Annotated in this window: 56 protein-coding genes and 1 riboswitch; of the genes, 26 read left to right on the top strand and 30 right to left on the bottom strand. The window is 39.2% G+C overall.

The features are described 5' to 3' along the window. Positions 1-18: 18 nt before the first annotated feature. The 3 genes from I6F44_RS13350 to yaaA form a co-directional block, all read right to left on the bottom strand. Positions 19-1989 carry a methyl-accepting chemotaxis protein gene (locus I6F44_RS13350; RefSeq protein ID WP_101216516.1) on the bottom strand — a complete coding sequence of 657 codons (1971 nt, stop codon included), beginning with the start codon at positions 1987-1989 and terminating at the stop codon, positions 19-21. Between the two features lie 361 nt (positions 1990-2350). Continuing rightward, complete coding sequence (locus tag I6F44_RS13345) at positions 2351-3307, bottom strand: mechanosensitive ion channel family protein (protein ID WP_169044289.1); 957 nt, start codon at positions 3305-3307, stop codon at positions 2351-2353. 121 nt (positions 3308-3428) lie between these two features. Beyond that, on the bottom strand, positions 3429-4208 hold the full coding sequence (gene yaaA / locus I6F44_RS13340) for a peroxide stress protein YaaA (protein WP_007583748.1): 780 nt from the start codon (positions 4206-4208) through the stop codon (positions 3429-3431). Positions 4209-4433: 225 nt separating this feature from the next. Here yaaA and tal point away from each other — a divergent pair, with 225 nt between their 5' ends. Together tal and I6F44_RS13330 are read left to right on the top strand one after the other, a co-directional pair. After that, positions 4434-5384 (top strand): transaldolase, encoded by a 951-nt coding sequence (gene tal / locus I6F44_RS13335; RefSeq protein ID WP_007376481.1) that lies wholly within the window; start codon positions 4434-4436, stop codon positions 5382-5384. A gap of 201 nt (positions 5385-5585) precedes the next feature. Beyond that, complete coding sequence (locus I6F44_RS13330; protein ID WP_007583746.1) at positions 5586-5774, top strand: DUF3545 family protein; 189 nt, start codon at positions 5586-5588, stop codon at positions 5772-5774. A gap of 107 nt (positions 5775-5881) precedes the next feature. Here the strand turns inward: I6F44_RS13330 and ung are convergent, their stop codons facing one another. The 8 genes from ung to I6F44_RS13290 all read right to left on the bottom strand — a co-directional run bounded on the left by ung (position 5882) and on the right by I6F44_RS13290 (position 13968). Further along, positions 5882-6544 (bottom strand): uracil-DNA glycosylase, encoded by a 663-nt coding sequence (gene ung / locus I6F44_RS13325; RefSeq protein ID WP_197173933.1) that lies wholly within the window; start codon positions 6542-6544, stop codon positions 5882-5884. Continuing rightward, a complete protein-coding gene (locus I6F44_RS13320; RefSeq protein ID WP_197173932.1) occupies positions 6541-7401 on the bottom strand; it encodes a cobalamin-binding protein in 861 nt (286 codons plus the stop codon). Before I6F44_RS13320 ends, ung begins: the two co-directional genes overlap by 4 nt. After that, positions 7401-8000 carry a cob(I)yrinic acid a,c-diamide adenosyltransferase gene (gene cobO, locus I6F44_RS13315; RefSeq protein WP_197173931.1) on the bottom strand — a complete coding sequence of 200 codons (600 nt, stop codon included), beginning with the start codon at positions 7998-8000 and terminating at the stop codon, positions 7401-7403. The genes I6F44_RS13320 and cobO overlap by 1 nt, the downstream gene beginning before the upstream one ends. Next, positions 7993-9477, bottom strand: a complete 1485-nt coding sequence (locus tag I6F44_RS13310; RefSeq protein ID WP_197173930.1) for a cobyric acid synthase — start codon at positions 9475-9477, stop codon at positions 7993-7995. The genes cobO and I6F44_RS13310 overlap by 8 nt, the downstream gene beginning before the upstream one ends. Before the next feature lie 4 nt (positions 9478-9481). Beyond that, entirely contained in the window at positions 9482-10486 is a 1005-nt protein-coding gene (locus I6F44_RS13305) for a FecCD family ABC transporter permease (protein WP_197173929.1), read from the bottom strand. 1 nt (position 10487) lies between these two features. Beyond that, positions 10488-11300, bottom strand: a complete 813-nt coding sequence (locus tag I6F44_RS13300; RefSeq protein WP_197173928.1) for an ABC transporter ATP-binding protein — start codon at positions 11298-11300, stop codon at positions 10488-10490. A 248-nt stretch (positions 11301-11548) separates the two neighbouring features. Then, positions 11549-11686, bottom strand: a riboswitch (cobalamin riboswitch). 310 nt (positions 11687-11996) lie between these two features. Further along, a complete protein-coding gene (locus tag I6F44_RS13295; RefSeq protein WP_076925095.1) occupies positions 11997-12929 on the bottom strand; it encodes a porin in 933 nt (310 codons plus the stop codon). A 166-nt stretch (positions 12930-13095) separates the two neighbouring features. Continuing rightward, positions 13096-13968, bottom strand: a complete 873-nt coding sequence (locus tag I6F44_RS13290) for a LysR family transcriptional regulator (protein WP_024598997.1) — start codon at positions 13966-13968, stop codon at positions 13096-13098. A 91-nt stretch (positions 13969-14059) separates the two neighbouring features. Between I6F44_RS13290 and I6F44_RS13285 the strand changes: the two genes are divergently transcribed. Then, positions 14060-14434 carry a DUF413 domain-containing protein gene (locus I6F44_RS13285; protein ID WP_007583734.1) on the top strand — a complete coding sequence of 125 codons (375 nt, stop codon included), beginning with the start codon at positions 14060-14062 and terminating at the stop codon, positions 14432-14434. Between the two features lie 85 nt (positions 14435-14519). Beyond that, on the top strand, positions 14520-15755 hold the full coding sequence (locus I6F44_RS13280) for a response regulator (protein WP_024598998.1): 1236 nt from the start codon (positions 14520-14522) through the stop codon (positions 15753-15755). Between the two features lie 16 nt (positions 15756-15771). On the opposite strand, the gene rarD is transcribed toward I6F44_RS13280, so the two are convergent. Both rarD and I6F44_RS13270 read right to left on the bottom strand, forming a co-directional pair. Continuing rightward, positions 15772-16689, bottom strand: coding sequence for an EamA family transporter RarD (rarD, locus tag I6F44_RS13275; protein ID WP_024596242.1), 918 nt, complete (start codon positions 16687-16689; stop codon positions 15772-15774). Between the two features lie 51 nt (positions 16690-16740). Beyond that, positions 16741-17196 (bottom strand): thioesterase family protein, encoded by a 456-nt coding sequence (locus I6F44_RS13270; protein WP_024599000.1) that lies wholly within the window; start codon positions 17194-17196, stop codon positions 16741-16743. Between the two features lie 468 nt (positions 17197-17664). Here I6F44_RS13270 and recQ point away from each other — a divergent pair, with 468 nt between their 5' ends. The 4 genes from recQ (at position 17665) to I6F44_RS13250 (ending at position 22303) form a co-directional block, all read left to right on the top strand. Then, positions 17665-19488 carry a DNA helicase RecQ gene (recQ, locus tag I6F44_RS13265; protein WP_166421311.1) on the top strand — a complete coding sequence of 608 codons (1824 nt, stop codon included), beginning with the start codon at positions 17665-17667 and terminating at the stop codon, positions 19486-19488. A 7-nt stretch (positions 19489-19495) separates the two neighbouring features. Then, the gene (locus tag I6F44_RS13260) at positions 19496-19780 is read left to right on the top strand and encodes a DUF3630 family protein (protein WP_024598872.1); all 285 of its coding nucleotides are present in this window, start codon (positions 19496-19498) and stop codon (positions 19778-19780) included. Positions 19781-19951: 171 nt separating this feature from the next. Further along, on the top strand, positions 19952-21661 hold the full coding sequence (locus tag I6F44_RS13255) for a ShlB/FhaC/HecB family hemolysin secretion/activation protein (protein ID WP_197173927.1): 1710 nt from the start codon (positions 19952-19954) through the stop codon (positions 21659-21661). A 69-nt stretch (positions 21662-21730) separates the two neighbouring features. Continuing rightward, positions 21731-22303, top strand: coding sequence for a mechanosensitive ion channel domain-containing protein (locus tag I6F44_RS13250; protein WP_076925091.1), 573 nt, complete (start codon positions 21731-21733; stop codon positions 22301-22303). Between the two features lie 104 nt (positions 22304-22407). Here I6F44_RS13250 and I6F44_RS13245 read toward each other — a convergent pair whose 3' ends face one another. Genes I6F44_RS13245 through I6F44_RS13235 form a run of 3 tightly spaced genes read right to left on the bottom strand, consistent with a single transcriptional unit; the run spans position 22408 to position 24795 of the window. After that, on the bottom strand, positions 22408-23466 hold the full coding sequence (locus tag I6F44_RS13245) for a succinylglutamate desuccinylase/aspartoacylase family protein (RefSeq protein WP_121953615.1): 1059 nt from the start codon (positions 23464-23466) through the stop codon (positions 22408-22410). Next, entirely contained in the window at positions 23453-24358 is a 906-nt protein-coding gene (rimK, locus tag I6F44_RS13240) for a 30S ribosomal protein S6--L-glutamate ligase (protein WP_002961977.1), read from the bottom strand. The genes I6F44_RS13245 and rimK overlap by 14 nt, the downstream gene beginning before the upstream one ends. A gap of 2 nt (positions 24359-24360) precedes the next feature. Then, positions 24361-24795 (bottom strand): ATP-dependent zinc protease family protein, encoded by a 435-nt coding sequence (locus tag I6F44_RS13235; protein ID WP_024596236.1) that lies wholly within the window; start codon positions 24793-24795, stop codon positions 24361-24363. 285 nt (positions 24796-25080) lie between these two features. Here I6F44_RS13235 and I6F44_RS13230 point away from each other — a divergent pair, with 285 nt between their 5' ends. Further along, positions 25081-26052, top strand: a complete 972-nt coding sequence (locus tag I6F44_RS13230; protein WP_076925088.1) for a zinc transporter ZntB — start codon at positions 25081-25083, stop codon at positions 26050-26052. A 55-nt stretch (positions 26053-26107) separates the two neighbouring features. Here I6F44_RS13230 and I6F44_RS13225 read toward each other — a convergent pair whose 3' ends face one another. From I6F44_RS13225 to I6F44_RS13180, 10 genes are all read right to left on the bottom strand, one after another. Further along, positions 26108-27292, bottom strand: coding sequence for a polysaccharide lyase family 7 protein (locus I6F44_RS13225; RefSeq protein WP_121953614.1), 1185 nt, complete (start codon positions 27290-27292; stop codon positions 26108-26110). 884 nt (positions 27293-28176) lie between these two features. After that, a complete protein-coding gene (gene rraB / locus I6F44_RS13220) occupies positions 28177-28512 on the bottom strand; it encodes a ribonuclease E inhibitor RraB (protein WP_007585369.1) in 336 nt (111 codons plus the stop codon). Further along, positions 28512-29225: a 1-acylglycerol-3-phosphate O-acyltransferase gene (locus tag I6F44_RS13215; RefSeq protein ID WP_024590693.1), complete on the bottom strand. Its 714-nt coding sequence runs from the start codon at positions 29223-29225 to the stop codon at positions 28512-28514. Before I6F44_RS13215 ends, rraB begins: the two co-directional genes overlap by 1 nt. Positions 29226-29387: 162 nt before the next feature. After that, entirely contained in the window at positions 29388-31682 is a 2295-nt protein-coding gene (gene parC, locus I6F44_RS13210) for a DNA topoisomerase IV subunit A (RefSeq protein WP_010553285.1), read from the bottom strand. A gap of 10 nt (positions 31683-31692) precedes the next feature. Then, on the bottom strand, positions 31693-32787 hold the full coding sequence (locus I6F44_RS13205; protein ID WP_010553286.1) for a PQQ-dependent sugar dehydrogenase: 1095 nt from the start codon (positions 32785-32787) through the stop codon (positions 31693-31695). 29 nt (positions 32788-32816) lie between these two features. After that, a complete protein-coding gene (parE, locus tag I6F44_RS13200; protein ID WP_024590690.1) occupies positions 32817-34706 on the bottom strand; it encodes a DNA topoisomerase IV subunit B in 1890 nt (629 codons plus the stop codon). A 108-nt stretch (positions 34707-34814) separates the two neighbouring features. Next, positions 34815-35375, bottom strand: coding sequence for a YqiA/YcfP family alpha/beta fold hydrolase (locus I6F44_RS13195; RefSeq protein WP_007585377.1), 561 nt, complete (start codon positions 35373-35375; stop codon positions 34815-34817). Beyond that, positions 35360-36145 (bottom strand): metallophosphoesterase, encoded by a 786-nt coding sequence (locus I6F44_RS13190; protein WP_197173922.1) that lies wholly within the window; start codon positions 36143-36145, stop codon positions 35360-35362. The genes I6F44_RS13195 and I6F44_RS13190 overlap by 16 nt, the downstream gene beginning before the upstream one ends. Beyond that, entirely contained in the window at positions 36132-36590 is a 459-nt protein-coding gene (locus I6F44_RS13185) for a DUF1249 domain-containing protein (RefSeq protein ID WP_007585381.1), read from the bottom strand. The genes I6F44_RS13190 and I6F44_RS13185 overlap by 14 nt, the downstream gene beginning before the upstream one ends. A 26-nt stretch (positions 36591-36616) precedes the next feature. Then, entirely contained in the window at positions 36617-37243 is a 627-nt protein-coding gene (locus I6F44_RS13180) for an NUDIX domain-containing protein (RefSeq protein ID WP_010553288.1), read from the bottom strand. 151 nt (positions 37244-37394) lie between these two features. Between I6F44_RS13180 and tolC the strand changes: the two genes are divergently transcribed. The 3 genes from tolC to I6F44_RS13165 all read left to right on the top strand — a co-directional run bounded on the left by tolC (position 37395) and on the right by I6F44_RS13165 (position 40404). Then, positions 37395-38750 carry an outer membrane channel protein TolC gene (tolC, locus tag I6F44_RS13175; RefSeq protein WP_197173921.1) on the top strand — a complete coding sequence of 452 codons (1356 nt, stop codon included), beginning with the start codon at positions 37395-37397 and terminating at the stop codon, positions 38748-38750. Between the two features lie 110 nt (positions 38751-38860). Further along, positions 38861-39790, top strand: a complete 930-nt coding sequence (gene lpxL, locus I6F44_RS13170) for an LpxL/LpxP family Kdo(2)-lipid IV(A) lauroyl/palmitoleoyl acyltransferase (protein ID WP_024590685.1) — start codon at positions 38861-38863, stop codon at positions 39788-39790. 41 nt (positions 39791-39831) lie between these two features. Continuing rightward, positions 39832-40404, top strand: coding sequence for a toxin co-regulated pilus biosynthesis Q family protein (locus tag I6F44_RS13165; RefSeq protein WP_024592837.1), 573 nt, complete (start codon positions 39832-39834; stop codon positions 40402-40404). A gap of 67 nt (positions 40405-40471) precedes the next feature. Here I6F44_RS13165 and glnE read toward each other — a convergent pair whose 3' ends face one another. After that, a complete protein-coding gene (glnE, locus tag I6F44_RS13160; RefSeq protein ID WP_197173919.1) occupies positions 40472-43267 on the bottom strand; it encodes a bifunctional [glutamate--ammonia ligase]-adenylyl-L-tyrosine phosphorylase/[glutamate--ammonia-ligase] adenylyltransferase in 2796 nt (931 codons plus the stop codon). A gap of 77 nt (positions 43268-43344) precedes the next feature. Here glnE and I6F44_RS13155 point away from each other — a divergent pair, with 77 nt between their 5' ends. The 6 genes from I6F44_RS13155 to ruvX all read left to right on the top strand — a co-directional run bounded on the left by I6F44_RS13155 (position 43345) and on the right by ruvX (position 47819). Next, positions 43345-44238: a DUF350 domain-containing protein gene (locus I6F44_RS13155; RefSeq protein WP_007585393.1), complete on the top strand. Its 894-nt coding sequence runs from the start codon at positions 43345-43347 to the stop codon at positions 44236-44238. A gap of 62 nt (positions 44239-44300) precedes the next feature. Further along, on the top strand, positions 44301-44801 hold the full coding sequence (locus tag I6F44_RS13150) for a hypothetical protein (RefSeq protein ID WP_007585395.1): 501 nt from the start codon (positions 44301-44303) through the stop codon (positions 44799-44801). 69 nt (positions 44802-44870) lie between these two features. Then, positions 44871-45605 (top strand): 16S rRNA (uracil(1498)-N(3))-methyltransferase, encoded by a 735-nt coding sequence (gene rsmE / locus I6F44_RS13145; protein ID WP_007585397.1) that lies wholly within the window; start codon positions 44871-44873, stop codon positions 45603-45605. Positions 45606-45659: 54 nt separating this feature from the next. Continuing rightward, a complete protein-coding gene (gene gshB, locus I6F44_RS13140; protein WP_007585399.1) occupies positions 45660-46610 on the top strand; it encodes a glutathione synthase in 951 nt (316 codons plus the stop codon). 163 nt (positions 46611-46773) lie between these two features. Further along, entirely contained in the window at positions 46774-47331 is a 558-nt protein-coding gene (locus I6F44_RS13135; RefSeq protein ID WP_007585401.1) for a YqgE/AlgH family protein, read from the top strand. Positions 47332-47369: 38 nt separating this feature from the next. Next, complete coding sequence (gene ruvX, locus I6F44_RS13130; RefSeq protein ID WP_008170791.1) at positions 47370-47819, top strand: Holliday junction resolvase RuvX; 450 nt, start codon at positions 47370-47372, stop codon at positions 47817-47819. Positions 47820-47909: 90 nt separating this feature from the next. Here ruvX and I6F44_RS13125 read toward each other — a convergent pair whose 3' ends face one another. Continuing rightward, positions 47910-49046, bottom strand: a complete 1137-nt coding sequence (locus I6F44_RS13125) for a PilT/PilU family type 4a pilus ATPase (RefSeq protein ID WP_010553294.1) — start codon at positions 49044-49046, stop codon at positions 47910-47912. 9 nt (positions 49047-49055) lie between these two features. Further along, on the bottom strand, positions 49056-50096 hold the full coding sequence (locus I6F44_RS13120; RefSeq protein WP_007585408.1) for a type IV pilus twitching motility protein PilT: 1041 nt from the start codon (positions 50094-50096) through the stop codon (positions 49056-49058). A 2-nt stretch (positions 50097-50098) separates the two neighbouring features. On the opposite strand from I6F44_RS13120, the gene I6F44_RS13115 reads away from it, so the two are divergent. The 8 genes from I6F44_RS13115 (at position 50099) to I6F44_RS13080 (ending at position 57115) form a co-directional block, all read left to right on the top strand. Next, a complete protein-coding gene (locus I6F44_RS13115; RefSeq protein WP_007585410.1) occupies positions 50099-50812 on the top strand; it encodes a YggS family pyridoxal phosphate-dependent enzyme in 714 nt (237 codons plus the stop codon). A gap of 17 nt (positions 50813-50829) precedes the next feature. After that, entirely contained in the window at positions 50830-51651 is an 822-nt protein-coding gene (gene proC / locus I6F44_RS13110) for a pyrroline-5-carboxylate reductase (RefSeq protein ID WP_197102167.1), read from the top strand. Between the two features lie 27 nt (positions 51652-51678). Next, positions 51679-52212, top strand: a complete 534-nt coding sequence (locus tag I6F44_RS13105) for a YggT family protein (RefSeq protein WP_007585413.1) — start codon at positions 51679-51681, stop codon at positions 52210-52212. Between the two features lie 60 nt (positions 52213-52272). After that, positions 52273-52716: a DUF4426 domain-containing protein gene (locus I6F44_RS13100; protein WP_007376526.1), complete on the top strand. Its 444-nt coding sequence runs from the start codon at positions 52273-52275 to the stop codon at positions 52714-52716. A 4-nt stretch (positions 52717-52720) separates the two neighbouring features. Further along, a complete protein-coding gene (locus I6F44_RS13095; RefSeq protein ID WP_007585416.1) occupies positions 52721-53320 on the top strand; it encodes an XTP/dITP diphosphatase in 600 nt (199 codons plus the stop codon). Continuing rightward, positions 53317-54453, top strand: coding sequence for a radical SAM family heme chaperone HemW (gene hemW / locus I6F44_RS13090; RefSeq protein ID WP_007585418.1), 1137 nt, complete (start codon positions 53317-53319; stop codon positions 54451-54453). The genes I6F44_RS13095 and hemW overlap by 4 nt, the downstream gene beginning before the upstream one ends. 68 nt (positions 54454-54521) lie before the next feature. Then, positions 54522-56357, top strand: coding sequence for a DUF885 domain-containing protein (locus I6F44_RS13085; RefSeq protein ID WP_007585419.1), 1836 nt, complete (start codon positions 54522-54524; stop codon positions 56355-56357). Between the two features lie 89 nt (positions 56358-56446). After that, positions 56447-57115, top strand: coding sequence for a hypothetical protein (locus tag I6F44_RS13080; protein WP_165725178.1), 669 nt, complete (start codon positions 56447-56449; stop codon positions 57113-57115). Here I6F44_RS13080 and I6F44_RS13075 read toward each other — a convergent pair. Further along, entirely contained in the window at positions 57098-57541 is a 444-nt protein-coding gene (locus I6F44_RS13075) for a hypothetical protein (protein ID WP_197102160.1), read from the bottom strand. The two genes, I6F44_RS13080 and I6F44_RS13075, sit on opposite strands and share 18 nt — an antisense overlap. Positions 57542-57671: the final 130 nt, after the last annotated feature.

Genomic DNA, 57671 nt, shown 5'->3' with positions numbered 1-57671 from the left:
CTAAATTAATAGAGTAAGTTAAAGACTAAACTTTTGGGCCTCATCATTTAAACCGTTTGCCATCCTAGACAATTCGCTACTTGACTGTGCGATATCTCTAACTGCCTGCTCGGTCTCTGATATACCCATATTTATGACACCTATATTTCGTGATATTTCATCGATGGTGGTTGCCTGCTGCTCAGAGGCGGTTGCAATTTGAACAACCATATCAAAAATTTCATCTACTGCTTTGCCTACATTACTATTGATTAAGTTTGCTTTCTTAGCTATTTCCTGAACTTGAGTTGTTTGTCCTACATTGTCTGTCATTGCTTGAACAGCTGCGTTACTGGCACTCACAACAGCTTCAATTATCACTTCAACCTCCATTGTAGACTCTTGCGTAGACTTAGCTAAGCTTCGTACTTCATCAGCAACAACAGCAAAACCACGCCCTTGTTCACCAGCTCTAGCTGCTTCAATTGCTGCGTTCAAAGCAAGTAAATTAGTCTGATCAGCTATCTTTTTAATAACGCCTAATACATTCACTATTTTTTCTGAATTATGCTTCAACTCCGTCACTTCATGTGCTGATTTTTTTGTAGCTTCTCCAAGAGAAACAAGTGCGTTGTAAGTACTATCATTATTTTCAGAGCCTTCTCGAGCCATTCTTTGAATATTTTCACATAATAATGATGCACTAGCAGTTGTACTCGCTATCTCTTTTACTGTTTCAGTCATTTCGGTAGTGGCGGCTGCAACTTGTATAGTTTGTGCTTGCTGCTCGGTAACTGCTAAGCTAGTTTGCTCAGTAACTGAGGCAAGCTCTGTTGCTGTACTGCCTTGCTGAACTGCAACGTTAGATAATTCACCAATCATTTTTCTGAGATTTTCTAACATGGTATGCAATGCAACTTGTAGCATGCCTACCTCATCGTGTGAATTAACTTCGATATTACTGCTAAGATCTCCTGCCGCCACTTTTTTAGCAAAATTGGAAGCTACAATTATTGGAGTCGCTATTTTTCGAGAAAAGAAAACACCAATAAATACAACAACAATTGCAGCTACTATTATAGAAATCACACTAAAAAGCACAGTCTGATGGACTGGTGAAAATGCTTCTGATTCGTCAATTTCACTTAATATAATCCAGCTAAAATCTCCAATCTTTATACTATCGAAGGCAGAAAGTACGTTATTTCCATTATAATCTTTTATTATTTTAGTACCATGCTGAGCATTTAAAGCTAAATTTACAGCCTCTGTATCAGCACCATTATTTGTTACAGTTCCTGCAAAACTTGCTTTGAGTGAATGTCCTTCTGGGTCAAGATATGAATCAGAACGCATTAGCTTATCTTCTCCAACTAGGTAACTCTCACCAGTTTCTCCCATCCCTTCGCGAACACCCATTATTTGATTAGTCCCTTCACTTGAAAGCTGCAAAGCAACTATTGTATCGCTACCATCAACAGGTATAGCAATAAACGCAGCGGGTTCTCCATTACTTGGTGCATACGGTTTGTAATCAGCAATACTAAAACTTTTAGATTGTTTAACCTCTTTAATTAAATCTCCTAAATTTGAACTCGCATATTTCCCTTTTAATATGTTTGTTTGATAATCAGATTCTCTAGCTTGAGTGTAATAAATAAGCCCATTGTTATTAATTAAAAACACATCGTAATAGTCATACTTCTGTATATATTCTGTAAAAAAGCGATCATAGTTGTCTTCCTCAAGCTGCGGAACAATTAAAGCCAAAAGCTCAATATCTGCCCTTTTTTGATTAAAATAATTTTCGATCTGAGTTTTTTTTATTTGATTAATCGCCTCAAGCGACTGAGATATATTGTATTCGACGCGTGATTTTGATTGTAATGTAGAAATTGTAGTAATTATGAGGGCGGGTATTATCCCTACGAGTAGGAAAATTAATGTTAGCTTAGTTTTTAAACTCCAATGACTCGTTTGAAAAGCTGAACTTTCTTTCTTGCTTGGCATTTGTATTTACTAAATAAAGAGCAGTTAAGTTAAATCTAGCCTACCAAAAGCTAAAAATGAATTTATTTATTCAAAAAACCCGAATTTACAGGGGGAAACAAACAAAACAGAAACATAAAACCACTAAAATGCATTTATTATCCAAACACCTCGTTGTTTATGTATTTGTAATGGTTACAAGTTTATTTATTGCGCTCTTATGGGAAAATGATAATTTATACTTATATGAAGGGACTTAACTTTAAAATTAGAAATATCCTTTATTTTATAAAATGTCTAAAAAGCGCGTTTTACTCTGTAAAAACGCGCTGTTGGTAAGTAACTATTTCCCAATGCTTTTGCCTAATGAGCTTTAACTAAATTACTCACTTTGGTTAGAGTCAGTCCCCTCACCACTGTCTTTATTTGATGATTGCTGGCTTATTTTATCGCTTATCATGGCATCGAGTTTTTCGCCGCCTTTAATACCAAAATCTAAAGTACGAATTGGGAATGGAATACTAATATCAGCTTCATCAAGTGCCTGCTTAACGGCAACAACACCTTTATGGCGTACCGTCATAAAGTCAGGCTCGCCTGGGTATTTAATCCAAAACCATACCAGTAAGTTAATGCTGCTGTCACCAAAGCCTTCCGCGTATACAGCGGTTTCATCTTTGCGTATTACAAAGTCAAATTCGTTAATTTTTTCGACTATAACGTCTTTTGCCTTTTCTATGTCGTCACCGTACGAAATACCTACGGGTACTTCTATACGTCTAATACCTAGCGTGGTGTAATTTTTTAATACATTTCTAAATAAGACTTTATTTGGCACAAGTATTAGTTGCCCGTAAAAGCTCTCGATTAGCGTGTTACGTAGGTTTATAGAATGTATTGAACCAAACACATCATCGGTTTCTATTACATCACCTGTTTTAAATGGCTTACGTACACCCATTGCTATACCTGCAATTAGGTTTTCGGTCATGTCTTGAAACGCAAAACCAATGGCTAAACCCACAATACCCGCACCAGCAAGTAGCGAAGTAACGGTGCCTTTTAAGCCAACAAAATCGAGCGCTATAAATAAACCTATGCACAACACAATAACTTTAAAAATTGACGCCATTAAGTCGGCAATTTGTGTTGAGTCGAGTGAGCGGCGTAATACGTTTTTCATCAGCTTGCCAGCAAAGCGTGCCAATATTGAAAACACAATTGCGATCAGTATCGCAACTATAAAATTAGGGATATGACTTATTACAACATCAAACCACCCTCCGAGCTTTTCTTCTATTAGTTTTTCGGCTTCGTCAATTGACGGAATGCTGATCATTTTATTTGCACCTATTTAATTAGTGTTCTCATTAATATTAGATGAGATTGCAAATATAACGCCAACATCAAAAAAGCCATGCAATGCATGGCTTTTAAATTTTTTATTTAAGCTTATAAACCTAATTTTGTTCGTCGCGCATAAATACCGGCTCAAGCTCTTTAACTGTTGCCTCTGGGCTAAAGTAATAACCTGCTACCGTAAACTCTTTAAGTTGGCTTAACTGCGTTACTTTATTTTCGATAATGTAGCGCGCCATCATGCCGCGTGCTTTTTTAGCGTAAAAGCTAATTACTTTGTATTGACCGTTTTTACAGTCTTTAAAGTGTGGGGTAATAATTTGTGCATTTAATGCTTTCTTATCTACCGCTTTAAAGTATTCGTTTGAAGCAAGGTTAACTAAATATTGTGCATCTTGTGCTTTTAATACGTCGTTTAATTTATTCGCTATTACGCTGCCCCAAAACTCGTATAAGTTTTTGCCACGTGAATTTTCAAGCTTGGTGCCCATTTCAAGACGGTAAGCTTGCATTAAATCAAGTGGTTTTAATAAGCCGTATAAACCCGAAAGGATACGTAAATGGTTTTGTGCGTAATCAAGCTCGCTAGCTTTAAGCGTACTTGCATCTAAACCGCCATATACATCACCATTAAAGGCAAGTGCGGCTTGTTTAGCATTACTTTGTGTAAACGGCTGTGCCCACTCACTAAAGCGTGCTGCGTTAAGCCCAGATAGCTTGTCGCTAATTTTCATTAAACTGCCAATTTGCGCTGGTGTTAGTTCACGGCATACTTTCATGAGCTCTTCGCTGTGCTCTAGTAATTCAGGCTGAGTGAACTTGTCTGTTGCGGGTGGCGTTTCGTAATCAAGATTTTTTGCAGGTGAAATAACAGTGATCATAGTTAGCTATTGACTTGTAATTTATTTAGTGTCAATTTCAACATTAAATGAAACGAAAAGCACGTTTTGTTTAAATAAATCCTCTCTTAATAACCCATGCATTGCCGTTTTTTTATTGATCAGGACATAAGACCTATCAAGCATTGTCACACTGTTGCAGTATGGATTAGATATATTAAGAGTGATTAGATTTTTCTTTTAACTTGCTTGGAATGAGGAAAGCAAATGACTTCAGCTCTACAAAGGCTAAAACAACATTCATCTATCGTAGCCGACACTGGTGATATTGAAGCTATTAAAAAGCATCAACCAGAAGATGCAACTACAAACCCGTCGCTTTTATTAAAAGCGAGCGAGATTGAAGCATATAAGCCTTACCTAGATAAAGCTTGGAGCTACGCAAAAGAAACCGAGCAAGAGCCTGCTAAACAACTTGAACTAGCATGTGATTACTTTGCCGTATTACTGGGTAAAGAAATTAGCGCTATTGTACCTGGTTATATTTCTACTGAAGTAGATGCACGCCTTTCGTTTAATACGCAAGCTACGATTGATAAAGCACATACCCTACTTAGCCTTTACGAAAAAGAAGGTGTAAGCAAAGACAAAATTTTAATTAAAGTAGCGTCTACATGGGAAGGTATTAAAGCCGCTGAGCAACTAGAAAAAGAAGGGACTAAATGTAACCTTACTTTATTATTTAGCGATGCCCAAGCTCGCGCGTGTGCCGATGCAAACGTATTTCTAATTTCGCCATTTGTTGGCCGTATTTTAGATTGGCACGTTGCTAACGGTATGGAAAAACCAACCGATCCGCTACAAGATCCAGGTGTTCAGTCTGTACGCAGCATTTTTGAATTTTACAAACGCCATGACTACAAAACAGTTGTGATGGGTGCAAGTTTCCGTAATACAGGCGAAATTATTGCCCTTACAGGTTGTGACAAGCTAACTATTAGCCCTAATCTTTTAGAAGATTTAGGTAACCTTGAAGGCGCACAAGAATATTTGCTTGAAAGCGATGTTCCACAAGAGCCAAAACCAGAGCCATTAACAGAAGCACAGTTCCGTTGGTTACATAACCAAGATGCTATGGCTACTGAAAAACTAGCTGAAGGTATTCGCTCTTTTGCTGATGCACAAGAACAACTAGAGGCGCGCTTTAAAGCAATGTAATTTGCTATAATCGTGTTTTAAAAACGTCGCAATAGCGGCGTTTTTTTATGCCTAAAATACGCTACCCCTCTATATAATCTTCGTATAAACCTTCATCAATTAATCACACTTATGTAACATAACTGTCACTTTTTTATTCTATTTTAACTAGGCCTGTGGTATAGGTATTCTTGAGGTCAATAAAATCAATAGGAGAAGTTCATGGATAGCCTAAACGATATATTAGAGATATTAGAAGGACCAGATACAACAAGGAAAACCTCTCAGAAAAATAAAAAAAGAAAATGGCGCGAAATAGAAGCAATAAAAGACAAACAGCGCCTACGTAAAGAACTACAAGAACTAGACTACTTTACAGACAGTATTGCAATTGAAGAGCTCGATTTTTAATTCAATACGCCCCAACTAAACAAAAAGGCTTCCGATATATGGAAGCCTTTTTTAATGCGCTGAAAATAGCTGCATGAGATAAATTTATTATTCAGAGCCCTGGTTATTTACACCTGCCAGTTAATCGGTTTTTCATCTTGGGCTTGTAATAGCTCATTCGTTTTTGAAAAATGCTGACAGCCAAAAAAGCCTCTATGCGCCGAAAGCGGCGATGGGTGCGGTCCTTTTAAAACATGATGGCGAGCGCTATCTATGCCTTTCCCTTTTTTTTGTGCATGTGCACCCCATAAAATAAATACCACACCTTCGCAGTGCTTATTAATATGCGCTATTACATTATCGGTGAATTGCTCCCACCCTAAATGCTTATGAGAATGCGCTTGCCCTTGCTCAACGGTCAATACTGTATTGAGTAAAAACACGCCCTGATCTGCCCAGCTTTGCAGGTACCCATGTTCAGGAACAGCAAAACCGCTGATATCGGTAGCTAACTCTTTGTACATATTTTTAAGCGACGGCGGCAGCTTTTTTACATCAGGCAATACCGAAAAACACAAGCCATGCGCTTGCCCTTCTCCGTGGTATGGGTCTTGTCCTAAAATTACAACGCGTATGTCATTTAGTGCTGTGGCATCAAAAGCACTAAATACTTGAGGTTCAGGCGGATAAACAGCAACACCTTCATTGCGGCGATTAGCCACATACTCTAACGTTTCCTGCATGTAAGGTTGCTGTAATTCACTTTCTAAAAATGTAGCCCAATCGCTCATTGTGTACTCTTAATCTGTTTACGTGATGCGTCTATTTTATCACACATATCCGCGAGTCCATCTAGCATGCGCGGAGTAAAACGATGTAATAAATCGGCATTTACGCTAATAAATTGATCATTTTTAACTGCAGGCACTTCTGGCCACTTTTGCCAATTAACAACCGGCTGTGGCGTTTTTGATTTTTCATCAGGGATAATAATAACTTGTGGCTTAGTAACAATGACATTTTCGATACTAATTTGCGGGTAATCTGTAACGCTCTGTGCAAATACATTACTTACATGGCATGTTTCAATCAGTTGGCTTATCCATGTATTTTTACTTACTGTCATCATGGGCTCAGCCCATAACTGATAAAACCCGGTAATATTTTTTTTATCTTGCTGGCTTTTAACAATACCATTTAGCTTATGTTTAAATGCATTTGCCGCTTGCTGGCTTTGCTTAATGTTCCCTGTAAATTCACCAAAAGTAAGTAATTCATCGGCCACACCAGCGATTGTGGTCGGGTTACTTAAATATACTTTTATGCCCAGGCGCTCTATTTGGGCTAAATCTTCGCTTTGATTTCCGCTTTTCCACGCAATTACTAAGTCGGGTTTAAGCGCCAATACTTTTTCAAGCGAGATACCGTAATAACCGCCTATGCGCTCAATACTTTGGGCCTCAGCAGGATAGTCGGCGTAATCAACCGTGCCCACAATATTATCGCCCGCCCCTATGGCAAATAGGTTTTCGACTATATGTGGTGCAAGCGCGATTATTCGCAGTTTTTTAGAATCCTTGGTCTGCTCTGCAAGTGCACTGCCCGATACACTAAAAAGCAGCAGCCCAATAAAAAACGTTCTAAACATTAGTAATCAAACCCTTCAAGCGCTTTTATACCAGAGTCGAATGCGTGTTTTACATTACGCACTTCGCTTACAGTGTCGGCAAGGTCGGTTAAAGTACGGTGCGCTGCACGCCCTGTAATAATAACTGACTGCATTGGTGGGCGGTTATTAAGCGCTGTTACCACTTCATCTAAATCAACGTAGCCGTAGGTCACCATATACGTAAGCTCATCGAGTAAAACTAAATCAATACTGCTATCAGCAAGCATGCGTTTTGACTCTTGCCATGTTGCTTGGGCAGCTGCAGTATCGGCATCTTTATTTTGCGTATCCCAGGTAAAACCGGTGTTCATTACAACAAACTCAACACCTGCACCTTGTAATAAATTACGCTCGCCACATTCCCATGTACCTTTAATATATTGGCAAACGGCTGCTTTTTTACCATGCCCTACGCAGCGTGCTACAACGCCAAAACCCGAGGTTGATTTACCTTTACCATTGCCGGTAATTACCTGAAAAATACCTTTTACATCTTGTGCTGCAGCAACGCGCGCATCCACTTGTTCTTTTACTTTTTGTTGGCGCTGCTTGTGCTTATCGTTGTTTTGTTCAGTCATTATTGTGTCCTTCATAAATCGAGATAATTTGCTGTATGTTTAAATGCGTTTCGCACATAGTTGCTAATCGTTCTAACTGCTGATCCCGGTGAGTGGCAATACTAATTGGGTTAATTGAGGCACTTGGTTTTACCCACTTTAAAATTTGCGATGTAGCATCGGCTTCATCAAACAAACCATGTAAATAGGTGCCCGCAATGGCGTTATCATCGCTAATAAAGCCATCAAACGTAAAACCATGTGGGTGGTTTTCATCAAAGGTTAAAAATGGCTTATCAAGCGCTGCACCTTGGCTAATCCCTGCATGTATTTCGTAACCACTACAGGGTGTTGATTGGTTATTTAAAAGCAGTGTAGCGGTTATTTTAGTTAATACTTTTTGTGCTGTCAGCGTGGTTTCAAAGTCGCATAGAGCAAGCCCATTCACTTGTTTTAATGACGATTCAATACCATCGGGATCGTTGATTGTACTGCCCAGCATTTGCATGCCGCCACAAATGCCAAGTACTTTGCCACCATAGCGTAAGTGGCGCTTAATTTGAGTGTCCCAGCCTTCATTTTTCAAAAAGGTTAAATCGCCCAGTACATTTTTACTGCCAGGGAGAATTATCAGATCAACGTCTGGGATAGTTTGCGTGTGGCGCACATAATTTATATTAATATTGGGGTGCAAACGCAGTGCATCAAAATCAGTATGGTTACTAATGTGGGGAACAAGTAGCACTGCAATATTAATTGTGGCGTTGGTTACGTTATTATCAATGGCGACGGCGTCTTCAGTATCAAGCGCAAGATCGTGCAAATAAGGTAATACGCCAAGTACGGGTTTGTTTGTATATTCTTCAAGCCAATCAAGCCCGCCTTGCAGCAAACCTATATCGCCTCTAAAGCGGTTTATAACAAAGCCTTTTACGCGCGCTTGTTCTGATTCGCTTAGTAGCGCTAATGTACCCACTAAGTGTGCAAACACGCCGCCTTTGTCGATATCAGCAATGATAATAACAGGGCAATCTACCTCTTCGGCGTAACCCATATTGGCAATATCGTTTTCACGCAGGTTTATTTCAGCAGGACTCCCCGCTCCTTCAACAAGGAGTAAATCAAAGCGTTTAGCTAAGCGGTTATGTGAGGTAATTACCGCATCCATCGCCACTTTTTTATAGTCGTGATATTTGCCCGCTTCCATATTACTAATGGCTTTTCCATGAATAATAACTTGCGCGCCCGTATCGCTATTAGGTTTAAGTAAAATAGGATTAAAATCTATTTCGGGCTCGACTTTAGCGGCTATTGCTTGCAAGGCTTGCGCACGGCCAATTTCTCCGCCATCTTTTGTTACCGCGCTATTAAGTGCCATATTTTGTGGTTTAAAAGGCGCAACCTTTACCCCTCGCTTAGCAAACACTCTGCAGAGGGCTGCAACTAGGGTGCTTTTACCAGCATCTGATGTAGTGCCTTGAACCATTAAGGTTTTCATGGAATTACACCCTTCGCTTTCTAAAAAATAATAAACTTAAAAAGAACACGCTACCAATAGCAGCGGTAATAACGCCCACAGGCAATTCTTGGTTTTTTAGTAAGGAGCGCGAAAGTACATCAACCCACACCATAAATGTACCGCCCACTAAGCTGGTTACTAGCAATCCCGCGATCGTGCCTTGGGAGATAAAAAAGCGCACAATATGCGGTACCATTAATCCTACAAACCCAATACCACCACACATAGCCACCAGCACAGCGGTAATTAATGAGCTTAAAACTAACATAAGTATTCTAAAGCGCTGGACCCTGACACCTAATGTAATTGCGCTTTCATCGCCAAGTAACATGGCATTGAGTTGTCTTCTAAAGCTCAGCATTACAAACGTACACAATGTAATTACCAATAAAGGCAACCAAAGCGTAGCCCACTGCGCACGAGCAAAGCTGCCCAGTGTCCAAAATAAAATAGCGGCTACCGCCTGAGGGTCACTCCAATAAAGCAACAAACTGGTAAACGCACTAAATAAAAACGACAGAGCAACGCCAGCTAATAGCATTGATTCTACCTGTGCACTTTGCTGCCTACCTGCAATAAGAATTAATAAACTCATAGCGAGTAAGCTACCTAATAACGCTGCTGCCGATAACATAAAACCTGCACTAATACCTGCTAGCGACATAAGTAACACCACGCCAAATGAGGCACCCGACGATATACCAAATAAGTAAGGGTCGGCTAGGGGGTTGCGCGTTACCGTTTGTAAAATAAGCCCCGCAATGGCTAAGCCAGAGCCTGCTAAAAAGGCGAGTAATGTGCGTGGCATTCTTAGTTCAAAAATAATACGCGTATTAAAAGACGCATCATTTGAGAGTAAAAAGCTATTAAGTACGTCTTGAAGTGAGGTCTCTGCCGCACCAAAACTAAGTGCTGTAAATAAGCTAAATAAAGCCGCTGAAGCACTTATAAATAACGCAAGTGATTGGTGAGTATTAACAGTGCTCATATTATTCATAACCATAAAAGTAAGTGATATGAGGGATGCTTTGCCCAGATTGCGACAACTGTGGGTGGTTATTTACTTGAGCGCATACACCAAAAACGTCGCCTAGCATGTTTTCGGTTAATACCTCACTTGGCGTGCCTGAATGCGTAATTTCACCATTTTTAATAACCACTAGTTCATCGCACATTGCAGAGGCTAAGTTTAAATCATGAAACGATGCAAATACCGTTACACCCAACGATTTAGCAAGCTCCATAACCTGTATTTGGTATTTAACATCTAAATGGCTAGTTGGCTCGTCCATTATTAACAGTTGAGGTTGCTGGACTATGGCGCGGGCTATCAAGGCACGTTGCTTTTCACCGCCTGAGAGCGACTCAAAGCTTTGATCACTATGATCTTCCAACCCGACTGTATTGATTGCTTGAATGATTTTTTGTTTATCAATGTTAGTTATTGAGCTAAATAGCGATTTATGAGGCGTAAGCCCAAGTGCAATAACATCAAATACGCTTAAGTTAAATTGCGACGGGGTTTCTTGTAAAACAACCGCTACTTTTTTTGCGTACTCATCGCTTTTTAGCTGCCAAATGTCGGTGTTGTTAAATTCTACAACGCCATTACTTGGTTTATTAAAACGATATAGACAACGCAATAAGCTCGATTTACCTGCGCCATTGGGACCAATTAAGCCAACAAATTTACCTGTGGTTATTTTAAGGTTTATTTTTTTTAGAATCGTTTTATTGCCAATACCCCACGATACGTTTTTAACGTTTAGTAATGGTGTATTTAATGGCGTTTGAGTGTGCAATAGTCAGTCCTAGGCTAGGTTAAACTCACTAAAAATGCGATAAAAATACTAATGCACTACAAGAAAAAAATGAGTAAACCCGCTCGTTAAAAAAATTCATACCAATTGCATTAAATTAGTGAGCTATTACAGCAACAAATAAATAGCTTAATAACAAGGCGGAAATTATGACATATAGTTGTTATATATGAATAATTTTTAACAAAGTTAGTAAGTTATTTAATTCGCTAGAAAGATCATGTTTTTAATAAAATTGGTATTATACCATTTGTATCTGACTTACAGCTCAGCTGCTTACAGTTGCGGGAACAGTCGAGGACTCGCACCTCATTCCAAATGAAGCTCTATTATGGGCGGCTAAGTAAATAATTTAAAGCAAAAAAACCGCACTCAAAAGAGCGCGGTTAAAAAGGGAGTGTTTTAACTAGGGCGTGTTGACCTTTGTGGATTTAAATTTGTTCCATCTAGGGGCGATTAAATCGCGGCGCGAGGTTTGTAACCTAGTGGGCTAAGTAAAAACCGAGCAACAAAGAGTAAATCGTCCCTAGAAAGAACCCTGAGGGCAGCGCATGTTTGGTATTTATGCTACGTTATCGCCTATTTATGGGGAATAACCACATTTCACAGACTCTGCCTTGCCTAAAAACCAAACACACTGCTGCAAATTCAACCACCAAAGATAAACACGCCCTGCCGTTAAAACTTGTATTCAATACCTAAGCCTACGTAGTCTTGGTCAACGTTGTTGTCCATATCAAAGCTTGAGTAAAAACCAAATACTTTAATGTTTTTATTTAATTTGTGATCAAGACCAACTGAAATTGCTGACTTATCGTCGCTGTCGTCAAAGTCCATATCTTGGTATTGCACTTTAAATGTGTTGTTACCCATGCTGTAAGCAGCATTTAGCAAGTAACCATCCGCTTCTGCGCTGCCATCTACTGCTTCTTGTGTTTGGTACATTGCGCCCAATTTAAAGTTTTCAACTTTACCCTGGATTGATGCACGCACTACATCGTAGCCATTTACTTCGCTATCGGCTGCAATAGAGGCGTATACCGCGCTCTTTTTAAGTGCAACGTCACCGTAGGTCACTGCCATTGAGTAACCGTTATCAGCGTCTACATCATCTTCAGCTACAAAAGTAGCAAGTACTTTAAAGCCTTCGTATGAGTTTGATGAATAACTAACTGTATTTCCTAAGCGGTTTTCACCTTTAAATACATTTTTAATGTCGCCTTCAAGGTCGTTAAATAAATCCAACTTGCCTTGAGATTGCTTAAGCGCAGTATCGTTACGACCAATAACTACTTGGCCAAACGCACCTTTTAAACCAACGTATTGGTTACGCGCAGAAATGTTATCGTCGTTATCGCCTTTTGAATCAGCATCAGACACATCAACTTGAAACTCAAACTTATATACCGCTTCTAAACTATCATTTATTTTTTCAGAACCTTTAACACCAAGACGAGATGCATTACTTTTTATCTCAGTAAAAGACCCTTCGCCATCATCTGATGATTGCACTGTTACATTCGCTTTACCGTAAATGTCTACGTCGGCAAGTGCATTAAAAGATAAACCACTTAATAGTGCTAAGCATAAGCTCGATTTTACAAATTTCATGTTATTTCCTTGGATAATCACAAAAGACTAATTTTTAAAACTGCTGCATTTTGTCATCGCTAAATGACAGTAATATTACAATGGAAATATTAATGTCTTTTTTTATTAATAAAAATGCATTAAATATGAAATCAAAATAACATGAAAGTTTAATAAATGGTCTCTCTTACTTACTTTGCTTTAAAGACAAGCTTGGCGTCATTTGCGAAAGTAAATTAACTAAGGTTTCTATTAGCTCTTTTTGCTCGTTGTCTCTGTGGTACGCAATAAATACGTCTCTTGAGGTGTTTTCTACCCCTTTAACATGAAACAACTCACCTTTTTCTAAATGCCCTTCAACCAATACTTGAGGTATAAATGCACTACCACCACATTGCAGTATTAAATCAAGTGCAATACGTCCTGTGCTAGTTCTAAAGTAAGGTGGCGTTTTTCCTGTAAACTGGCGTGCATGCCAAAGAGAAAAAGTAGTTCCCCAATCAACATACACATATTGATTATCAAAAAAGTTTTCGTTCGTTGCTGTGTCATATCCGCTTACAGGAATGATTGGCAACTCACAAATTCGCTCTACTACTAACTCGTCTACTTTTGGTGGATCAAACAATATTGCTAAATCGAGCGTACGCTCTAATAAAAGTCGAGTGCTTTCTTGTTGTGCTTTAACTTCAGCAACCAACGATACGCCCGGCATCGCCGATACAATATTTGTTATACCAAACTGTAAAAAAGCATCCCAAATATTAGGCGTTCCTGCTAAGCTAATTTGCTTATGCATATTATCGGCAAGCGCAACATCTACTTTGGCGCGTTGCATGCCCGTAATAATCATTTGCGCGTGCGGTAATAAGCGCTCGCCAGGTGCTGTAAGTTGAATATTGTTGCGCTGACGTATAAATAAATTAACACCAAGCCCTTGCTCTAATTGGCGAATTCTAAAGCTCACTGCAGACTGCGTAATATAAAGGTTTTCGGCCGCTTTACCAAAGTGACGCGTACGCACTACTTCAACGAATGTTTTTAATAAATCGATATCCAATTTTTTATCCTCACGATAAAAATAATTTGTTTAATAAATTGCCAAACTTGCATCATACTCCAGCTAATTAATAGGGTATGAGGATAAAGCTATGAGCAATAACATTTCATTACTACGCCAAGCATTTGTTAGCCAACGTCAATTTTATGATGATCAGAATTTTCCACGTGGCTTTAGCCGCAGCGGAAACTTCACCTTATTAGAAGCCAGTATATTAGAACAACACGGTGTTGTTTTAAGAGGCTTATATAGCAAAACAATTGAGCCGCAAAACGAACATCAAGAACAGTTTGTAGCAGTAGTCACTGGCTCACAAGAACCTACCAACCCAATCGAACGAGCTTGGGTAAAATACTTAAAGCTAACGACCTGTAAAACTAAATTTCATACTTTATTTGGCCGTTCAAAAATGTCAGGGCCAGCACCAATTAGCCAAGAGTATTATTCAGAAGCGGATAACCTGTAAGTACTTAAGTTATTTGCTTTTTTGCGTTTTAACAGTTACAACTTGTATAAGCAAATATTTTTGCAAAATATAAACAAGGTGTTACGTGACGCGAAAAATACTAATAGTTGAAGATACACCTGCAATGGCGCGAGTGCAAAAGCACATCGCGCTTAAAGCAGGTTATGAAGTTGATATAGCTGAGTCATTAGCACAAACAAAAGAGCTTATAAGTAAAAATAGCTACTTTTGTGCTGTAGTCGACTTTATATTACCTGATGCCCCATCAGGTGAAGCAGTACCGTGTACTGTTAAGGCTGACATTCCAACTATTGTAATGACGGGTAATATTGATAAACAAACCCGCGATACAGTCGAAAAATATCCAATCATTGATTACATCATTAAAGAAAACAAACAAGCGTATCAATACCTCGAAAGACAATTACTTAGATTAACTCGCAACGAAAATGTAAAAGTGCTTGTTGTTGATGATTCTGCATCTACACGTACTTACATTTGCAGCTTGCTTGCACGTCATAAATATCAAATTCTACAAGCCGAAGACGGTATAGAAGCACTAGCCGCGCTTGAAGCCTCACCTGATATATCTGTAATTATTACTGATAACGAAATGCCAAACATGAATGGTGATGAACTATGCACTGAAATTCGTCGTTTATATGACAACGATGAAAAAGTGATTATTGGTGTTTCTGCCGCAGACTCGTCTGATTTATCAACGTTGTTTTTAAAAAATGGTGCAAACGACTACCTTCGTAAACCTTTTAATAATGAAGAGTTTTATTGTCGTCTAAGCCAAAACGTCGATATGTTAGAGCTTATGGCCACAATAAAACGGCAAGCTAACACTGATTATTTAACTAATTTACCTAATCGCCGTTACTTTTTTGAAGAAACCAATAAGTCACTTAAAAAGATTAAAAGTAAGCAAGGTTCAGGATCCTTAGCAATGCTTGATATTGATCATTTTAAAGTGATTAATGACACACACGGACATGATGTAGGCGACGAAGTATTAAAAGGGCTTTCTATTTGCTTTAGTAAATATTTTAAAAAGTATTTAGTAGCGCGTTTAGGTGGTGAAGAATTCGCAGTGTACTTTGCCGACACTGATAAACAAGAAGCACTAAAAAGGCTTGAAGGTTTTAGGTATTTTATAGAAATGAATAGCCAAGAATTTAGTAAAGCTAAAATTAAATTTACTATCTCTATTGGCTTCTCAAACGGGCCTGTTTATCAAATTGATGAACTATTAAAACAGGCCGACTTAAAGCTTTACGACGCTAAAGAATCTGGTCGTAATAAAGTAGTTAGTTAACCATTTTATTAGTTAATTATACTTCTGCGGCTGTAATAGCCGCTTTTTTACGTTTACGTGATTGATGATAAGAGTCCCAACTAAAAATAGCTAATGCACTCCAAATACATGCAAACGTTACTACACGCTCCGCATCAAAAATTTCACCGTAAAACACCACTGCCAATATAAACATTAGGCTTGGTCCAATGTACTGAAAAAAACCAAGTGTAGTGTATTGTAAGCGCTTAGCTGCACCGGTAAAACACAGTAATGGTAATGTAGTTACAATACCGGCACTAATCAGTAATGCATTTGTATGCCAATCGTTGGCTGGGAGGCTTGATGTTGCTGTAGGCACCATTAACCACCAATAGATGAGTGCAACAGGCAGTAATATAAGTGCTTCAAGTAAAATACCAGGCAGAGCTTCAACAGGTAACTTTTTACGTATTAAACCATAAAGCGCAAACGATATAGCCAATGAAAATGCAACTACCGGAAACGAGCCAAAACTAATTAGCTGCAGTACAACACCACTAAAGGCAAGTGCTACTGCTACGCCTTGAAACTTACGCAGGCGTTCACCTAAAAAGAGCATTCCCAGCAATACATTTAAAAGAGGGTTTATGTAATAGCCCAAACTCGCATCAAGCATATGGTTATTATTTATAGCCCATATAAATAAACCCCAGTTAAACCCAAGCAGTGCAGAGGTAATGACAAGCATAAGCAAAAGCTTAGGCTGAACAATGATGCGTTTTACTTTGTCCCAATACTTTAAAATACTTACTACCAGTACTAAAAATACAACCGACCAAACAACCCGATGCATTAAAATTTCAAAGGCAGTAACATGCTGAATTAACTTAAAGTATATTGGCGCAAGACCCCACATAAAAAAAGCAAGACAAGCAAAAATAGCACCTTTACGCTGCTCGGTATCAATCGACATAATAAACACTTAGTGATTTAAAAGGCCGCTAGTTTACTTGCCACGCGCGTTTTATCCAACTAAATACGTACCAGTTCCAAAAGCAATTTGAACAGATTGTTCGTTATGCAATTCCATTCTACACACACATACTTTATTGCCTGAGCGAATAAGTGTGGCACTTGCTATAAAGCTCTCCCCTTTTCCTGGGCGCAAATAATCAGTTCGTAAATCGATAGTGCCAAGGGTTGCTAGCTTTTGCTGTACACTCTTAATGTCTATATCGGTTAGCTTATCAATTACACTCGCTGCCGCGAGCATACCTCCTACGTTGTCGAGAACGGCTGAAATAACGCCACCATGTAATATTTTTTGCGCAGGGTTTCCTATAAATACGTCTTGCCAAGGAAAACTTATTTTTGCTTGCTCTGGAGTAAGTGACTCAACCGAGATATTTAAAAACTGATTAAATGGCATGCCATTTACAAACAATGCGCCCACTTGTTCAATTAACATTTCTTTATTCATTATTATTCTCTACGCTTAAACTGGTACGATGAGTAAAGCATAACTTAAGCAAAACTACGAGGCTCTCGTTAAGTCATTTTAAATAAGCCTGATATTAAAAAGCTATTTCAACACTAGGGTCTGTTGATCTTTCAAGGTTAAATTTACAGCAGTCTGTTTGGTATTTAGGCAAGGCAGAGCCTATGTAGTGTGGTTATTCCCCATAAATGGGCGATAACGTAGCATTAATGACAAACAGGCGCTGCCCAAAGGGTTCTTCCTAGGGGCTATTTACTCTTTGTTGCTCGGTTTTTACTTAGCCCACTAGGTTACAAACCTCGCGCCGCGATTAAATAGCCCCTAGTCTGAACAAATTTTAATCCGCAAAGATCAACAGACCCTAGCAGAGTTAAATTTACTTACAATAGGGGTAAGGTTAAGTAACTCAGCTAAAGACATCTCACTAAAAAACCACTAAAATACCTGCCAATGAATACATCAACTCCCTCTTCGAGCACACTAGTGCGTAAACCCGAAACTGTCCTCAAACAAGTGTTTGGCTACAGTGAATTTCGCGACGGTCAAAAAGCAGTTATTGACGCTGCTATTAATGGTCAAGACTCTCTGGTATTACTACCCACCGGCGGCGGAAAATCAGTATGCTATCAAATTCCTGCTTTAGTGCTTGAGGGTGTAACTATTGTTATTTCTCCACTTATATCGCTTATGCAAGATCAGGTAACACAACTGCAAGCACTTGGGGTAAAAGCAGCTTACGTTAATAACAGCTTAGCGCGAGAAGAGCAGCAATTAGTGTATCAACAGCTTCATCAGGGGCAAATTAAGCTTTTATATGTGGCACCTGAAAAAGTATTACAACGCGAATTTTTAGAACGCTTATCGCATTTAAATGTGAGTTTATTTGCCATTGACGAAGCGCATTGTGTGTCGCATTGGGGTCACGACTTTAGGCCTCATTACTTTAGATTAAATGAATTAAAGCAGCGTTTTGCACACGTCCCCATGATGGCGCTAACTGCAACTGCCGATAAAGCCACCCGTTTTGATATAGTTGAGCAATTAAAACTACAACAGCCTTATATTCATACTGGCAGCTTTGATCGCCCTAATATTCGCTACACCATAGAAGAAAAATTTAAACCTATGGTGCAATTGCTTCGTTACTTAAAAGAGCAAAAAAGCCAAAGTGGTATTATTTATTGCACCAGCCGTAAACGTGTAGACGACATTGCCGAAAAATTGGCTGATGCAGGGTTAAACGCTGCCGCTTACCACGCTGGTATGAGTAATGAGCAACGACAGTTTGTTCAAACTGGTTTTGCCCGTGACGATATTCAAATAGTGGTCGCAACCGTTGCCTTTGGTATGGGTATAAATAAGCCTAACGTGCGTTTTGTACTGCATTACGATATTCCAAAAAGTATAGAGTCTTACTATCAAGAAACAGGTCGAGCTGGGCGAGATGGACTCGCAGCTGAGGCCATAATGTACTTTGATCCAGCTGATATTGGCCGTGTAAGACGCTTTTTTGAAGACATAGACGACGAACAACGCCGCCGCGTAGAAGAACAACGCTTTAACGCAATGGCAAGCTTTGCAGAAGCACAAACGTGTCGTAGGCAAATATTACTTAATTACTTTAGTGAATATCAACGCGAGCCTTGCGGCAACTGCGATATTTGCTTAAACCCGCCAAAAAGCTTTGATGGTACCTTAGTCGCCCAGCAAGCACTTTCGTGTGTATATAGAGCTGACCAACGCTTTGGTCTTGGCTACATTGTTGAATTACTACGTGGTGCAAATACTAGCCGCATACGCGATAACAATCATCATGAGCTAAGTACTTACGGCATAGGTAAAGACAAAAGCAGTGAATTTTGGCTCAGTATTTTACGCCAGCTTATTCATCAAGGCTTACTTAGCCAAGATATAACGCAAGGTGCGTCACTTAGATTAACCGAAGCCGCGCGTGCAATTTTAAAAGGCGAGTACGCACTGCAATTAGCCGAACCACGCTTGCAAGCCAAACACGTTTATCAAGATAAGTTAGCGCAATTTAATTACGACAAAAAACTATTTGCTCGCCTGCGCGCACTACGTAAAGAACTTGCTGATGCCGATGATGTACCACCTTATGTGGTATTTAATGATAAAACGCTAGCCGAAATGGCGCAGCTTATGCCAACAAACGACAGCGAATTTTTAAAAGTGTCGGGGGTAGGTTTTACCAAATTAAATAAATACGGCGGCGAATTCTTAACTGCAATTCGTAATTACCTAGCTACAAATTAAGAAAGTTATGACTCAAATCGAATATGACCACGCCCATAAATACATTTTAATTACACCAGTCGAGCCGCCAAACGATGAAGACTTTGAGCTGTGGAGTACCCTATTTTTACACTCAGATGATGTAACACTCAACGAGTATTCTGCAGGTGCCGATCGCCATCAAGTTCGCTTTACCTATCATCAGCAAACCTTTAATTTAAACTATGAGCATTATAGCCAAAGTATTTGGATTAATGCCGAAGGCCGTGAAGCTGAGCACTTATTAGCCGCTTTAGCATTTTATTTAAGTTAGCTTTTAATACCTCGCGCACAGGCGGTTCTAAACCAGGTTAGTTATTAACAAAAGTGAATATGAGTAACAATTAATTAGTTTCAAAATCCATACCTTTTACTTACATTATAATAACAATGATGTAAGCTGATATTACGGTAGTCATTTGCTACGTAGCAGTAAAGAGGTTTAATGGTGAACAAGAAATGGATAGCACAGTGTTGTATTAGCTTAACGGTTTTAAGCTCTTATGTGCCTAATGCATTCGCACAAAAATCTTCAATGAAAACAGATAACTGCCTTGTAGAACAGACAGATTTAAGCACAGATAAAAACTTACGCCGAGAAGTCCAAGACAAAACATCCCTCACAAATAGTAACAGTAACGCAAAAATAGCCTCAATAAAGCTCAAGCAACTTAATGTATTTAATACTGAGCTTGAAGAGGAAAATAATGCACTATTTCGATTTGCTAACCGTGCTCATATTCAAACAGAGCCCGATGTAATCAATAACCTTTTATTATTCTCCCATGGTGACAAGTACGACGCTAAAAAGCTTGCTGAATCTGAGCGTTTACTTCGTAAAGAAAGCTATTTATATGATGCACAAATTAGTGCAACCGAAAATTGCGACGGCAATATTAATGTAGAAGTGGTTACCCGCGACTTATGGACACTTTTACCAGAAGTAAACTTTAGCCGTAGCGGTGGAGAAAACAAATCGAGTATAGGTTTTAGAGAATCAAACCTGCTTGGTTGGGGGAAGCGCCTTTCTTTGTCACGCACGACCGACAGCGATCGTAGTGGTTATTTATTTGTTTACGACGATCCTAATATTTTATCTACTCGCTACCGCGGCCGTTTAGAATATGCAGATAACAGCGATGGCAAGCGCCACTTACTTGAGCTAACCTATCCATTTTACGCGATAGACACCCCTTTTAGTTATGGTATTTTAAGCTATTCTGAGCAGCGCGAAGAGTCGCTATATAAACGCGGTGAAGAGTTTAGCGAATTTGATCAAACTACCGATTTAAACCGTGCATTTATAGGGCACTCAAAAGCACTTAATAATAATTGGACCCAACGCTTAACCTTAGGTTACACCGACGAGCAACATACCTTTGAAGCGATAGACACGACCTTTGCACCACTTGCCGATGACAGAAGCTTAAGTTATCCCTTTATAAGCGGCCATTGGTTTGAAGATAACTATATAAAAGTACGCAATTTTGACAGCATATCTCGCACAGAAGATTTAAATTTAGGCTGGAATATTAAAAGCTTAATTGGCTATTCAGACGAGTCATTAAGTAATGACGACAGCCGCGCAGTGTATTCATTTAACTTCAAAAAAGCCCACTTTACTAACGATAATACTTTATGGCGCTTTAGCGCAGATATTGATGGCTATTGGAATAAAGAGCAGAAAAAGCTCGAAAACTTTATGGCCACCAGCCAAATACAATATTATTTAAATACCAGTGAAGACCAATCTTGGTATGTTAAAGCCCGCGTGCAGTACGCCAAAAACCTTACTGCTGATCAACAACTTACTTTAGGCGGCGAAACAGGCCTACGTGGTTACCCTATGGATTATCAACATGGCGACCGTAGTTTTTTAGTTAATCTAGAAAAGCGTTATTACTGGGAGTACGATTTACTGCAATTATTTAAAGTGGGTGGCGCAGCTTTTGTAGATGTAGGCAGAGCATGGTTTAACGATAAAGATAACGGTGAAAACGCACATGTATTAAAAAATATAGGTGTGGGTCTTCGTTTAGCACCGAGTCGTGCAAACTCAGGCACCATGATCCACATTGATATTGCAGCCCCAGTTGATAGCTACGATGATGTAGACTCAGTACAGTGGCTCGTGAGCGTTAAAAACACTTTTTAAATAATACAAACGCGTTAAACTAATATCAATTGCATTAAATTAAATTTTTATAAAAGCTCAGGGCCTAAAGTGAAAATAATAGAAGTTTTAGAATTGTTTGCATCACAATATAAGTTAATTGTCACTGTAATCGCTATTTTGGTTTTCCCTCTGCTATTAAAAATAACCAAAAAATTACTCGAAAAAGCAATTAAAGGAAAAGTGGATTTACACCGAAAGTACCGTGCAGAGCTCTTACTAAAAATAATACTCGCCTTTGTAGTGCTGTGTTTAGTTTTAGTATTTTGGGGTATAGAGCTGCGTGGCTTATTGGTTTTAGGCTCCTCTTTATTTGCCATGTTAGGCGTAGCGCTTTTTGCCGCTTGGTCATTACTGAGTAACCTAACCGCATTTTTACTGATGTTTATTCAAAATGACTGCAGAGTTGGCAATTGGGTACGAATTATTGACGGTGCTAATCATGTTGAAGGTCGAATAGTAGAAATGGGCTTGATGAATGTAGTGCTTGAACACATTGATGGGCACCGTGTAATTTATCCTAATAATTTATTTGTGACACGCCCTGTCATGGTTTTAAATAAAGAACCAAAGCCAACAAAAACGCCCGTTATAAAGCGTATTATTGGTCCTAAAAAAACATAGTTTAAAAAGCATCGTTGATAAAGCAATATCCACAAAAAAGCCGCAGTAAGTAATTACCTACTGCGGCTTTTTAATGCTTAGCTAAACAGAATTTAGTTTAGCTATTAGTTATTTAGTTCAGCTGTTTTAAGCTCGTCATCTAAATCATTTATTTCATCAATAAAGTTCTCTAGTTGCTGCTCTACTAAACTATTGTCATTTGCAAAGTAAGCAAGGTGGAATACCGCGTCACCTTCATTTACTAATGGCATAGTTTGCTGACCAATAACAATCCCGCCTTTGGGCGCTAAAAGTTCAAGCTCAGAGTCGCCTAATGGGCTACTAATATAAGCAAGTACTTGCCCTTTAGTCACATGCTCACCTAGTGATACTTGTGCACGCACAATGCCATCAACCTCTGCACGTATCCAACTAGTCGAACCGGCAATGATAGGATCTGGTAACTTTTTAGGACGCTTGCCACGGATCATTTTTAAATGACGCATAACATAATCAACACCCTGCACACCTGCCGCAATAGCTATAGGATCAAAACGCAGTGCTTCACCTGCTTCATAGGTTATAACCGGTATACCTAGGTTTGCAGCTTCACTTCGTAATGAACCATTACGCAATGACGCATTTATTACCGCTGGTGTACCAAATGCTTTAGCCATATCAGCCGTTGCTTCATCTTCTAAATTAGCGCGAATTTGCGGTAAGTTAGTTCGATGAATAGCGCCAGTATGTAAATCAATAATGTGAGTACAATGTACTGCCACTTGATTAAAAAACATATAAGCCATACGCCCAGCAAGTGAGCCACGCTCAGAACCTGGGAAACTACGGTTCATATCGCGTCGGTCTGGTAAATAACGCGATTTATGAATAAAGCCAAACACATTCACAATAGGCACAGCAATTATTGTACCGCGCAGTTGGCTTGGGTCTATTTTAGCAATTAACTGACGCACAACTTCTACGCCATTTAGTTCATCGCCATGGATCGCCGCACACACCATAAGCACAGGGCCCTCCATTACACCATTAACCACTTCAATAGGAATATTAAGTGGTGAATGGGTATAAAGTTTAGCTGCCTCTAAGGCAAGTGTTTTACGCTCGCCTACGCCTACACTTTCACCTAATAAGGTAAAAGGACGGTTAATTTTAACCTTTGCCACGTGTTGCTGTTCCTTTACTTGAAGCATTTTTTTCGATGAAATCAATCACCATGCCTGCAATGTCTTTACCTGTTGCTATTTCAATGCCCTCTAAACCTGGTGATGAGTTAACTTCCATCACAAGTGGTCCACGAGATGAGCGAAGTAAATCAACTCCCGCTACGTTTAAGCCCATTGATTTAGCCGCTGCTACTGCCGTTTTACGTTCTTCTGGAGTAATGCGAACTAACGTAGCGCTACCACCACGGTGAAGGTTAGAACGGAACTCACCTTCTTGTGCTTGGCGCTTCATTGCTGCTATTACTTTATCGCCTAGTACAAAACAACGTATATCCGCGCCACCTGCTTCTTTAATGTATTCCTGAACCATAATATTAGCTTTTAAGCCCATAAATGCTTCAATAACACTTTCTGCCGCTTTGCGTGTTTCAGCAAGTACAACACCAATGCCTTGTGTGCCTTCAAGTAATTTAATTACAACAGGTGCACCGCCTACCATTTCTAGTAAGTCTTTTACATCATCTGGTTTGCTCGCAAAGCCAGTTACTGGCATACCAACGCCTTTGCGCGAAAGTAACTGAAGTGAGCGTAATTTATCGCGCGAACGAGAAATAGCGACTGATTCGTTTACTGGATAAACACCCATCATTTCAAATTGACGAAGTACCGAACAGCCATAAAATGTAACCGATGCACCAATACGCGGGACGATTGCGTCAAATTCTTTTAAGTTTTCACCGCGATAGTGAATTTCTGGTTGCTCCGAGTTTATATTCATATAGCAGCGTAATGCATCAATCACCTTAACTTCGTGACCGCGTGCTTCTGCCGCCTCAATTAAGCGACGTGTTGAATATAATTTTCTGTTGCGAGATAAAATACCGATTTTCATAGTTAAACCTTACGACCTAATAGTTGAGATAAAGCCGGGTCAACGACTATACGATTTTCCATGGCTGTACGCCCTAATAACATTCTAAACTTCATTGTTGCACGGCTTGTTAAAGTAAGCTCTATCGGCCAACTATGCTCGCCTGCATGCAATGTCGTTTCTATAAAATAGCGTAACTCTTTTTGCCCACTTGAGCTGGTTACGTACTTCATTTTTTTAACTTTTGCCTTGCAAGTGACTTGCGTTTGCTCATCATCCTGCAATGGTTGGGCCGTAAATTTAACCCATTTCTCTGAGTCAACTTCGTATTCTTCAATGTTAATTGCATGAATACATGAAGTGCGAGCGCCTGTATCAATTTTTGCTTTTATATCGTTAATACCAAGCTCAGGTAAACTTAACCACTCACGCCAACCAACTGTAATCTTTGCTGTCATAAATGTGCCCTTAATAAAAAAGTGACTTATACGCTACAGGTAAAAAAACACCAACGAAATAAATTTATCTAGTCGATTAGTAAATTAAATTGATCTTTTTGAACAACTAGTCACACAATGCACGCCTTACTGAACAGTACTTTATGCTACTTTGCTCAGCCCCTAGGCTCTGCATTTATTTGGTTGCTCAAACTTAACTTATTAAAAATAAAGGTAAGTTTAAAATACTTAAGTAGATACACTATAGTTAACGGTATTAAAAATACACTATTATGAGAAATAATTATGATTAATGGTTTACTACATGCACTTGTACTTGATGGACAAGGCGGCGCTCGCCCTATTGAAAGCACGAATGAGCTAAATAGCTGGCAACCAAGCCAAGGGAAACTTTGGGTGCACATGGACTATAGCCAAAGTGAGGCGGTTGAGTGGCTCAAGGCACAGCCTCATTTAAACGATTACGAATTAGACTCTTTAATTGCTGATGAAACACGACCACGTATTACAGCAACAACTAATGGGCACATGTTATTTTTACGTGGTGTAAATTTAAACCCAGCACAAAGCCCTGAAGACATGGTTTCAATTCGTTTATTTATTAGTGAAAATATCCTTATTACCACCCGTAAGCGCCGTTTATTATCGGTGCAAGATACGCTTGCGTGTTTAAATGAAAACAAAGGTCCATGTAATATTTCTGAGCTAGTATGCTCCATTACACAAAAACTAACCTCTCGCATGCAAAGCGTTATTGATTCACTCGATGAAACACTCGATGAGTTTGAAGAAGAAATAGATGAACCTAGTAAAAGGTTTGATAACCAAGGTTTATCACAGTTACGCCGTCAAACAATTGCCTTAAAACGCTATTTAAAACCGCAAAAAGAAGCCCTTAGCTCAATGGTAAATAATCACTATTCCTGGCTGTTGGATGACGATAAAGCAAAACTTAATGAAACGACTAACTTACTTATTCGTTATTTAGAGGAGCTTGATAGCTCGATTGAGCGTGCGCAAATCATTCAGCAGACAATCACTAACCAAGTCTCTGAACAGTTAAACCAGCGAATGTATGTTATGTCAGTAGTAGCGGCACTTTTTTTACCGTTAGGCTTTTTAACTGGCCTGTTAGGTGTAAACGTAGGGGGTATTCCGGGTACCGAAAGCCCTTATGCATTTAGTGCTTTTGTCATATTTTTAATTGTGCTTACTGGCGGTATTGGTGTGTATTTTAAAAATAAAAAATGGCTATAAATTAAAGCAATTTTAGTATGGCCACTCAATTGAGTGGCCATGATTGAGTAGCTAATTAGTTAGTTTCTCGGGTATAACTAACATTTGTCATCGTTACTTTAGATTCTGTAATCCCTAAATCTTCAAAGCACTCTTTGAAAGAATCCGAATTACCCGATTCCCCACACTCATCCAATGTATCAGGGTCTTGTGATTGTAGGTAATTACCAAATTTAAAGTATGACTCTGAGTCATCTTCTACAGGTATACCAAATGAGCGACCTAGTGCGCTAACATCAACATCGCCATAATTATTTTCAACACGTAGAGTAAACGAGCCACCACTAGTAATAGTACCAAGGGCAAATTTTTCTTCGTTACCGCTTGTATTTCGCAGACGAACATAAACGTCAAAAATGCCATTTCCAGCTACACTGTCATCAAATCCAGATTCATCTGTATCTGAAACATACACTTTAGAAATTGTCCCGGTATCGCTAGCATGGTGCTGAGAGATAATTGTTTTACCACCATCTGACATTTCAACTTTTACAGTTGCCTCAAAAACCTCATAGGTTTCGGTCATTGCAACACGTGCACTTTCTTTAACTTTATATTCATGACGCCAGCCATTCCCGTTTGGAGTGATATGACGCGCTTCTAAAGGAACAAACTCCAAAGTATCGCTATTTACTAATGGATGAGGATCATTACCTTCAAGATCAAAAATACTACCGTTGGTGATGTTACTCGCTATACCAGAGCCACTACCCGTATCACCGCCGCCAGTATCACCACCGGTGTCTCCACCGCCAGAAGAACTACCCTTAGTTAACGAAAAGTCATCAAAACGAACATCGCTTGAACTCTTATCATGCTTAGCAAATACTTGTAGTGAACCAGTGTTAGCCGTGGTGAAAGTTTTAGATACTTTTGTCCATGAAGAAACATTGAATTTCTCACTTTTAAACAAACCATTAAGATCATTGATCCCGATTTGCCCCTTACCGAGTACATAGGCACTTAACGTGTACTGAGTATTTCGATCTACATCTACATTTTGGTAAACACGCCCTGGGCTACCTTGTATTTTCAGTGATTTAGAGCCTTTATACGAATCTGAAGATAGCGCTGCAGGCTCTGTTTCATTCCAATTACTCCAGCCACCTTCAAAACCTGAATTTTCAATCGTAGCAGCGTGCGCAAAAGAAGTACTTGCAGCAACTGCAGAGCAAATAAGTAACTTTTTAAATTTAACCATTATTTTTATTCCTTTAAACCTGAATAATAAGCAACCTTACAGCTTAACTTGGCGATAAAAATCAAACCTAGATCGCATCATGTAAACAGACTTTTAAACCCAAAAAAATTGGTAACAACAAAAAAACATTTTAAAAGAAAAAACCTTCAAATTGGTATTACCAAAACCATCACCTAACCGGCAAAACAAGGCTATATTTTTTGTTACCAATATGTCAACAAGTTAATTGTTACCATGGAAACTATAAAACCGCTAAATGGATATATTTAAAATACAAAAAAACGCTTTAAAAACAGAATGATAAAAACGTAGTGATTTCTATTTACACTATGTAATAATTTTTAAATTTAAGAAAATAGTAGTACCTAAAACAAAAAACCACTATTACCAATATTTAACGCGAAACTTAATACCTTATGAATAAACGCAGTTATTTCATGATAAAATTGTTACCAAAACAGACTGGTAATACCTGTTAAACTTAATTTAACTTTAGTTATAAAGATAAATTTGAATGACTAAAATTTAAAAATACGCGCTTATATAATTTAAAATTTCAAAATATTAGTGCAAATAAATAATTAAAAGTAAATTTTATATGTGAGATTAACCTTTCAAATTAATAGGTGATGATGAAATTGAAATGCTAAACAGGTACTAATTTTGAGATTTCTTTGGAGTGAGTAACACTTTATTGTCTACATGGATAAAGGTGAGGGGCGTGAGCAGAACGCGGAAGCTGCGCTCGGTTAACTTATTCTTACATGGATGTAAGCAAGCTTGAATCATGTAAAATTAGCACTCCCTAATTCGTGACACAAAAAAGCGAGTACTTTTACAATACTCGCTTTCAAATTAATAAATCTAAACCCTAGTTAGCTGCATTACTCTTGAAAGTAAGTACCCCAACCATCGTACTCAACTTCGCACTCAACGGCTAGTTGCGCTAGCTTATCAACGTCTTCCATAATAACGTCTACGTCTAGCTCAGCTTCAACTACAATGTCAAAGCTCCAAATTTTGTTACCGTCTTCAAGCTCAAGCTCTGCTGGTTCTTCAACATCGTAACCCAATTTAAAAGCAGCAAGTGCAGCTTGCTCTAACTTAGGAAAGTCTTCACACACAAAGTGGTGCTCTACTTCATAAAGTATTTCAGGGTCTGACCCATCTTCAAGTAGTGAACTTACGATGTCTTCACTTATTTCACGCCAGTTTTCCATTATTTTTCTCTCACTTGAGCATCTAATTCAGTTATTTTAGCAGCCATAATGCTATGCACGCTTTTAGCATGCTCACGCGCGCTAATTTCTTTATCAAGCGGTATAGGCGCTAACATTTCGATGTGAATTGTACCATTATCCCAACGATTTAGCTTAATGGTTTTATGTGTTGTATTCATACATACCGGAATTATGGGTACATCTGCGCTCATTGCGGTGTGAAATGCGCCTGTTTTAAATGGTAGCAACCCTCTTCCATAGCTTCGAGTGCCTTCTGGAAACATCCATACAGATAAGCCATTATTTTTAATTTTTTCGGCTGCTTTTGAGATAGTTCCTGCCGCTTTAGAGCGATTCGATCTGTCTATTAATATATTACCCGACAACCAATAAAGCTGACCAAAAAATGGGATCCACTTTAAGCTCTTTTTACCCAAACTTACGCAGTTTTTTGGCACCATTGCTGGCACTGTAAATAAGTCGTAGCTATTTTGATGATTAGCAACATAAACTGCAGGACCTGGATCAACGGCATCTTTATGACGTGTTAGAACTAGCTTAACGCCAACCATTTTAGCCATTGAGCCAAACCAACCCGCTATAATATGTACATTATTAGGGTGAAATGGTCTTACAATCGAAAGTAATAAACCAAAAATACAACTGAATAATATAAACAGCAGCATAATAAAAACGCGTATAACAGCTAGCAAATGGGCTTCTCCAAAAATGAATTATAATTATTATAGCGTTATTTTGTGACACAAACGAGTCAATAGCGCACAAGTGTACGCTGAAATATTTAAGCTCTTTATTTTAAAACAAAAACGGCCTGCAAATGCAGACCGTTTTTATTTATACAAAAAAGTAATTGGCTACTCTTCGCTAATAACGTCTATTGGTTCATCATCTTGAGGAGTTAGCTCAACAACGGCTTCGTCAACACGCTGTAAGCCACGCGGTAGTTTATTACCCCTACGTCCTCGCTCACCATGATAATGCTCTAAATCACTTGGTTTAAGTGTTAGTTTACGCTTACCAGCATGAAGCGTAACACTGCTTCCTAGTGGTACAACAGCAAGCACTTTTACAAACTCTTCACGGGCTTGTACTTTAGCACCTGGTATAGAGATGATTTTATTACCTTTACCCTTACCTAATTTTGGTAAGTCTCGCAGCGGGAATAAAAGCATTCGACCTTCGTTAGAAATAGCCATACAGTAATCGCTAGCAACATCGTTCACTCTAATAGGAGAAAGTAATATTCCACCTTTAGGGACACTTACGAGCGCTTTACCGTTTTTATTTTTACTAACTAAGTCTTTAAAGTCGGTAATAAAGCCGTAACCTGCATCTGACGCCATAAGCAATACTTGCTCGTCTTCACTCATTACCACGTGCTCAAAATTAGCGCCTGGTGTTAAGTTAAAACGACCTGTCATTGGCTCCCCTTGGCTACGCGCCGAAGGTAGACTGTGCGCATCAGTTGCAAACGCCCGCCCCGCTGAATCTAAAAATACCGCAGGTTGATTACTCTTACCACGAGCAGAGGCTCTAAAGCCGTCACCTGAGCGATAATTTAAGCCTTGTACATCTAAGTCATGACCTTTACCAACGCGTGCCCAGCCTTTGTCTGATAGCACAACAGTAACTGACTCTGACGGAATTAAATCTTTTTCGTTAAGTGCTTTCGCTTCTGAGCGCTCAATCACTGGTGAGCGACGATCGTCACCGTACATTTCAGCGGCTTCTTGAATTTCTTTTTTAAGCAGTGTCGACATACGACGTTCTGAGCCCAAAATTTGCGCTAATTTATCACGCTCTTTAGCCAGTTCGTCTTGCTCACCACGAATTTTAAACTCTTCAAGTTTTGCTAAATGACGAAGTTTTAATTCTAGAATTGCTTCTGCCTGCGTATCAGTTAAATCAAAGCGCTCCATTAATACAGGCTTTGGTTTATCTTCGCTGCGAATGATTTCAATCACTTCATCAATATTTAAAAAGGCGGCTAACAAACCCTCTAAAATATGTAGACGTGCTAATACTTTATCTAAACGATACTGCAAACGACGACGCACTGTTTCGCGTCTAAATATTAGCCACTCACTTAAAATACAGCGTAAGTCTTTAACTTGCGGGCGGCCATCTAGGCCTAGCATGTTTAAGTTTACTCGGTAATTTTTTTCAAGATCGGTGGTTGCAAATAAGTGCGCCATTAATGGCTCAGCTTTAATGCGGTTTGAGCGCGGAATAATTACAATGCGTGTTGGATTTTCGTGATCTGACTCGTCACGTAAATCGGCAATCATTGGTAATTTTTTAGCGTTCATTTGCGCTGCAATTTGCTCAAGTACTTTACCACCAGAACATTGATGCGGCAGCGCTGTAATAACAATATCACCATGCTCTTCGGTATAAACCGCACGCATTTTGATAGACCCTCGACCGGTTTTATATATTTTGTGAATATCGGCTTTTGGGGTAATTATTTCAGCATCTGTTGGATAATCTGGTGCATGTACAAGCTCAAGTAATTCTTCAAGCTCTGTTTTTGGTTTATCAAGTAATAAACAACATGCACTAGCCACTTCACGTACGTTATGTGGCGGAATATCGGTTGCCATACCTACGGCAATACCCGTTATACCGTTTAGTAAAATATGCGGTAAACGAGAAGGCAGTACAACAGGCTCATCCATTGTGCCATCAAAGTTTGGTGTCCAATCGACGGTGCCTTGGCCAAGCTCTTTAAGCAGTACTTCTGAAAACTTAGATAAACGCGCTTCGGTATAACGCATTGCTGCAAACGATTTAGGGTCATCTGCCGCGCCCCAGTTTCCTTGTCCATCCACCAAAGGGTAGCGGTAAGAAAACGGCTGCGCCATTAATACCATCGCTTCGTAACATGCACTGTCGCCGTGTGGATGGTACTTACCAAGCACGTCACCCACTGTACGGGCTGATTTTTTGTACTTAGCGTTAGCCGACAAACCCAGCTCACTCATCGCATAAATAATACGACGCTGTACTGGTTTTAAACCATCACCTACATGCGGTAAGGCGCGGTCCATGATCACGTACATGGAATAATTTAAATAGGCGTCTTCGGTAAAACGCCCCATTGTTTGTTGCTCAATTCCTTGCATTAGCAAGGTATCTGTATCACTCATTAAAGCTTACCTAGTTTTTCTTATAGCTTACACGGTAGATTACATTGGCGTAATCATCGCTTACTAACAGACTGCCGTCACCTAATTCTGCAAATGCAACAGGGCGTCCAAATGTTGTTTCGTCTTTCATAAAGCCAGTAATAAATGGCGTATATTTAGTTACGCGACCTACTTCAATTGTTGCTAGCCCTACTTTATAACCTGACTTTTTAGAACGGTTCCATGAGCCATGTTCAGCAACAAATAATTGTTGCTTATAGCTTGCTGGAAATTGCTTACCGTTATAAAAATGAATGCCCAGTGGCGCTACATGCGCAGCAAGTGCAAGAGCTGGCGACGTGTAATCGGCAATATTTTTACCTTCCCCAAACTCAGGGTCAATAATTGCGCCGGCATGAACATACGGAAAACCAAAATGTTCACCTTCTTGCGTTGCACGGTTTAACTCATCAGGCGGAATATCATCGCCCATCATGTCGCGACCGTTATCACTAAACCATAAAGCTTGAGTAGCTGGATGAAAATCAAAACCGACGGTGTTTCTAACGCCCTTGGCTATTGTTTTTATTTGTTTTGTTTCTACATTAAGCGCAAAAATACGGCCAAAACGTTCATCTTCAGCACAAATATTACACGGTACACCCACCGGAATGATTAGCTCGCCCGTTGGTGCAAAACGTAAAAATTTCCAACCATGATGACGCTCGCTCGGTAATGCGTCATAAACCACATCAAATTTTGGATCTTTTAATTGGGTATCAATATTTTTAAAGCGAATAATACGATGTACTTCGCCTACGTATAAATCGCCATCTTTAATTGCTATGCCTGAGGGCATGTTTAGGCCTTTAGCCACAACAATTTTTTTATCTGCTACGCCATCACTATTATGATCAATAAGCGCATATACGTTGCCCGCTTTACGAGAGCCAACATACACAATACCTTTTTTTGAAACGGCTATTTGACGTGCATTTTCTACATCATTTGCAAATAAGCTTATTTCAAATCCCGGTGCGACTGTGAGCTTATCGAGTATATTTTTCGCCATTACAGGAGCGGTAGTCAGCCCAAGTAACAGCAAACTTCCTAGTAGTTTTTTCATTCGCCTCTCCTAGTGTTAAGCACAGGTAATTAAACGAGTGCCTTGTTACCATGATCTTCTAACCATTGACGACGATCAGGCGATCGTTTCTTAGCAAGCAGCATATCCATCATTTCCATGGTTTCTACTTCTTCATCAAGCGTAAGCTGCACTAAACGTCGTGTATTTGGATCCATCGTGGTTTCACGCAGTTGTAACGGGTTCATTTCACCCAGACCTTTGAATCGTTGTACGTTTACTTTTCCGCGTTTTTTCTCGGCTTCTATGCGCGCCAAAATAGCGGTTTTTTCTTGCTCATCAAGTGCGTAATAAACTTCTTTACCAATATCGATTCTAAATAATGGCGGCATTGCTACATACACATGCCCTGTTTTTACTAACTCTGGGAAATGGCGAACAAACAATGCACATAATAGTGTTGCGATGTGTAGTCCATCCGAGTCAGCATCGGCCAATATACAAATTTTATTGTAGCGTAATGCCGACATATCGGTTGATTCTGGATCAATACCCAGCGCCACTGAAATATCGTGTACTTCTTGTGATGCTAGTATTTGGCCTGACTCAACTTCCCAGGTATTCAAAATTTTACCACGTAGCGGCATGATAGCCTGAAACTCACGGTCTCTTGCTTGTTTAGCAGAGCCACCAGCAGAATCACCTTCCACTAAAAACAATTCGGTACGGTCGTTATCGGCCGCGCTACAATCGGTAAGTTTACCCGGTAAAGCAGGACCTGCAGTAACACGCTTACGCACTACTTTTTTAGCTGCACGCAAGCGAGTTTGCGCATTTGAAATACATAACTCAGCTAATAACTCTGCGGTATCTGTATGTTCATTTAACCATAAACTAAACGAGTCTTTTACAACCCCCGATACAAACGCAGAACACGAGCGTGATGATAGTTTTTCTTTTGTTTGACCGGCAAATTGAGGGTCTTGCATTTTAACCGATAACACGTAACTACAACGATCCCAAATGTCATCAGGAGTTAATTTCACACCACGAGGGAGTAAGTTTCTAAACTCACAAAATTCACGCATTGCTTCAAGCAAACCTTGGCGTAAACCATTTACATGCGTACCACCTTGCGCGGTAGGAATAAGGTTTACGTAGCTTTCAGCTATTGATTCACCACCTTCTGGTAGCCATACAACAGCCCAGTCAGCGCCTTCAATTGAACTTTTAAATTCGCCAACAAACGGGTCTTGCGGTAATGTTTCAAAACCTTTAATTGCTTCAACTAAATAGTCTTTTAAGCCTGTTTCATAAAACCATTCTTGGGTTTCTTTTGTTTGCTTATTAACAAACTTAATACGAAGTCCTGGGCACAAAACTGCTTTGGCTTTTAATAAATGATTAAGCTTGGTAATTGAGTAGTTTGGTGAATCAAAGTAGCTAACATCAGCCCAAAAACGAACCGTAGTGCCGGTGTTACGTTTACCGACTGTACCAATTACGTTTAAGTCTTCTACTTTATCGCCGCTTTCAAATGCCATTCTGTATTGTTGAGCGTCGCGTCTTACTGTTACTTCTACACGCGTAGATAACGCATTTACTACCGAAATACCTACACCGTGTAAACCACCCGAAAATTGATAGTTTTTATTAGAAAACTTACCACCGGCGTGTAATTTAGTGAAGATCAATTCAACCCCAGGGATACCTTCTTCTGGGTGAATATCAATAGGCATACCACGCCCGTCATCACTTACTTCAAGCGAATTGTCTTCGTGGAGTATTACGTCGATACGAGTAGCATGGCCCGCCATAGCTTCATCGACACTGTTATCGATAACCTCTTGGCCTAAATGATTGGGACGTGTTGTATCTGTGTACATCCCTGGGCGTCGTTTTACCGGATCTAATCCATTAAGTACTTCAATGGCTTCGGCGTTATAATTTTGATCACTCATAGTTTTTATCTTTATATCCGCTAAGGCTCTAATACGTTTTACTAGTTTTATTGTTATATGCGCTAAAGCGTTAATATAGTAACTAACCTCAGTTCAGGCTAACTAGTTTTACGTGATTTTAAGAAAATCTACAATACTTGCAAAGGTGCGTTCAAATTCAACGTAGCTATGATCGCCACCAAATTCTATCAATTGCTTGCATTGCGAATAATATTTTACTGCGTGTTGAAAGTTCAACACTTCATCGCCTGTTTGCTGTAATAAGTACAGTAACTCAGGGTATGCTAATTTATCTACAGCGAGTAATTTAAGTGCCTCAATATGGCTGTTATTTAAATCGTAATGATAATCTTGATACGGATTATAATTAGGTCCAAGTAACGACTGTAATAAATTATAGGGTGCGACCGCGGGATTAATAACCACTGCAGGAATTTGATAACGCTGCGATAAATACGTGGCAAAAAAACCACCTAACGAGCTACCTAATAAAACGGTATTTGGCGTTAGTAATTGTTCAAGCTCAATTATAGCTTGTAGGGGCTCGTGGTTTAAGTTCGGTACACAATAATCAACGTCATAGTTTGCCATAAGCTCACCAAAGCGCACAGCTTTATATGATTTTTGTGAACTATTAAAGCCATGAATATAAATTACGCGTTTAGCCATACTACTTCCGTTTTTACTTCTACTTTATCTTTTTTACTCTTTATATTTAGCGTTCTGTAAGCTGGCCCCGCATTTTTTTGCTCCCACTGTGAAGTGTGCTTTACAAACTGTATTGAGCTGGCCGGGGTCGCATATATGGGCAGCCCTCTAAAGCTTTGTTCGTAATCATTGTGCACATGCCCATGAAAAAGCGCAGATACATTATTACTATTAACTAAGATATTTAAAAGCTGTGGGCCATTTTCTAATAAGTGTTTATCAAGGTAGCCGTTTATTGGCAGCGGATTATGATGACAAAATATAACTTTACTATTATTCGAGTTGACTAAAGCGTCCGTTACTTCATCTAAATGCGTGCCAGTAACCCATCCTGCGGGCGTGGGCCCTTTAGAATTAATAAGAAGTAGCTCAATCCCATTAGCAATAATATGTTTAGCCGAATTTATTTGCCCACCACTTATGCGATTAAGCATTCCTAGTTCATCATGATTACCTGGCACCCAAAATACAGGACAAGTAATATCACTGGCATTTATAAGTTCACTAAATAATAAGTATGATTCAAAACTATGATCTTGTGTTAAATCGCCACCAAAAATAATGCAGTCTATTGATTTTTTTGCTATGTTTGCCAAGGCTTGTTCAAAATGATCTGCGGTATTTACATTAAAGTACTCACTGCTTTTGTCTGCAAATAAATGGCTGTCAGTAATATGCGCAATGCACAAAGATGATTTATCAAATGTATATGTATCATCAAACCAAGCCATTATTTACATCCCAATTTAACGTCGCTTGTCCGTGCTCTACACAGGCCACTAACCAATCGTATAAAAAAGCATTAAGTTGATACTTTTCATCTTTTTGATGCATTTTAGGGTTAGGGTATCCATAAGATGGTTTTATGCGTTGATGGTAATCGTGATGAACAATTTCAGCCACTTTGGCATCGTGATACATGCGTACCGTTAAATACAGTGGCGTAATCCCTTTAACCATTCCTGTTAGCTGCTTAATTGAAATATCCATGGTGTATTTTGCGCTGCCATCAATTTTTGTAGCAAACTCACTGTTGCCAAGTTTAACTTCACGAATGCTTCCTATATTGCGCTCGCTCGGTAACAACTTTAATAGTCGCACATAGTTATGCTCACAAAGTGTTAAATACTTTGGGAGGCTCTGAATATATCGCTTTGTTGCTAATTGTGCTGTCAAAGTACCACCATAATATTAGTAAGAGTTTATGCCCATTTACTTGCCATTTTTTCACGATTAAGCGCAAGCCACTGCATACAAATAACCGTTGCCGCATTATCCATTTCACCGTTATTGAGGCGCATTAGCGCATCATCAACTGATAGAATGTGAGTTTTTATATCCTCCCCTTCAGTTTCAAGACCATATACACCTGATTTCACTTGGCTTAAGTCAGTACGCGCTAAATACAAATGCAAGCGCTCAGTTGTACCACCAGGGCTTGATAGGTATGAAAGCATAAATTCAAGTTCAGTTAATTCAAGCCCAGCTTCTTCATACGCTTCTTTTTTTACAACTGATTCGTAATCCGTACTGCCGTCTGTCATTCCGGCTATACACTCTAGCAACCAAGGCGAATGCTTGCTTTTAATAGCGCCAATACGTATTTGCTCAATTAAAAGAACAGTATCTGATATTGGATCGTAAGGGAGTACTGCAATTGCATCGCCACGTTCTAATATTTCTCGACTAATTACTTTAGATTTTCCACCCGCAAAAAGAGCATGTTCAAACTGGTATAAATCAACCTGAAAAAAACCTTTATAAAGGTTTTTTATTGGCTTTAAATTCACATCTTTATGTGTAAATTGAACGAGCTTTTTATCAACCACGTACATACCTCCTACTTATCTAAAGCTTTAAAATGCGTTAATATATTCTGTTACACTTGAACATACTGTTTTACTAATTATTTTTTTTGTTATGCAGTAAAACAGGTTAACATGCTTTTAGTACAAAAATTGTCTAAGGACCGAACCCCACATGAAAAAGAACATTCTTGCGGCGCTAGTTAGTTTATCATGCGCATTAGGTGCAACAGCAGTGAAAGCTGAAGATTTACTACAAGTTTTTGAAATAGCGACAGCTAACGATCCTACTGTTTTAAAAGCAAAAGCCCAAGCCGATGCGCAGTCTTACCAAAGCGATTTGGCGATGAGTGCACTATTACCTCAAATTGGTTTAACTATGGGTTATACAAAAAGCGATGCAACGTCGTACCAAAGCGTTGGCGACTTATCTAACCAAGTAAAAGTTGAAAGTGATACAGACCAATTCTCTCGCGGTGTGAGCTTAAGCCAAACATTATTTGATTTAGGTGCCTGGAATACGTTAGATATTGCCGACAAGCAAGCGCTTCAAGCAAGCGGCCTATACGATGCAGCAAAACAAAACTTAATTGTACGCGTTGCTGAAGGTTATTTTAACGTATTAAGTGCAAGCGATAACCTTGAATTTGTTGAAGCTGAAAAACGTGCAATTGAACGTCAACTTGAGCAAACAAAACAACGTTATGCGGTAGGCTTAACAGCAATTACTGACGTACACGAAGCGCAAGCTCAGTTTGATAACTCTGTAGCTCAAGAAATTATTGCAGGTAATGCTGTAGAAACAGCACGTGAGCAACTTCGTGAGATTACAGGTAAATATCACGAAAAATTAGACTTTTTAAATACAGATACTTTCTCAACAACTAAACCAACTAAGCGCTCAAGCGACTTTGTTAAAGTAGCTGAAGATAAAAATATAAACCTACAAGTGTCTAAAGTAACGGTTGATATTGCAAAAGATCAAATTGAATTAGCAAAAGCGGGTCATTACCCAAAGCTAACCCTAAGTGCTAGTTACGGCGATTCTCTTACAGACAATCAAATAAATGGCGCTAACTTTGATGATCAGCCACGTTCAGACTCAAGCTCTGTAGGGCTTAACTTTAGCGTACCTTTATATTCAGGTGGTGCAACAGTTGCTGCAACAAATCAGGCCCGTGCGTTTTACGTAGGTGCGAGCCAAGACTATGAAACAAATTACCGCGCAGTAACTCGCACAGTAATTACATCTTATAATCAAGTTGTTTCAGACATTGCTACTTACAAAGCGCTAGAGCAAGCGGTTGTTTCAGCTCAAAGTGCCCTTAAAGCAACTGAAGCTGGTTTTGAAGTAGGTACTCGTACCATTGTTGACGTACTAGTAAGTACGCAAAATTTGTACGATGCAAAGCGTAACCTTGCTGATGTACGTTACCGTTATGTGTTATCTACCCTTCGCCTAAAACAAGCTACGGGTACATTAACAAGTGCAGATTTAGTTGCTATAAACCAAGGTTTAAAAGCCGCTTAATTTTCATTACTCGTGCAGTATGAACACATTGGAAGCCAGCTAAATGCTGGCTTTTTGTATTTTACAGCGCTTAGCGTTAAACTATCGTTTTTATTCTCAGAGATATTTTTGTGGTCACCTCATCTCCTTTTAAAGCATCTTTTTTGGGCCCTCGATACTGGTTAACGTGGATTGGCGTTCTATTTTTATATTTAATTTCTTGGTTACCGCAAAAACTACAATTAGCAATGGGTAAACAGCTTGGTCGCTTAGTTCATAAATTTATGAAGCGCCGTCGCCATATTGCAGAAGTAAATATTAAGCTGTGTTTTCCTGATATGAGCGCAGCAGATCAAAAAGACCTTGTGCTCAAAAATATGGAAAACACCGGTATTGCAATGGTTGAGACTGGCATGGCCTGGTGGTGGCCGCAGTGGCGAGCACAAAAAGCATTAGGGTCTTTTAAAGGGCTTGAGCACTTTGAACGCGTACAAGCGTCTGGTAAAGGTGTTTTATTGCTTGTCCCTCATATTCTGCATCTTGAAATGGCTAGCCGTATTATGGGCTTAGAGTGTCAGGGTGTTGGCTTTTATCGCCCTCATAACAACCCACTAATGGAATACTTTACGACTAATGGGCGCCTTCGCTCTAACGAATATTTAATCGGTCGAAAAGATGTAAAAGGTTTACTAAAAGCATTAAAAAATAAAAAGGTATGTTATTACTTACCCGATCAAGATTACGGTCGTAACCGCTGTGAATTTGTCCCATTTTACGCAGTACCTGACGCTGCAACTACAACGGGTACTCTTATGTTTGCAGGCAGTAAAAACTGCGAAACAATGAGTTTAATAACTCGCCGTGATGAAAATGGTAAATATCACTTAGAAATACTGCCAGAGCTTGAAAACTTCCCCAGTGGTGATAATAAGGCTGATGTAACACGTGTAAATCAACGCATGGAACAATCTGTTAATGCCGCACCCGAACAATATATGTGGCTACACCGTCGTTTTAAAACTCGACCTGATAAAAATACCCCTTCTTTTTATAAAAAGTAATGGTATAACAATAATAGGAACAAATAAGGTGGGTAATAATCATGTGGTTTTGGATTAGGCATTTATCATTTGCAGCTGTACTAATAGCACTCGCCGTATACTTTTTGTTGAGTGATGGCTCTTTATTTGATATTAAAAAATCTAAAAATGCAGCTGCCGAAGGATTATCACGTTTTTACTCCTCTATTCGTAACCAAGTAAAAAGTAATAAAGAACGAGATCAATTTGTTTTAAAACTTAAAACACCAGAACAGACCTTAGATAGAGTATTAGCGGAACGTGCGCGAACAGTTGATCCAATGCCGACCACTTGGACTGGAGAAGTTGAACCTAGACGCTTTGAAAATGGCACAACACTTAAAGACGTACTCTATCAATATGCTAAAAATGAAGGTATTGAGCTTTACTGGTATTTAAGTAAAGACTACGTAGTTAAAGATCATTTTAGAGTAGACAGCAACTTTACTTCAGCACTTTATCAAATTGGTCGTGCTATAAATGACGACTTTGAGCATGAGGTTTACACTTACTTTTGCCACAAACAAAGAGCAGCGGTTATTACAGAGTTACCATCAGAATTTGTGCGAACAAACTGTTTAAAGCTAAAGATTTGAGGGGTTACACGTACAAAAAACCCAAGCAAGCGCTTGGGTTTTACAATTCAATTCAATTCAATTCAATTCAATTCAATTCAAAAATACTATTCCAAATATTCGTTACGTTAGTAATATCTTGTAAAAAAGCTTCTCGCGAGATCAATTTGCCTTTTTGATCCAAGCTCAGCACGTGATAACACGAGCGATAATCAATATACGCTTTGATCAACTGCTGTTTATGCTCTTTAGTAATACAGCCTATATTTGCTGCATCCGTTAATATTCTTACGTTATCTGAATAAACGGTAAGCTGCTCAAACTCATTTGCGTGTTTAAGTACTAAATATTGCGTAATAAACTCAATATCAGCCATACCGCCAATATCTTGTTTTAAATCAAATTGTTCAGAATTTCCTTTCGCTAGATGGTCGCGCATTTTTTCGCGCATTTTTATTACATCGGCTTTTAACACGGTATCATCGCGCTGTTGGCAAAGAATACTTTTACGGATTTGTGAAAAACGATCTATAAGATCGTCTTGGCCCAAAATTAACCGAGCCCGCACAAGCGCTTGATGTTCCCACGTCCATGCTTGAGTTTGCTGATAGTGATTAAAACTCTCTAGATTGATAGCAAGTAAACCTGATGCACCTTCAGGGCGTAATCGCGTATCAAGCTCATACAAAATACCCGAAGCAGTACGAGTATTAAATAAATGCATTAAGCGCTGAGCGAGTTTTAAATAAAACTGGCGAGAATCTATCGGTTTTTCACCATTGGTTTGGCTTGAGCCATCATGATTATGCACAAACACCAAATCTAAATCTGAGTCGTACCCTACTTCTAAGCCGCCTGTTTTACCATATGCAATAACAGCAAAACCTTTGTTTTCATCATCAGTGCCAGGGGGCATACCAAAACGCTTAACGGTGTTATGCCATGCAATATTAACAGCTTGATCAACAATCGCTTCAGCCAATACGGTTAAGTGATCGCTTACTTTCATTACATCAAGAACACCGGTTGCATCGGCAGCTGCAATTCGTAATTGATGCGTTTGCTTAAATTGCCTAAGCGACTCCATTTGCAGTTCTAAATCGTCATGCTCTATTCGCAAAAAATACTGTCTTATTTCATCTTTATAAGCGGTTAATGGTGTCGGTTTATAAAGAACAGCCGGGTCTATTAGCTCATCCAGCAATATAGGGTAGCGAGAAATATGCTCGCCTATCCATTTGCTATGACAACACAGTAAAACAAGTTGCTTTAATGCACCTTGGTTTTCGTACAGCAATTCTAAATAAGCAGTACGTGAAATTATCTTATTAAAAATTTGGCAAACCATTGTAAAAGCAGCTGCGCTGGCATTAAAGTCATTTAACTGGCTCAATAAAACAGGCATTAATTTATCAAGGGTTTCACGCCCTCGGTTACCTATGTTGACCTTAGACAGCCTTAATTTAAAATCGTTAAGGGGTGTTTGCCATTCATCTCTAGCCTCTTTTAGAAAGCTCACATCACCATGATCCCAAGCACTAATAAATGCACCTTCACAGGTATCTAGTGGCGCGGTTTCTTCGCCAATAACGAGTGCAAACTCGCCGTTAACTTGCTTCATTACCTTTTCAATAGTGATTAAAGTGGCAGAAAAATCAGCTTGTTCTAATAATAAGTTTAAGCGCTGCTGGTTCAATTCATCATCGGGGAGTGTTTGCGTTTGCTGATCGTCAAATATTTGTAAGTACTGTTCAACTTTTCGCAAATAAAGGTAATTGCGTTTAAGCTCGCTCGCTTCTTGCTCATCTATAACTTGGCTAAGTGCCAGCTCATTTAATGCTTTAAGTAATGATTGAGTTTGTAAATTAGCCTCTCGCCCACCTCGTACCATTTGTAGGGCTTGCACTATAAATTCAACTTCACGAATACCACCAGCTCCTAATTTTATATTATTAGTTAAGCGTTTACGGCGAACCTCTTGTGCAATCATTAACTTCATTTTACGCAAAGATTCAATCACCGAAAAATCAATATACCGGCGATAAACAAACGGCTTTAAAAGCTTAATAAATTCATCCCAATATTTGTTAGGCGTGCCAATTAAGCGCCCTTTTAACATCGCGTAGCGTTCCCAGTCGCGACCTTGTTCTTGGTAGTAATCTTCAATGGCATTAAAGCTCATAACCAAAGGGCCACTTTCGCCAAACGGGCGTAGGCGCATATCAACCCTAAATACCTGCCCGTCACCGGTGGCTTGGTTAAGTGATGCAATGAGCTTTTGTGCAACTTTGGTATAAAATACTTGAGCCTCAAGGCTTCTGCGGCCACCTTGGGTTTTTGTACTGCGCGGATATGCAAAAATGAGATCAATATCAGAGGAGTAATTTAGCTCTTGTCCGCCAAGTTTTCCCATACCCAACACCATTAACGGCATTGCTTGGTTTTGCTCATCAAGCGGCTCACCATTTACTTTTGCCACCTGTGCATGCGCCCATTGGTTAGCACTATTTATTAGCATGTCAGCCAGTTGGCTTATGTAATTAATACTATCGGCAATGGGATTGTTACAGCATAAATCTAAAAAGGCGACTTTGAGCCAGTACTTTTCACGATATTGGCGAAGTACTTTATGGCACTGCACTTCATCAATATCAGCTAAATTAAGGTTTCTAAAAGGAGAATCTATTACTCTATTTTGTATTTCGTCTTTGCATAATAGCCAAGTATTTAAATCAGGTTGTGATTCTAAACTGCGCCAAGCAAAGTCGCTTAATGCTAATAACCTTACAACTTCACTTTGTTTACTTTGCTGCGGGTATAACTGTTCAAAGCGCATTAAGCCAAGTTTTTGTAATTGAATAGGAAGTTGCTTTACGTTACTCATCAATCCTCTCTTTTATATCATCAATAACCGTACTAGAATGATTAAAACCTAGAAAGGTTAACTTAATTAGGATCACCATGTCATATTTGTCTTTATCTAACACTAGTTTTATTGCGATTGCCATTAGTTTTGCGGTTATTTGCATAACTATTTTTTGTTTACGAGTTGTCACTCAAATCAAAGCAAAACAAGCGCTTAAAGATGAGCTAGCACAACACGACAACTTTGCCATGGGTATTAGTTTTGCATCTGAAATATCAGTTGTTATAGCCACTATGGCTTTCTTATTTGACGAAATAAGCATAAGTACCGCACAGTCAAACCCGTTAAAAGTGTTAATTATTATTATTCTTTTATTCACTTTTATAAAAGTGGGTCATTTAATTCACAGAAAATGGATACTTCACAGGTTTAACGAAGAAGCTGCCATACTAAAACAAAATGTATGTGCTGCATTGGTAGATTCAGGCATGTTAATCGCTAACTGTATTATCGCACTTGGCTTGTACACGTGGACGCACACCCAAGGATTCAGCAACTTACTTATTGCTTGTGTTAGCTTTTTTACGCTTCAGGGAATGTTTGCACTGGATAGTAAAATACGAGAACACCGTTTTGCAAAAGCAAATCAAGGAGCTTCGCTACAAAGTAACTTTAACCTAGAGAATACATCTATTGGTATAAGGTATGCTGGTAAATCAATCGGCTTAGCATTGGCTGTGTATGCTGGTTTATCTAGCGCAGCATTTCAAAACGGTAAAATGGTAGAAAACATATTTACACTCGTTATGCATTGCGGTGTAATGTGGATACTGCTTTACAGCTTAACGTATGTGATAAAAGTTATCTCTTTACCAAATATTGATACGGCTCTTGAAATAGACCATCAAGATAATATTGGGGTAGCATGTATAGAGTTTGCTGTTTTTTGTGCTATAGGCTATTTACTTATTAGCATGTTTTCTCTTTAGACCTTTTTACTAAAATACAGCCATTAAAAGTCTGCATTTAAGTAATAATGGTAATTACTTAAATGCAACAAGGTCCTAGCTCTATGCCACTTGAAATAACGAATTACTTGTTAATTGACATAGACAACGAATTTAGCCGAGCATTTGCCGAATACTATGTAAATAATAATGGTAAAACAAAAGCGAGTACGCTTATTGCTGCAGGCAGCAATACCCGCCAGTTAGTAAAAATGATGTTTGACGAACTTATTAAAGACTATAGTTATTGCGACCTTGAAAACGAAATAAGCGTTTCTGAATTAATTAACTATCTAAAAGAGCATCACGATTTACACGGAGTCCTTTTTAATAGTACCGATTACTTACTAGCAAGCGATAAACAACGCTTTATTTATAACTCGTTACATGAAGAACGCTTTTTAATAAGCTTTGATGATACAGGCTATACACTAAGCCTAGTTACTGACGAGACGTTAACGGAACCTTCGCAAAATCACCACGATATAGCGCACACACCACAAGATTTAATAGACCTTGCAGAGCAACTTAATAAAAATAAATAATTGCGCACAGCTCCCAGCTTACTTACCATAGCAGTATATATTTTTACGCTAAGTAATAAGTGACGCCCTATGCGAGTTCCTCATATTTATCAAACATCGAGTATTGCCCTAAACACCCCTGTAACTTTAGATGACGATGCTGCAGGGCATATTGGCAGAGTGCTGCGCATGAAAGTAGGCGAGCATGTATCTATTTTTAATGGCGAAGGCGGCGAATACCTTAGTGAAATAATTGAGGTAACAAAAAAAACAGTCGTCGTAATGCCGTTAGAGCTTAATCCTCATGATGTAGAATCTCCGCTTAAAATTCATTTAGGCCAGTGTGTATCCCGTGGTGATAAAATGGATTTTACAATTCAAAAGTCAGTTGAACTGGGTATTACCGAAATCACCCCTATTTTTAGTCAGCGCTGTGGCGTGAAACTAATGGGCGATCGTCTTGAGAAAAAACACCAACAATGGCAAAAAATTGCAATAGCAGCGGCAGAGCAATCTGGGCGTAATTTTGTGCCAATTATTCATCCCCCTGTAGATTTAAAACAATGGCTTGCACAACAAACCAATGCAATTAAGCTCACTCTTCACCCTCGTGCTGAGCACAGCATTAAAACCATTACGGTACCTAAAGATGGCGTACGCTTTTTAGTCGGCCCAGAAGGCGGCTTTACCGACGATGAAATGGCACTAACTAAACAACTAGAATTTGTGGATATTCGCTTAGGCCCGCGCGTTTTACGAACGGAAACAGCCGCTTTAACGGTCTTAAGTGCATTACAACTTCAATTTGGCGATTTAGCTAATTGAAATAACTAAAAGCACCCTCATATAAACAGTAACATTTATAGTAAGGCACAGCGCATGGCAATTAAGTTAGGTATTATTTCAGATCCTATTAGTGGATTTAACATCAAAAAAGACACCGGTTTTGCAATGATGATGCAAGCGCAAGAACGCGGCTACGAAATTTATTATATGGAGATGGATGATTTATCTCTTCGTAAAGGTAAGTCGTACGCTACAGCGTCTAAAGCGCAAGTGTTTAATAATGCAGAAAAATGGTACGAGCTTGAAGAAAAAGCCACTATAGCCCTTGCCGACCTTGATGTTATTTTAATGCGAAAAGATCCTCCTTTTGATACTGAATACATTTACGCGACGTATATTTTAGAGCGTGCAGAACAAGAAGGTACGTTAATAATTAACAAGCCACAAAGCCTTCGCGATGCTAACGAAAAGCTATTTACAGCATGGTTTAGCGAACATACGCCAGACACACTTGTTACACGTAGCCAAAAACAAATTCGTGAGTTTTTAGCCGAGCATAAAGACATTATTTTAAAACCCCTTGATGGCATGGGTGGCGCATCTATTTTCCGCCTTAGAGAAGACGATGCCAACATTGGTGTAATTTGTGAAACGCTAACCGAGCACGGCAGCCGCTTTGCTATGGTGCAAAATTACATCCCAGAGATCAAACAAGGCGACAAGCGCGTATTGGTTATTGATGGTGAGGTTATTCCGTATTGTTTAGCGCGAATTCCACAAAATGGTGAAACACGCGGTAATTTAGCTGTTGGCGGTCGAGGCGAAGCCCGTCCACTTAGCGAGTCAGATTTAAAAATAGCGCAAGCGGTTGCACCAACGCTTAAAGAAAAAGGCTTAATATTTGTAGGTTTAGATATTATTGGCGATAAATTAACTGAAATTAACGTAACTGCACCAACGTGCGTGCGCGAAATTGAAGCTGCTTATGATATTTCTATTACAGGTATTTTGTTTGATGCCATTGAAAGAAAGCTAGATAAATAAATAAATAAGTATCTACCTATCGTTATTAAAAGCACTTTCGTGTCATAAATTTTAATATAGTTGTTAACTATTAATTTTTAAACTGTATGAAAGTGCTTTTTTAGTTTTAAAAACAAAGGTATGTGCCATACTCAAAGTTCATTAACTAAAAAGGGTGAAATCTATGCAGTCATTAGAAAATCATTTTTTAATCGCGATGCCGTCGATGCAAGACCCTTTTTTTAAACGTGCTGTTACCTATATTTGTGAGCACAATGAAGATGGGGCTATGGGCTTGGTAATAAACCAACCTATTGATGTTACCGTTGGCGAACTTTTAGATAAAATAGAAATTGATAACGACAAAACTCAAAACGCAGCAAAAGTAAGTGTGTTTGCAGGCGGACCCGTTAAAACTGACCGTGGTTTTGTTTTGCACTCTCCTCAATCAGGTTATTCAGCAAGCCAAAAACTCAGTAGCGATATTATGATCACTACCTCAAAAGATGTTTTAGCAAGCTTAACTACCGCACAAGCACCTGAACAATTTATTATTACATTGGGTTATTCAGGATGGGAGCAAGGACAACTCGAACAAGAGTTACTTGATAACAGTTGGTTGATCATAGAAGCCGATCCGAAGATCATTTTTGATACCCCCGTTGAAAAACGATGGGAAAAAGCAGTTTCAATGTTGGGCTTTGATATTAGCCAACTCAGCCCTGAAGCTGGTCACGCATAATAGTAACTTAACCCTTAGCAAACTTAAACAAGATACACATGACAAAAAAATCGCTTAAGCCGCAAGGCGAACGCACTGTAATGGGCTTTGACTTTGGCACCAAAAGTATTGGTATTGCTATTGGGCAAGAGCTAACAGGCAGCGCCTCTAGCCTTAAGGCTGTAAAAGCACAAGATGGCATTCCTAACTGGGACCATATTGCTGTACAAGTAACCGAATGGCAGCCTGACTTAATGGTTGTTGGCTTACCACTAAATATGGATGGAACGTCACAAGAGGTTACCTTTAAAGCAAAAAAGTTTGCCAACAGATTACATAATCATTATGGCATTCCAGTGCAAACACAAGACGAGCGTTTAACGACTGCGGATGCTAAAGCGCGACTTTTTGAAAGTGGTGGCTATAAAAACTTAGGCAAAGGTAACGTAGATAATATGTCTGCGGTTATTATTTTAGAAAGTTTTTTTGAGTCTAGTTACGGTGAATAAACAGGCTATATAAATAATCTGTTATATAAATAAAAAGCGCCAATTGGCGCTTTTTTTTATATTAAGTATTTATATTTATTACTTTTTAAATTATTGATCGCTATTTTTATCGTCAAGGCCATCAATAGTAACGCCTTGTAAAAAGCCCGCACCTTGCTGCTCGTTATTGCGCAGTTTAATCATTAAACGTAAATCATTTGGCGAATCAGCATGATGCAGTGCATCAGCGTAATTAATTCGCTGCTGTCTATACAGCTCAAATAATGCTTGGTCAAAGGTTTGCATGCCCATTTCTTTCGATTTAGCCATTGCCTCTTTAATACCACCAATATCACCGTTTTTAATCAGTTCAGCAACCATTGGTGAGTTAAGCAATATTTCAATAGCTGCAACACGGCTTTCACCATCAGCAGTCGGTACTAATTGCTGGGCCACAATTGCACGTAAGTTAAGTGCTAAATCGTACTTAAGCTTATCGTGTTTTTCTTTTGGAACTAAATGCATAATACGGTCAATCGCTTGGTTAGCATTATTAGCATGCAGTGTTGCAACACATAAATGACCTGTTTCGGCAAAGCTTAGTGCGTATTCCATAGTTTCTTGAGAGCGAATTTCACCAATCAAAATTACATCGGGAGCTTGGCGTAATGAGCTTTTAAGTGCTGACTCAAAGCTTTCGGTATCAAGCCCTACTTCGCGTTGAGTAATAATACTTTTGCGATGCTCATGAACAAATTCAATCGGATCTTCAATAGTCAGTATATGACCACGTTGATGTCGGTTACGGTAACCAATAAGTGCGGCTAGCGAGGTTGATTTACCCGTGCCAGTACCACCGACGAACAAAACAAGGCCACGCTTAGACATAATTACATCGGTAAGAATAGAAGGAAGACCTAGCTCACTCACATCAGGTATTTGCGTCACAATGCGGCGTATAACCATACCTGCTTTATCGCGTTGCCAAAAAGCAGAAATACGAAAACGCCCTTCGTCGGTGGCAATCGCAAAGTTACATTCTTTCGTTGTATGAAACTCTGCTTTTTGCTTTTCGCTCATTGCAGATTCTACTAACTCAAGCGATTGCTCATCAGTAAGCCTATCGTCACTTAGGGCTGTTAGCTCACCGTTTATTTTTGCGCTTACAGGTAGCTGACTCGATACAAATAAGTCAGAACCTTTTTTCTCAATCATGATGAGTAAAAAGTCGTTTAAAGATAAAGCCATAATAGTTTCTTACCCGCCAAATTGTGTTTTGTCTTGTGCTTTTTCTTTCGCTGCCGCATTTGTAACAATGCCGTGATTAACTAAATTAGTTAAACATTGATCCATTGTTTGCATGCCCACAGACGCACCGGTTTGAATAGACGAGTACATTTGTGCAATTTTATCTTCACGAATTAAGTTACGAATAGCAGGTACTGCAATCATAATTTCGTGTGCTGCAACTCGCCCGCCACCAATCTTTTTAAGCAGTGTTTGCGAGATAACAGCACGCAAAGATTCAGATAACATTGAACGTACCATTGATTTTTCTTCACCTGGGAATACATCGATAATACGGTCAATGGTTTTTGGTGCAGATGTTGTATGCAACGTGCCAAACACTAAGTGGCCTGTTTCAGCAGCGGTCATTGCAAGACGAATTGTTTCTAAATCACGTAACTCACCGACCAATATTACATCTGGATCTTCACGCAATGCACTACGTAGCGCGTTTGAAAAGCTATGAGTATCGCGATGTACCTCACGTTGATTAATAAGGCTTAATTTATTATCGTGAACAAACTCGATTGGATCTTCTATTGTTAGAATATGGTGATGTTTATTTTGATTTATATAATCGACCATAGCGGCAAGTGTTGTTGATTTACCAGAGCCCGTTGGGCCTGTCACTAACACGAGTCCACGTGGGGTATCGGAGATTGTTTTAAAAATATCTGGCGCACCTAAATCATCAAGCGTTAACACTTCACTTGGTATGGTACGAAATACCGCAGCAGGCCCGCGATTAGAGTTAAACGCATTCACACGAAAACGTGCTAAATTAGGCACTTCAAACGAAAAATCCACTTCGAGATTTTGTTCGTAGTCCTTGCGTTGATTATCGTTCATAATATCGTAAACCAGACTGTTTACGTCTTTGTCTGCAAGGGCTGGTATATTAATGCGGCGAACATCACCGTCTACGCGTATCATAGGTGAAACACCCGACGATAAATGTAAATCGGATGCTTTGTGTTGCACACTAAACGCTAATAATTCGGTAATATCCATTTATGACTCCACAACTAACTGATAAATATATGGTTACAATAGCAGAACGACTCACATCCGCCTACGCTAGAATTGCAGACGCGGCAAAAATTGCACAACGAAACACTAACGAAGTCACTCTACTGGCAGTGTCTAAAACTAAACCAAGCGAAGATGTTATTGCAGCTTATGAGCATGGTCAGCGCGAATTTGGTGAATCTTATGTTCAAGAGGCTATAGATAAAATAGCTCAACTACAGTCATATAGCGACATCATTTGGCATTTCATTGGCCCTATTCAATCTAATAAAAGTGCTTTAGTGGCTGCCAACTTTGATTGGGTGCAAAGTGTTGATCGCATAAAAATAGCGAAACGATTAGATTCCCAGCGCCCAGACGATAAACAGCCTCTTAATATACTTATTCAAGTAAATATAAGTAATGAGGAAGCGAAGTCGGGTTGCCACCGCGATGAAATAGATGAACTTGCCGATTTTATTAACCAATGTGAGCACTTAACACTTCGAGGTTTAATGGCAATTCCCGCTAAAAGCAACGATCTGGATACGCAAATTCAATCTTTTGAGCAATTACAAACTTGCTTTGATAAACTAAAGACCCAATATCCTCAAGTAGATACTTTGTCGATGGGTATGAGTAACGATGTTGAAGCTGCCATTAGTGCAGGTTCAACCATGGTAAGGATCGGCACAGACATTTTTGGAACACGAACTTAAAAGGTGATAACAGATTTATGTCAGATAAAAAAATCGCATTTATAGGCACAGGTAATATGAGCTACGCCATTATTGGTGGCATGGTAAAAAACGGTTTTAACGCAAGTAACATTATTGCGACTAACCGCAACCAAGAAAAGCTTGAAAAGGTAGCCTTTGATTTCAAGGTGCAAACCACCAGTGACAATAACGAAGCCCTGCGCGATGCTGATGTAATTGTTTTGTCTGTTAAACCACAAATGATGGGCGATTTATGTAAATCGTTTCAAGAGTCGGGCGTAGATTTTAGCGATAAACTGTTTATTTCTGTTGCTGCTGGCTTAACTGTAAAACGTTTACGTGAAATGCTAGGTCAAGACGTTAAAATGGTACGTTGTATGCCAAATACACCGTCTTTATTAGGCCGTGGTGTATCAGGTTTATATGGCGCGGGCGAAACACAAAGCGAACACGAGTTTGTACAACAAGTTTTTGAATGCACTGGCATTGTTGTATGGGTCGAAAAAGAATCACAAATTAACGATATTATTGCTGTGACCGGCTCATCACCAGCTTACTTTTTCTTATTTATGGAAGCCATAGAAGAAAAAGCTAAAGCGCTGGGCTTTAATGATGAAGACGCTCGTCGTTTAGTACAACAAACAGCTCTTGGCGCTGCTGAAATGGCACTTAGCCAGCCTGATATTACTATTTCGCAACTACGTTCAAACGTAACATCTAAAGGCGGTACTACTCACGCAGCTGTTGAGCACTTAAAAGATGAAGGCTTAACTAAAACCGTTGGCGATGCAATGGATGCGTGTATTGCGCGTGCGATGCAAATGGAAAAAGAACTTTAAAACCACTTTTTTATTGAAGGTTACACTATGAATGCCATGCAATTTTTAATCAGTACCCTGTTTGATTTGTTTTTAATGGTGGTATTACTGCGCTTTTGGCTGCAGTGGGCAAAAGCCGACTTTTATAATCCAATGAGCCAGTTTGTGGTTAAAGCCACTTCGTTTGCGGTAAAACCACTGCGTAAAATCATTCCGGGGTTTGGCGGACTTGATTTAGCATCTCTGTTGCTGGCATTTATAGTGGCTGTAGCCAAAATTAGTACTTTAATGCTTGTTATATATAATGCGTGGGCAATACAGCCTGTAATTATACAAGCACTTATAACGGTACTAAAAGAAGGCCTTAACTTAGTTTTTTGGGTACTTATTATTCGCGCTATTTTAAGTTGGGTTAGCCAAGGTTATAACCCTATAGAAGCGGTTTTCCATCAGCTTACTGAACCAATGCTAAAACCAATTCGTAAAATATTGCCATCAATGGGTGGCTTAGATTTATCAGTTTTAGTGCTTATTATTGGTATTCAGTTTTTGCAAATGCTGCTTATGGATTTTTTAGTCTAATATGGATTTTTTAATTAGAGGCCCAAAGGCCTCTTTTTTATATGTTTTGAGGAATACATAATGAACCGTTTAATTAAGTTTTGTTTTATTGCTTGTTTAGCATTTGCATTTAACGCGCAAAGCGAAGAAATGCAAGGCGCACAATATAAAGAGCTTGGCCCTTGGCAAGTGCACTACATCGCCTTTCCTTCTACTTTTATTCAGCCAAAAATAGCAAAAGCGTATGGCCTTGAGCGAAGCGGATACAAAGGCATAGTGAATATTTCTGTTTTAAAAAATGATGCCGAAAATACAGCCCAAACAGCAAAGCTTACTGGCACAGCTAGAAACCTACTTGGCAATAAACAAACGCTTACTTTTAAAGAAGTAAAAGAAGGTGATTCAATTTATTACCTTGCCCAAGTTGATTATACCAACGAAGAGATTTTACGCTTTGAGATTGAAATACAACAAAGTAATCAATTTCAAAAATTACAGTTTCAGCAAAAATTTTACGTAGATTAATAACATGACCAAAACTTTAGTACTTGCTACAGGTAACCCTGGCAAAGTAAATGAGCTAGCTAACATGCTAAGCCCTCTGAATATTAATGTAGTTCCACAGAGCGATTTTAACGTAGGTGAAGTTGCCGAAACCGGCACTACCTTTGTTGAAAATGCCATTATTAAAGCGCGTCATGCCGCTAAAATTACTGGCATGCCTGCTATTGCCGATGACTCAGGTTTAGAAGTTGATGGCCTAAATGGCGCACCCGGTGTTTACTCTGCCCGTTTTGCAGGCCCAGGTGCCAGCGATCAAGATAACATTGATAAGTTACTCGTAGACTTGGGTAATAACCCTATCCGTAGTGCTCGTTTTTGGTGTGTACTGGTATTAATGCGCCACGCAGATGACCCTACCCCCCTTATTTGCAGTGCAAGCTGGGAAGGCGAAATTACGCTCACTCAAAATGGCAACGGTGGCTTTGGTTACGACCCTGTATTTTTTGTACCAGAGAAAAATTGTACCAGTGCTGAGCTTACAAAAGAGCAAAAAAATGCAGTGAGTCATCGCGGCCAAGCACTACAAAAACTATTGCTAGAGCTACAGCAAAAAGGCGGCCTGTGAACCTTCCACCACTGAGCTTATATGTGCACGTACCTTGGTGCGTGCAAAAATGCCCGTACTGCGATTTTAATAGCCACGGACAAAAAGGTGAAATACCTGAAGCTGAATATGTTCAGCATTTAATTGATGACTTAAAAGCTGATTTGCACCTAGTACAAGGGCGTAAAATCCACAGTATTTTTATTGGTGGCGGCACGCCAAGCTTATTAACTGGTGCAGCTTATACCCGATTATTAAATGAAGTCGACAGCCTAATTGGGCTTGAAGACAATTGTGAAATTACCCTTGAAGCCAACCCTGGTACAGTAGAAACAGGTCGCTTTAAAGATTACGTAAAAGCAGGCATTAACCGTATTTCTATCGGTGTGCAAAGCATGCAAAACGACAAGTTAAAAGCACTTGGTCGGATTCATGGCAGCGACGAGGCTAATTATGCTGCGCAACAAGCTAAGGAAGCCGGTTTAAATAGCTTTAACCTTGATTTAATGCATGGCTTACCAGGGCAAACACTTGACGATGCACTGAGCGATTTAAAGCAAATAATAGCGCTCGATCCTCCTCATATATCTTGGTATCAACTAACTATTGAACCCAATACTCAGTTTGCTTCAAAACCTCCTACCTTGCCACAAGACGAAATACTGTGGGACATTCAAGAGCAAGGGGTCGAGTTACTAGCTCAAGCAGGTTACATACAATACGAAATATCGGGTTATGCAAAACCAGGCTATCAGTGCCAACATAACTTGAATTATTGGCGTTTTGGCGATTATCTCGGTATTGGCTGCGGCGCGCATGGTAAGGTTACTGATGCAAATACAGGGCTTATTACGCGTACTGAAAAGGTTAAACACCCACGCGGCTATATGGATTTAATTAAACCATATATGTATAAAAGCTGGCATGTAGAGCAAGACGATTTAGCGTTTGAATTTTTTATGAATCGCTTTCGCCTTGTTGAGCCTTGCCCAATTAATGATTTTAATAAACTTACAACACTGCCACTGCAAAGTCAGCAAAGTGCATTAAACCAAGCAATTAATAAAGGTTTATTGACTCAAACAGATAGCCATTGGCAGGTAAGCTTAAAAGGTCATCGCTTTTTAAATGACCTGCTAGAATTATTTGTGTAGCGCCCAGCGTTACACAAAAAATAAATATAAAACACCCTAATGGGTTTCTAACAACAAAAGGGAAAACAATGCGTAAACTTACTTTTATTGCGGCCGCAGTAAGCGTTGCACTACTTGCTGGTTGCCAGCAAACAACACAACAAGCGACTTCAGCTCCTATTGCACAAGCAGTTCAATCACAACAAAGTGAAATAGACAAAGCCAATGCATTTTTTGAAGATACATTTAACCGCGACGTAATGAGCAGTCCTGTATATCAAACATACATGGGTATTAAGCAAGATTACGATAAGTGGGATGATGGCAGCGAAGAAAGACAGCTTAAAGATTTAGCGCAAACAAAAGCTGACCTAGTTGCACTAAAAGCAATCAGCCGTGATTTATTAGATGATGCAACAAAAGTTAGCTACGACTTAAAAAAACAAGATCTTGAAAGCTCAATTGCTGACTTTAAATGGCGTTACCATAACTACCCTGTGAACCAAATGTTTGGTACGCATTCTATGATCCCTGCGTTTTTAATTAATCAGCACTCAATTAGTAATGTAAAAGAAGCTAAAGACTACATTTCTCGTTTAAATGGTGTAACTGGTGTTATTGATCAGCTTATTATTGATTTAACTGTACGTGCAGAAAAAGGCATCATTGCCCCTAAATTTGTATTCCCGCATGTTATTGATTCAAGCAAAAACATTATTCACGGTGCACCGTTTGAAAAAGGCGATGATTCTACATTGCTTGCTGACTTTAAACGTAAAGTAACAGCGCTTGAAATTAGCCAAGACGAAAAAGACTCGTTAATCAGCGATGCATCAGATGCATTAAAATCGGCTGTTAAACCATCTTACTCTAAACTAATTAATTACCTTGCACAGCTTGAAAAACGCGCAGATGATCGCGATGGCGCATGGAAATTACCTGATGGCGAAGCGTTTTATAACAACGCACTTAAGCGCACAACTACAACAGATTTAACTGCTAAAGAAATTCATGCAATTGGTCTATCTGAAGTGACACGTATTCATGATGAAATGCGTGAAATTAAAGATAAAGTTGGCTTTAAAGGCGACTTAAAAGCGTTTATGCAGTTTATGAAAACTGACAAGCAATTTTACTACCCTAATGATGCACAAGGTAAACAACGCTACCTTGATGAAGCCACTGGGCTTATTGATACAATGAAAACGCGTTTAGATGAGTTATTCATTGTTAAACCAAAAGCAGGTTTAAAAGTAAAAGCGGTTGAAGCATTCCGTGAAAAAGCAGCAGGTAAAGCATTTTACCAACAGCCGGCTCCAGATGGGTCACGCCCAGGTGTTTACTACGCTAACCTTTACGATATGGAAGCAATGCCAACGTATCAAATGGAAGCACTGGCATACCATGAAGGTATTCCGGGACACCACATGCAAATAGCTATTTCGCAAGAGCTAGAAGGTATTCCTAAATTCCGTAAATTTGGTGGCTACACAGCGTATATTGAAGGCTGGGGTTTATACTCAGAGTTCATTCCTAAAGAAATGGGCATGTACTCAGACCCTTACTCAGATTTTGGTCGTCTTTCAATGGAGCTATGGCGCGCATGTCGTCTAGTGGTTGATACGGGTATTCACGCAATGAAGTGGACTCGCCAAGAAGGTATTGATTACTACGTAAATAACACGCCTAATGCAACATCTGACGGTGTTAAAATGGTTGAGCGTCACATTGTAATGCCTTCACAAGCAACAGCTTATAAAGTGGGTATGCTTAAGATTTTAGAGCTTCGTGAAGAGGCTAAAAAGCAACTTGGTGATAAATTTGATATTCGCCAGTTCCACGACGTAGTGCTTAAAAATGGTCCTGTACCACTTAATGTACTAGAAAACTTTGTTAATGAATGGGTAGCAAGCAAAAAGGCTTAAAACCAATTTAAACAATTGCTTTAAATATGAAAGGTCGCATTTGCGGCCTTTTTTGTTTTATAGTATCAAAAAAGATTTTGGAAATAATAATGGATTTAAGCATACAACTACTTAATGCGCGTATTTCAAAGCAACAGTTAAATGAGCTCGATAACGACTTTAGGCAGTTAAGCCCTGCTCAGCAAACTTTGCAGCTTAACCATTTATATGACAGCGCCCAACGGTTGAGTGTTAAGTATGACTTTATGCAAAACATAGCAATCCGTATATTAAGTACTAATACAGCACCTTCTCTATTTATTAATCAACTCACTAATATTGACGCATTGAGCTTTTTCACCCCAGCGCTGAGAGTAAATAAAGGCTTTTTAGTACAAGATACTCAAGGAAATAATGTACTGCACAATGTGTTTAAGCATGCCGATGCTACAAAGCTGCCATTTAACTATGTACGCTCTTTAATGTTGTTTGAATCAAATGATGACTTAGTTAAAGCGTTGGCGCAGCCCAACTCTCACGGATTAACACCAGTTGCCTGCTACATTGCCTATGCAAATAAATCGAGCACACCGGTAAAGCATGAATTTTCAGCTTTGTTAGCATTAATGGAAATAGAGCAAAAACAAAATCCTAACGCAAAACAGCAGCTTGCCAACGTACTAAAAGGGCAAAAAGTTAACGAGACCACAATTTTACTGAGCGCCGCTTACTTGCAACGCTCAACGGCGCAAGTTGCTCACTTAATCAAGGCGCTTTAATTCACTCACAACTTCTGTACGCACACTGTCTATGGCATGTGTAATAGATTGCGCAGCACTTTGCTGATCAATCATATTTGGCCAATTTGTTTGCCAGACCTTTTGTAAGTCTTTTGTTTTTAAATGTACTTTATCAACGGCTAAGTAGCTTAAGTCATGAATTAAGTTAACTTTAACCCAGCCTTTTCTAGGGCTGCCATCTATTTTGTTATTATCGTAATGTGCCGCAAATACAATAAGCTCAAGCTCGGCTAGTTCTTGTAATATTTGAAAGCTAGCAATGCGTGTATTGTTGTTCTCTTCACTTGCCTCCATTCGCCATGCATTATAACTAAAGCCAATAAACGCAAACACCACGCTCGCTATAGCAGTAAAAAAATACGAACGGGGCGCCAGTACAAACTGACCATATTTAGACTCTGACATATTATTTCCTAGGGCCTGTTTATCTTTCGAGGTTAAATTTGCAGCAGTATGTTTGGTATTTAGGCAAGGCAGAGCCTATGCAGTGTGGTTATTCCCCATAAATAGGCGATAACGTGGAATAAATGCCAAA

This window comes from Pseudoalteromonas sp. NZS11_1, assembly GCF_015864275.1.
Lineage (GTDB): Bacteria > Pseudomonadota > Gammaproteobacteria > Enterobacterales > Alteromonadaceae > Pseudoalteromonas > Pseudoalteromonas arctica.
This window is presented reverse-complemented; position numbering and strand designations above follow the sequence as displayed.

Excerpts from the sequence above, each read along its gene's own strand:
- I6F44_RS13270 (WP_024599000.1), bottom strand. The coding sequence starts at position 17,196 with ATGAATAAAGAAATGTTAATTGAACAAGTGGGCGCATTGTTTGTAAAT.
- I6F44_RS13135 (WP_007585401.1), top strand. The coding sequence starts at position 46,774 with ATGCAGTCATTAGAAAATCATTTTTTAATCGCGATGCCGTCGATGCAA.
- I6F44_RS13080 (WP_165725178.1), top strand. The coding sequence starts at position 56,447 with ATGGATTTAAGCATACAACTACTTAATGCGCGTATTTCAAAGCAACAG.
- ung (WP_197173933.1), bottom strand. The coding sequence starts at position 6,544 with ATGAGCGATTGGGCTACATTTTTAGAAAGTGAATTACAGCAACCTTAC.
- rraB (WP_007585369.1), bottom strand. The coding sequence starts at position 28,512 with ATGGAAAACTGGCGTGAAATAAGTGAAGACATCGTAAGTTCACTACTT.
- proC (WP_197102167.1), top strand. The coding sequence starts at position 50,830 with ATGTCAGATAAAAAAATCGCATTTATAGGCACAGGTAATATGAGCTAC.
- I6F44_RS13150 (WP_007585395.1), top strand. The coding sequence starts at position 44,301 with ATGCAACAAGGTCCTAGCTCTATGCCACTTGAAATAACGAATTACTTG.
- gshB (WP_007585399.1), top strand. The coding sequence starts at position 45,660 with ATGGCAATTAAGTTAGGTATTATTTCAGATCCTATTAGTGGATTTAAC.
- I6F44_RS13235 (WP_024596236.1), bottom strand. The coding sequence starts at position 24,795 with ATGACAGCAAAGATTACAGTTGGTTGGCGTGAGTGGTTAAGTTTACCT.
- I6F44_RS13120 (WP_007585408.1), bottom strand. The coding sequence starts at position 50,096 with ATGGATATTACCGAATTATTAGCGTTTAGTGTGCAACACAAAGCATCC.
- I6F44_RS13305 (WP_197173929.1), bottom strand. The coding sequence starts at position 10,486 with ATGAGCACTGTTAATACTCACCAATCACTTGCGTTATTTATAAGTGCT.
- parE (WP_024590690.1), bottom strand. The coding sequence starts at position 34,706 with ATGAGTGATCAAAATTATAACGCCGAAGCCATTGAAGTACTTAATGGA.
- I6F44_RS13255 (WP_197173927.1), top strand. The coding sequence starts at position 19,952 with ATGGTGAACAAGAAATGGATAGCACAGTGTTGTATTAGCTTAACGGTT.
- I6F44_RS13155 (WP_007585393.1), top strand. The coding sequence starts at position 43,345 with ATGTCATATTTGTCTTTATCTAACACTAGTTTTATTGCGATTGCCATT.
- rimK (WP_002961977.1), bottom strand. The coding sequence starts at position 24,358 with ATGAAAATCGGTATTTTATCTCGCAACAGAAAATTATATTCAACACGT.
- I6F44_RS13320 (WP_197173932.1), bottom strand. The coding sequence starts at position 7,401 with ATGTTTAGAACGTTTTTTATTGGGCTGCTGCTTTTTAGTGTATCGGGC.
- tal (WP_007376481.1), top strand. The coding sequence starts at position 4,434 with ATGACTTCAGCTCTACAAAGGCTAAAACAACATTCATCTATCGTAGCC.
- I6F44_RS13285 (WP_007583734.1), top strand. The coding sequence starts at position 14,060 with ATGAGCAATAACATTTCATTACTACGCCAAGCATTTGTTAGCCAACGT.
- I6F44_RS13350 (WP_101216516.1), bottom strand. The coding sequence starts at position 1,989 with ATGCCAAGCAAGAAAGAAAGTTCAGCTTTTCAAACGAGTCATTGGAGT.
- I6F44_RS13190 (WP_197173922.1), bottom strand. The coding sequence starts at position 36,145 with ATGGCTTGGTTTGATGATACATATACATTTGATAAATCATCTTTGTGC.
- I6F44_RS13330 (WP_007583746.1), top strand. The coding sequence starts at position 5,586 with ATGGATAGCCTAAACGATATATTAGAGATATTAGAAGGACCAGATACA.
- glnE (WP_197173919.1), bottom strand. The coding sequence starts at position 43,267 with ATGAGTAACGTAAAGCAACTTCCTATTCAATTACAAAAACTTGGCTTA.
- I6F44_RS13075 (WP_197102160.1), bottom strand. The coding sequence starts at position 57,541 with ATGTCAGAGTCTAAATATGGTCAGTTTGTACTGGCGCCCCGTTCGTAT.
- I6F44_RS13195 (WP_007585377.1), bottom strand. The coding sequence starts at position 35,375 with ATGGCTAAACGCGTAATTTATATTCATGGCTTTAATAGTTCACAAAAA.
- I6F44_RS13230 (WP_076925088.1), top strand. The coding sequence starts at position 25,081 with ATGATTAATGGTTTACTACATGCACTTGTACTTGATGGACAAGGCGGC.
- I6F44_RS13115 (WP_007585410.1), top strand. The coding sequence starts at position 50,099 with ATGACTCCACAACTAACTGATAAATATATGGTTACAATAGCAGAACGA.
- cobO (WP_197173931.1), bottom strand. The coding sequence starts at position 8,000 with ATGACTGAACAAAACAACGATAAGCACAAGCAGCGCCAACAAAAAGTA.
- rsmE (WP_007585397.1), top strand. The coding sequence starts at position 44,871 with ATGCGAGTTCCTCATATTTATCAAACATCGAGTATTGCCCTAAACACC.
- I6F44_RS13125 (WP_010553294.1), bottom strand. The coding sequence starts at position 49,046 with ATGGCTTTATCTTTAAACGACTTTTTACTCATCATGATTGAGAAAAAA.
- I6F44_RS13085 (WP_007585419.1), top strand. The coding sequence starts at position 54,522 with ATGCGTAAACTTACTTTTATTGCGGCCGCAGTAAGCGTTGCACTACTT.
- I6F44_RS13105 (WP_007585413.1), top strand. The coding sequence starts at position 51,679 with ATGAATGCCATGCAATTTTTAATCAGTACCCTGTTTGATTTGTTTTTA.
- I6F44_RS13295 (WP_076925095.1), bottom strand. The coding sequence starts at position 12,929 with ATGAAATTTGTAAAATCGAGCTTATGCTTAGCACTATTAAGTGGTTTA.
- I6F44_RS13225 (WP_121953614.1), bottom strand. The coding sequence starts at position 27,292 with ATGGTTAAATTTAAAAAGTTACTTATTTGCTCTGCAGTTGCTGCAAGT.
- tolC (WP_197173921.1), top strand. The coding sequence starts at position 37,395 with ATGAAAAAGAACATTCTTGCGGCGCTAGTTAGTTTATCATGCGCATTA.
- rarD (WP_024596242.1), bottom strand. The coding sequence starts at position 16,689 with ATGTCGATTGATACCGAGCAGCGTAAAGGTGCTATTTTTGCTTGTCTT.
- I6F44_RS13095 (WP_007585416.1), top strand. The coding sequence starts at position 52,721 with ATGACCAAAACTTTAGTACTTGCTACAGGTAACCCTGGCAAAGTAAAT.
- I6F44_RS13345 (WP_169044289.1), bottom strand. The coding sequence starts at position 3,307 with ATGATCAGCATTCCGTCAATTGACGAAGCCGAAAAACTAATAGAAGAA.
- parC (WP_010553285.1), bottom strand. The coding sequence starts at position 31,682 with ATGAGTGATACAGATACCTTGCTAATGCAAGGAATTGAGCAACAAACA.
- ruvX (WP_008170791.1), top strand. The coding sequence starts at position 47,370 with ATGACAAAAAAATCGCTTAAGCCGCAAGGCGAACGCACTGTAATGGGC.
- I6F44_RS13260 (WP_024598872.1), top strand. The coding sequence starts at position 19,496 with ATGACTCAAATCGAATATGACCACGCCCATAAATACATTTTAATTACA.
- I6F44_RS13310 (WP_197173930.1), bottom strand. The coding sequence starts at position 9,477 with ATGAAAACCTTAATGGTTCAAGGCACTACATCAGATGCTGGTAAAAGC.
- I6F44_RS13205 (WP_010553286.1), bottom strand. The coding sequence starts at position 32,787 with ATGAAAAAACTACTAGGAAGTTTGCTGTTACTTGGGCTGACTACCGCT.
- I6F44_RS13165 (WP_024592837.1), top strand. The coding sequence starts at position 39,832 with ATGTGGTTTTGGATTAGGCATTTATCATTTGCAGCTGTACTAATAGCA.
- recQ (WP_166421311.1), top strand. The coding sequence starts at position 17,665 with ATGAATACATCAACTCCCTCTTCGAGCACACTAGTGCGTAAACCCGAA.
- I6F44_RS13100 (WP_007376526.1), top strand. The coding sequence starts at position 52,273 with ATGAACCGTTTAATTAAGTTTTGTTTTATTGCTTGTTTAGCATTTGCA.
- yaaA (WP_007583748.1), bottom strand. The coding sequence starts at position 4,208 with ATGATCACTGTTATTTCACCTGCAAAAAATCTTGATTACGAAACGCCA.